A 57,332-nucleotide genomic window follows, 5' to 3' on the forward strand; every position below is an offset into this window, starting at 1 on the left:
TAAGTTTAGAGCAGCACGTGAAAAAAGTAAGTGTTCAACCGCAAATTGACTTTGTTATCATTTCGGTTGAGCTAGCTTTAGACATCTCTCTTGCTTCTTGCTATGTAACGTATACGCTATATAACGATGGTGAAATGAAGATTGAACAATCTTTAGCACCTTCTGAGGCAATGCCTGAAATTCCTGAAATTGGGATGCTGTTTACGATGGATGCGGCTTTTGATTCTTTAACATGGTACGGCAGAGGCCCTCATGAAAATTATTGGGATCGTAAAACTGGCGCTAAGCTTGGCCTTCATAAAGGCAGTGTAAAAGAGCAAGTTACACCGTATTTACGCCCTCAAGAATGCGGAAACAAAACGGACGTTAGATGGGCAACTATTACAAACGATCAAGGACGCGGCTTTTTACTAAAAGGTTTGCCAACAGTCGAGCTGAATGCTTTACCTTACTCACCTTTTGAACTGGAGGCTTACGATCATTTTCACAAATTGCCGTTAAGCGATTCCATAACCGTGCGGGTTAACTACAAGCAAATGGGCGTTGGCGGAGACGACAGCTGGGGAGCTAAAACACATCCTGATTACACACTATACGCCAACCGCTCGTATACAAACACGTTTACGCTAAAACCTCTATAAAAATAAAAAGGACTTTCAAATGAAAGTCCTTTTTACTTATGATGTCACCTCTGGCTTTCGCTGAGAAAGCAAAAATACCGTAGCGATAATAAGAATTGTACCTAGCCACTCCGTCCACCCAAAAGTCACATGAAGCCATAGAACAGAGAGCGCCGCTGCTGACAAAGGCTCTGCTGACGCAAGAACAATGGCTTCTGAAGCGCTAATGTGCTTTAAACTTTCCAAGTAGCAATAAAAGGCAATGAGCGTTCCAAAGATAATCACAAATAGCACCGCACACAGCGACAATAGCGACCACTCACCGGCTATATGCCACGGCGGATGAATAAATGAAAAACTTACGCCGCCTATTACCATTCCCCAGCCTACTACTTCAACTGAGCTCCATTTTGCAAGAAGACGTTTAGGCTGAAGCGTATAAAAAGCAGACGTCACAGCTGCCCCGATCCCCCAAAACAACCCCCATCCTGTAATAGACAGATCGTTAAAATTTCCGCTTGTTGCAAGAAAAAATGTCCCCGTTATGACGAGCGCAACAGAAATCATTTCTACTTTCACCGGCCACTTTCTTGCTTGCACGGCTAAATAGCCAATAATAAATATTGGCGACGTATATTGAAGCACTGTAGCTGTAGCAGCGTTTCCTGCTTCAATAGCTGCAAAATATGTATACTGCACGCCGAGCATACCGATTACACCAAACAAAAGCAGCGAAGTCCTCTCTTCTTTTGTTTTCCAAATTGCAAAAATATTGCGCTGCTTAGAGGCTATTGCCAAAAGCAGCAATCCAGATATTAACATACGAACGACGACCAGCCACTCTGCGTTAAAACTCTTATGCTGAAATAAATATTGAGCTACCGTGCCAGACACTCCCCACATCGTAGCACCAATGATTACAAGCAGCAGCCCCCACGCTCTTTTAGATGAAGTTTGAACTCCTTCCACTTACCATTCCTTCTCTCTTTTTTATATATATTTAACTTACCTCCCTCCGGATTAACGGTCAATAGCAAAAAAAGTCGAAGCAATATGCTTCGACTTTTTTTAAATGCTTTTATGAAGTAATTTCTTGAGTAAAGGAAATAGCACATCGGGAAGTTCTTCGATGTTTGGTACTAGAATACTATATTTGCCGTACATATTTTGAATGGTTTTCTTTTGTCCTTCATCAATTTCCCCGTTGGATAAAAAGACGTTGATGACTTCAATTCCGTGCTTGCGTGCTTCTAATACCGCTTCGTGCGTATCTACAATACCATTTTGTTCATATCCCATAGCGGCTGGTTCACCGTCTGAAAACACAAGTAAAAACTTTTGCTGTTCAGAACGCTGAAGCAAGCGACGTGTCATATGGCGAATGGCAAATCCATCACGGTTGTCTTCTTCAGGCTCAAGCTGCATAATTTCAGGACCGCTTTTACGCTTTAATGATGCTTGAAAGTCCATCACCGTCTGCAGGTAGTTAGGCTGGCTTGTTTCAGTAGCATCATTTGTATCTTCCCAAAATCCAACAATTTGATGAGGCACCATAACAGACTTTAACGCTTCATGAAATAGCGTAATCCCGAGCTTCGTTTCATCCATTTTGTCGTACATCGATGCCGAACAGTCAACTAGAAGAGAAAACACAGCATCAATTTGGGCAGAATCTTCATCTTTTTTATAAAACAAACGAGGATTATCATCCGTCCATAGTTTTAGAAGTTTTTTATTTAATCGGCCAAAGTGCAGCTCGCTTCTAGGTAGCGTTTTTTTATGTTCAAGCGTTTTTTCAATCATTTGCTTTAATTTTTTTTGATACGATGCAATGATTTTTTTATTCTCATCATACTGAACAACGTGATCGTCGCTTGGAAGTTTAGAATCTACAAAAACAGCATAGGCATGCTTATTTTCTTTCCCATACTCATAATCCGCTTCCCCGTCTTTTTCCGGATGCGTTTGCTCCATGGCTTCGATTTGAGAATAATCGTTCCGTGATGTTTTTTGAGAAGATCCTTGCACCATTCCCATTGCTTGATCTCCATCGTCGCCTTCACGAACACCATCGCCTAGCATGTCTGTTTTTGAACCTTGATCCATATCAAACTGTAGAAAACTTTGCGTCGCTTCGCTTGTCTCTCGATGCCACATTTCCATTTTCTCTTCGTGAATGTCTTCATCTCCGTCTTTTTCATGCTCTAAAATATCATCGTTCACTAATGAATCTTTGCGTTTTAAATCTTCAAATGTTAACCCTTCTTCTAACTGATCATACTGAAGTTCAGCCAAGAAGAAATAAGTATTAAGCATATCTTTTTCGATAATATCATCAAAAACATCTACGAGTTCAAGGCAGATGCGCGATACGTCTTTTGTTGTTTTCGCTTCATATACATTTGTTAGCTGTCTGCGAATAAAAGGCATCGCTAAGTTAATCGATTCACTCATTGAAGGAATTTCTTCAAACGGATTTTCAGCCGTTAATAGCAAGTAAATGCCGTTAAAAAGTGCATCCGTGTACACACTTTTTGTTAAATTTGCGCTCATTTGTGTGGCAAAATATTTTCTATAGAGCTGCCTTCTGACGGCGAAGGCTTTTTTCGTTCCAGGACGTTCGCGTTTGCATACTTCTTCTAAACGAATATCTTCAAACAGCATAAACAGCTGCTTAGCTAAGCTAGGTACCGACGTTTTATTTATTTTCTTTAAATATGCATTAATTTCTTTGAAGTTTGAATGCTTATAGCTTCCAATACTTCTTAAAAATACATCACTTTTTAAGCCGTACACTTTGTCTTCTTCTGGACGGTTATCCCAAAAGTGACTGAGATAAATAATGCCGTGTACAGGATCATAATAAGATGAAACGCGATACTCTACTTCAATTTCATCATTTTTTGTTAATGTTTTCGTTAAATCTGCCAGCTCCATATAGAGAAAGGAATCTACATTTTTGTCGTTAAATTTAATAAATCGCATAGCGCCACTCCTTACTCAAATAATGTTTCAGCAATATTTTGAATGGCGGCTTTTTCCCTTTCATCTTCTAGCTTTTCAATAATACCGCGTTTAATCGCGCGAAGAGGCGGCATATAAAGAGCTAAATCACACGTATCAATAAGCGCACGAATAGACGCAGCTTCTTCTGATACATGGCCGCTTTGAACTTGAGTAATTAAATCTGCAGAGAGCGTGACAAATTTATCAATTAATTTTTCGTCTTTTAACTGAGACTGAGACATTAGAACTTGCTTTAAGCTGCTCCCTTGAATATATGGCACTTCAATGACAACAAAACGATTTTTTAACGCTTCGTTTAATGGAACAGTCCCAACATACCCTTCGTTAATAGCCGCTACTACGCCGAATGTTTGCTGACCGCGCACTACATCTCCAGTGAATGGGTTTGTAATCATTTTCCGGTAGTCAAGTACCCCGTTTAAAATAGGAAGCGTTTCAGGCTTCGCCATGTTAATTTCATCAATATATAATAAATGGCCTTTTTTCATTGCCTGAATAACAGGTCCTTCTACAAACTCGATACCTGTTTTCCCTTCTTGTTCAGAAATTGTTTTAAAGCCAAGCAGCGCTTCTGCATCTAAATCAACCGAGCAGTTAACGCTATGCATCGGCTGAGAAAATAAATGCGACAGCGTTTCAGCAAGCTTTGTTTTACCTGAACCTGTCGGCCCTTTTAAAAGTACGTTTTTCCCTAGTGACAAGGCAATAATGGCATCTTCTAAAATATCTGCTTCTTCTGCTGTATAGCCGCCTTTTCCAATTAATAGCTGATCAGCATGAGACAGATTTTCATATTTACGATTCGCTAAAAGCGAAAGAACCTCTTTTGGTAATGATAATTGTGATAATTGAATTGACATAACAAAAAATCCTTTCTTTCTGCATACTTTCTATAGTTTACTAAAAAACATTCTTCTTCTCAAAGAATTGCTTTACCTATGCGTTTCTCTAAGGTTTCCGATAGAAAAATCGCCGTCTTTAAACATATATTCAGTAAAAAAAAGTAGGTTATTCACCTACTTTTTTACGATTTTATAGTTTTTATGATTAACGACTGTTTTCATGGATTCGCCTGTTTCAGCATCTTTTCCAAAATCTACGATAACCGAATTGTCTCGCACTACCATAACAATTCCTTTAAATCCTTTATAGTCGCCTTTTTTAGGCTGAATCGTATCGCCAACTTTAGCTGCCTTGACTTTAGGTGCTTGTTCTTCTGTACCTTGTGTATTTTCTACGTCCATCATGACCCCACCTTTTCCAATTTACCGTGTTTTTTATAAGTGAAAACACAATTTAATTTACTTTTTGTTGAAAATACTTAGTTTATTTTCCCACAAACATCCATGGTTAAACACCATGTGTTTGTCCATTTTCATTCTGCAAACAAACGCTGTATTTTTTATTATGTATGTAGCTGTTTTTTGTAAGAGCACATCCTTGTTCTATCATAACATTTTCTGTTTCCTTCGAACACCAATTACCCTTTAGTTTTTTAAAAAAATGACAAATTACACGGAATTATGTCGAATTTCATATGATTTTCTTTTTAGTATGATAAGCTATATATCGTATTTTAAGCATCTTTTATCTATTACATACGATTTTTGATAAAAAAACCGAAACTTTTATCCACAAATTGCGTTGATTAAATGAAAGGGGGAGAAAATGGCACAACAGCATAACTTTGAACACATTTATAAACAGCACATGCATGATTTGCTGCGCTATCTTCTCTCTCTTACTCGCAGAAAAGAATCAGCGGAAGATTTAATGCAGGAGACCTTTTACCGGGCACTTTTACACTTAGAAACGTATAAAGGCGAGGAAGTAAAGCCTTGGCTGTTCAAAATTGCTTATCACGCCTTTATTGACTGGTATCGAAAAGAAAAAAAACGCCCTACTGTCGAAATAGAAGAATGGCACTTTACTCCTCAGCCAAGTGCTGAAGAACAAGTGATGATTCAAAGTGAAATCGACGGCTGGCTTTCTGATGTATCTGCTTTGCCTCCGGCTAAGCAGAATATTGTACTGTTACGAGATTATCATGGCTTCACATATGAAGAGATTGCAGAAATGACTGGCTTTACTCTGTCAAAAGTGAAAATGGACTTGTATCGTGGTCGTCAACAATTGAAAAAAAGAAAGGAAGAGGACGGATGAGCTGTCAAGATATGAAGCATCAATGGGAAAAATATAAAAACGGCACTTTGACAGACAAAGAAGCAGAAACACTTGAACAACATACGGAAAATTGTGAAGCATGCTCAGCTCATTTAGAGCACTTGCTAACCGAAGATGAACCGTTATCGCCAACTCCATCAACTACTTCACTAAATGACGATACGATGTTGGATAATAAAAAAGTGAAAAAGTCCATTTATATGGCCAAATGGAAGCAGCGCCTTTCAAATGTGACAACTGTCATTAGCTCTGTCGTTCTGCTATGGATGATCGGCAGCTTTTTATCCATTGTATATTATCATCAATCAAAAACCGAATACATAAATAGCGTCAATCAAGCGGCTATCGAATCTGCTTTTCCGAACGTTCATATACGTGAAACCACTTCTGATACACAGTCCTTTTTCCGAATGCAGTCGCAAATGGAAGCTTATAAGCAAGTTGGACGTGAAGAGCAGGCCATTGGGACGTTTACATTTCATCAGCTGTTTAATAAAACGAGCGGTGTAGAAAAAGAATTTTCCGGCGGTAAATACGACCTTAACCTTTCCTTTGTCTATCCTGATCAAAAAAAACTAAAGCTACATGCAAAAGAGTATAAGGAATGGACGAATGAAACATGGAATGCATTAGAAAACCTACCAAAAGGAACGGTAAGCGAAGTGGCTATTTCTTTTGATGATACGTATTCGCTAAAAGAAGTTCAGCAAAAAATGAACGCCATCGACAGCCGTGATTTTTCTACCTCTTGGTACGCGCTTAATACAGGGAACGAACAAAAAACAAGCACAAAAGATGAGCCATTAATTGACTTAACATCAACATTTGGCTTTCCGGAGTTTTTAGACTTGCCTTACGAGCACAAAGGAAATCAAACGCACTCTACTAGCAAGTCGAACGTTTTAAATATGATGAAACTATTAGCCGATAATGAAGAAACAGTCCAAAAAGTTCGTCAGCTAGACCATTCCGATTTGTTGCTAAATCAGCGATATTCTTATGTAAAGAAACATGGAGTCGGTGTGTACGGCGTTGTGATTACAGGACCTACCAAAAAGCTGCTGAAATTAAAAAATGATCCGTCTATCACCTACGCTTCACTTGGAGATGTAGAGCTATGGAATTGGTTCAACCGCCCTTCATCCGGCACGTTAATGAATCAGTAACAAGCACTTGAAAACAAGTGCTTGTTTTTATTTCTTCGTTAATTCTTCAAACCTTTCTACAGCTTCACTTTTATCAAATGAACTAAACCATCGATAGTCTTGGTCATCTAAAATACGATAGTGCTGACTAATCATATTTTGCTGCAGACGAAAAGAACCTTCTTTTTGAATCTCTTTCCACCATACTCTTCCTCCGAGCGTTTTATCTTTTGGAGAAGATACGCCGTTATGAGCAATGATTTCTACTACTTCTAAGGGGACGTCTCCTAAAACCGATTGAAGGATTTCACTGTCACGAAACAAACCGCATACTGCAACAGTGGTCGTCCACCCTGCTTCCGTGCGCCCTTTTTCAATTTGAACCAATGTTTTTTTTGAAATACCAATAACTTCAGCCATTCTGTCTTGTGAATAGTTTCTTTCTAAACGAATTAATCGTATTTTATCCGATACGGATTTAATGACTTCTTGTTTATCCATTTTTACAGCCCTTTCTTTCTATACACGCACATGTCTTTAGTGTAATATTACACCTAATTAAAGAAGAGTTTCAAGCGTTTCCCTTCATCACAAAACGGGGAAATATACTGAAATGGTTTTTGTATACTAAAACAATTAAAAGGAGTTGAGAATATGTAATGTACATCATTGTATGGACTATGCTTGTACTATACGCCTTTCTGCTAGCTCCGGGAGCAAGCGCCGCTGATGATATGCTGTTTAAAAACCTTGTCACAGGAAATTTTCAACAGGTAGATCCGCTCGTAGTTATGGTATTCTCTTTTTTAGGGCTTTTCCCAGTATTATTCATGGTAATGATTTGTAAAAAAGATACGTACAAACTGCCTGGATGGCCATTTTCTCTCCTATCATTTGCGCTTGGAGCTTTTTCTCTTTTGTTCTATTATCATTGGAAAGGACAAAAAGTTCGAACACGTTCGCGTATTCCTTCACGCTTCATTGCCATCATTTCTTCTCGTCTATGGATTGGACTATGCTTAGCACTCACGATTGCTGGTTACGTATACGGACTATCCATAGGTTCAATAAGAGCTTATGAAGATGCTTTTATGCAGTCACAGCTTGTTAGCGTGATGACCGCTGATTTTTTTGTTTTAACGTGGCTTTCTTATTCCGTTATGACAAAAGAAAAGATAGCATCCCGGCCTTACCTTCTCTTATGTTTCATTCCAGTTGCGGGCCCTTTTTTTATTTTGTTACGGCATAACCGCCAAGATGTTAGAGAAGAAAAACTTTAAATAAAAGTCTTGCGTTCCATTCATTATTCCGTTATAATCATTTCTTGTACGATGAAAGTTGATTAATTAGAAAACATTTATATATCGGCATTTTATTTACATTTGTTATACATACCTGCGCTGTGCGTATACTCATGTTGTCTTAAACCTTTGAGTGTTAAAAGGGAGCTCAAAATTTAGCTGCAGATAGCACGCCCTTCTTGGGACGCTAAACCCGGCTATGAGGGCACCCACCTAGTAGATCTGGGTATTTAAGACACTTAGGGTTACGGCAGTGCGGGCTTATTTTTTAGTTAGCTGTAGCTAGCTTTTTTTATTTTTTTATTTATTAGTTTACATAATTATTTTATTGTTAACTTATATTTTTTTAGACATGTATGTTTTATTTATCTTCGATTGAGGAACATAAAAAGTAATAAAGGAGATGGATAAAATGAATGAACAAAAAATTGCTAAAAAAGTAAATGAAGTATTAGAAGGAAATCGTGTAGGAACATTAGCCACAGTTGTAAACAACAAACCCCACTCTCGCTATATGACATTTTTCAGCGATGAAGATGGTATCGCTCTTTACACACCAACAAATATCAATACACATAAGGCAGAAGAAATCGAAGCCAATCCGAACGTGCACGTACTATTGGGCTACAGCGGCGAAGGATATGGCGATCAATACTTAGAATTATCCGGGACAGCTGTTCTTCGTACCGGTGATCAATTAAAAGGACGTATATGGAACGATCACATGAAAGAATGGTTTGACGGTCCAAATGACCCTGAGTATGTTGTTCTGGAAATTACACCAAACGAAATTCGCTTTATGAATGAAGGCGAAGAAACTCCTCAAACCGTTCAGCTATAATAAAAAAGCGCACACTGTGCGCTTTTTTTATTTTCCTACCGCTTCTTTCAATTGAGCTGCTTTTTCTTTTGGAGACGCTGCTAAGCTAATCGCGGTAATAATAGAAACACCATCTGCACCTGCTTCTACTACTTGTTTGGCATTTTCAGGCGTGATGCCACCGATTCCTACAATTGGAAAGTCAATATTCTGGTTTCGCACTTCTTCAATTAATTTTGTACCTTGCACTGCTTTTGCGTCTTTTTTTGTAGAAGTAGGAAAAACAGGTCCCATTCCTACATAATCCGCCCCGTCTTTTATCGCTTGCTGCAGCTCTTGTACATTATGAACAGAGACGCCCACAATTCCTTTTCCTATTTTTTCTCGAACAATATGAGCTTTTTCATCTTCTTGTCCAATATGAATGCCATCTGCTTGTAAGCGGATCGCTAAGTCAAGATCATCATTCACAACAAAAGGAACGCTGTGCTGCTGACAAATTTGCTGAAGTTCTTTCGCCAGCTGATATTTCGCTTCTCCTGTTAAGGCACCCTCGCCTTTTTCACGAAATTGAAACACGGTAACGCCGCCTTCAATTGCTTCTTTTAATACTTCTTTCGGATCTTTTTTACAGTTATTGCTGCCCATTATAAAATAAACTTTCAGCAGCTTTTTAATTTCTTCGTTTGTCATTTTCCCGCTCCTTTTAACGTTGATGTACTCTTGCATATGATTCAATATCCTGTCCAGATAAAAGATGAAGCTGATTTAACAGCTCAATTTGAAAGCTCCCCGGCCCTTCTTCACCTTTTTTCGCTGCGGCGATTTCACCTGCCACTCCGTAAAAACTTAAAGCAGCAACGCTTGCCTCGACATATTCTTTTTCTACAGCCGCGAAAGCTCCTATAATTGATGTCAGCAGACATCCAGTACCCGTCACCTTCGTAAATAACGGGTGACCGTTGTCTACTGTATACGTTGTGTTTCCATCGGTGATCACATCTTGTTTCCCCGTAATAACAATCACTGTATCTAATTTGTTCGCTGCTTTCTCAGCAAGTTCAATGACGTCTCCTTGCCCTTCTAATGAATCAACGCCTTTAATGAGCCATGACTCGCCTACTACATTCGCAACTTCAGCAGCGTTACCGCGAATAACGGCAATATTTAATTCTTCTACAAGCTGACGTGCCACTTCTGTACGAAACGGTGTCGCTCCGGCTCCTACAGGATCGAAAATAACCGGCACGCCATTTTCATTTGCTGATTTTCCTGCTATTCTCATCGCTTCTACTTCTTGAGCCGTCAGTGTACCCATATTTAAGACAAGCGCTCCGGCGATTCGAGCCATATCAGCCACTTCTTCCTTCGCATAAGCCATAACAGGTGACGCTCCTATGGCAAGCAGTCCATTTGCTGTAAAATTGGTTACCACAACATTCGTAATATTATGAACAAGCGGACTTGTATCTCTTACTTTTTCTAATTGAGCTGAAATTTTACTAATATCCATGTTCTCTCACTCTTTTCATTTAGTTTTAACACTGCAAAAAAAAAGACAAAAAAGCACCTTGCATGCGCAAAGTGCTTTGGTATGTACTCACATTCCCTGCGCTGGCATTATCCAACAGGTTCAAATGGTCAACAGGCGCCCCTGTACTCTCAGCCTGCCCCGCGCAAGCTCCCATACTATTTATTACTACGTTTAAAGTTTACTATTAACTTTTTTTATTTGCAACCATTTCACTGTTTTGCCCATAAAATAAAGCTTCGTTATAGGCTGAGTGGTGTTGTAAATCTTACAGCTTTACTAAAAGCATCATTAAAAGACCTCCAGTAAACTACTGGAGGTCTTCTATCTCCTAAAAATTCTATCATTTCTCTTGAATCGCTTGATTTCTCACAGCTGTTTTTCGGTCCTTCCCTGCTCTTAAAGATAAAAGAAAACAAAGCAGCAGTACAAGTGCAGCTGATACGTACGGATAATTAACGTTTATATCAAAAAGAAAGCCTGCGACAACGGGTCCAATAATATTCCCAAGACTTGTATAAGCAGAATTTAGTCCGGCTACATACCCTTGGTCGTCTTGTGCCATCATCGACATTTGCGTGCTTATTGCCGGACGTAAAATATCTGTTGCTAAAAAGACGATAAATGTTACAACAATAATAAGCCAGTACGTGTGCACAAATAGCGTAAGTAAAATAAAAAGTCCCGTCATCATCAAGCAAAACGAAATGACTCTTTTTTCACCGAACTTATTTAAAATCCAGCCAAAAATCGTAACCTGCACAACAGCTCCTGCAATAGAGCCAAACGTAATAACAAACGCAATATCTTTTGGCGTAAAGCTAAATTTATGATCAACAAATAGTGAAAAGATCGTTTCATAATTGGATAATCCAAACGATGTCACAAAAACGATAATTAAACTTAAAAAATAAGGTTCTTTGTAGGAATTCATAAGCTGCAGTAGCAGCCGATCTTCTTTTGGATTCTCATTGTTTGAAACAGCATGATCTTGTACAGGACGAGACTCCGGCAAAACAAAAAGCGTAATCACTGCAGCCAAGCCTCCTGCTACTGCGGCCATGTAAAATGGCACGCGCATGCCGTATTCAGCTAAAAAGCCTCCAATACCGGGCCCGATAATAAATCCTGTTGTAATCGCTGCCGTCACATAGCCCATTCCTTTAGCGCGTTCTTTAGCAGACGTCACGTCCGCTGTATAGGCCATAACAGCAGGCATAATAAGCGCGGCCCCGACCCCACCTAGCATTCTGGATACAAATAATAAAAGAGGTGTACTCACTGAACCAAAGAACCATTCAGACAGGGCAAAAACAATCATTCCCGCTACAATAATTTTCTTTCTCCCTAACGAATCGGATAATCGCCCCGCTAAAGGCGAAAACAGAAATTGAGTTAGTGAAAACACCGCTACTAAAAGCCCCATCACGCTGCCGTTGATATGAAGCTCCGTCATATAGGTTGGCATAATTGGAATAACGAGACCGATTCCCGTAAAGATAATAAAAATATTTAGCATGAGCAGCAAAATCGCCGCTCGATTTCTTAACAATAATGACATATAAACCTCCTGATTACAAAAATACTGAACGTTCGGTCTATAAAAATACAAAATAATGAGGGATTACTCATTGCCACAATAAGCATCCCCGCTTATTTAAGAAGACCTTGCTATAATTCCGTTTAAAAATACATCGATTGCTGAATGGTAAAGCTGCAGGGCATTTTCCGTACTCGTTTTTCGAGACATGCGGCTCATTCCAACAAACAGCCCTTCTAAAATTACTGCAAGCTGCTCTGCATTTTTATGAGAAAACTCGCCTTCATCGATGCCCTGTTGCAAAAGTTCCCGGTTAAACTCCACGTGTCGTTTCACCATCTCATCAATTCGCTCTTCGATGTCGCTGCCCTTTTCCTCGTTGTTAAAAAACTCATCGGCAGCTTTCGTAAGAGGATGATTCAAATCATCTAAAATGATTTGCTCCGCTATTCCAAAAAGCTTATCTCTTGTTGTTTTGTAAAGAGACTCTCTTTCTTTCCAGTTTCGTTCCCACTCAAGATCCCATTCGTCTATTAAATAAAGAAAAAGCCCTTCTTTACTTTTAAAGTGATAATAAATATTCCCTTTACTGCTTCCCGTAGCTTCTACAATTTCTTCAATAGATGTAGCTTTATAGCCTTTTTGAGAAAACAATGCTTTAGCGGCATCTGCCACTTTTCTTTTGGTTTGTTCACTTTGAAGCTTTTTTTTATTCAAGCTATTTCCACCGCCCCGTACATTTATTATTTATACTGAACATTCGTTTTGTATTATCTGACACCTATACTACATAGGAAAAACCTTTTTGTCTAGTGAGAAAACCTAGTTTATACCTTTTTATATGAATCATTACCAAAACAAAGCCTCCTAAAAAGGCTTTGCCTAAAAAGCTTACTTGCTAACAGGATAAATGACCGCTGCTTGCCCGCACAGTTTGCATACAAATAAACAAATCATCTGCGCCTTCTTTCCTGTCTTTTACTCATTCAATTTCTTTGTCATAAACACACTGTATGGATCTTCTTTGTAGGTAGAAAACGGTTCGCACTCGTAAAATCCAAAACTGGCGTATAGCTTTCTAGCCGGTTCAAAAGCGGGTGCGGATCCTGTTTCTAAGCTTAAGCGTCGGTACCCTCGTTTTTGCGCTTCATTTATTATGTACTGCAGCAGCTCTCTAGCAATTCCTTTCCGTAAATGAGCGGTAGCTGTTCGCATCGATTTAATTTCTCCGTGGTGCTCATCTAACTCTTTTACAGCTCCGCACCCTGCTAGCTGACTTCCTTCCCACACGCTCCAAAACGTAATATGACGTTGTTTTAAACTTTCAATATCTAGAGCATGAATACTTTCAGGGGGGGAATGTAAGTTCATTCCTTGAAGGTGAGAACTTACTAGCTCAATAACTTCATTGTTCGTTAAGTGGTCTCTTTTTATTTTAATCATCTTCTCTTCCTTCCTGCTACTAAAGGGTGGTCAACTACAAACCGACTTATGAATACATTCACTGTCGACCTTTAAAAATCCTTTTATACACTCCCTTCTTTTTCTCCAGTTATTAAAACAGACTTTGCCAAGCAGATGTTTCATACATTGTTAAACGGAGGTGAAATTCGTTGAAGAAAGTTTTATTTTGTCTTGTCCCTCTTTTGTTTTTATTATCCGCCTGCTTTAGTGATCCTGTTCAAGATGATTTAATCGATTATAACAATCAAGATTTAAAGAAAGCGGCTCAGCTTGAAAAAGAGGCGATTGACGCATACGATTCCGTTACAGGCGCTAACTACACAAGTGACGCTGTTATGTACGATACGATGACGAGTGAAGTCATTCCTACCTATCGTAAATTTGTTGACGAACTGGAAAACATCGATGTAGAAACCGACGATCTTCGAAAGGTTCATGAAGGCTATATAAAGGCTGCCAATACCCAGTATAATGCTTTTATTAAAATTGTCAGTGCTTTGGAAAAGCAGGACCGCAACCTTATTGCTGAGGCAAACGCTATGCTTGATGAAGCACGAAAAGGTATACGCGATTACAATGCAGCTATTAAAAAGCTGGCTAAAGAACATGATGTAAAAATTGAAGAACCAAAAACACAGCGCGAAAACAGCCTATAGTTCCCATGCAAAAAGAAGGTCTCTAAAAACAGTAAGAGACCTTCTTTCGTATGATGTTTCAATTTCTCCACGTTCGTTCAATAAATGAAGAAGAATATCAGGAAATATTGCTTAACGATGCATAATAAGAGGCAATAATGTCTTCATCTGAATGCGGAATTTCGTTTCCTTTTACAAGCTGAGCGCCGTTAATACAGCCGCTTGTAAGTAAAATAATATCATTCGCCTTTCCCAAAGAAAGCGACTTTAATACTCCTTCTGTTCGAGTAGGGGCGCGGTGAATATTGCTTGCGCTCGGATTCGAAAAACCTGTCATCACTTGATCTACAATTACGTTGGGATCATGATAACCTGGATGATCAACCGTTACGATAATTTCATCAGCTTTTCCTTCAATGGTACGCGCCATTTTAGGCATTTTATTAAAATCTCGAATGCCGATCCCTGCAATCATGACAATCAGCTGGTTATACTCCATCTTTTTTACTTCTTCTACCAAACGCATAAGGGCAACGGGCGTATGGGCATAGTCTAAAATCACTTTTTGGTTATTAGGACCTTCTATCACCTGAAATCGCCCTTCTGGACTTTCCAATTGAGGAAGTACGCTAATAATATCTTCAATGTGGTATTCAAAGTGAACAGCTGTACCAATGGCCGCTAGCACGTTAGCAATGTTGTAATCACCATATACAGGCACTGCTACTTTGTATGACTGTCCTTTATAAAGTAAATCAAAGAAAGAGCCTCCTTCTTTGACGGTGATGTTTGTTGCTTGCAGAGTTGCCTCCTTGTTATTTAATAAACTATACGTGACTTTAGGTCCTTCAAATACCCTGCTTAAGTCTTTTCCCATGTCCTGATCATCTATATTAATAACGGCATGTTTGGCCTGTTGAAATAATTTCATCTTGCATTTTTTATAGTGCTCAAACGTTTTATGATACTCTAAATGTTCTTCCGATAAGTTTGTATGAATGGCTACATCAAAATAAATATTTTCTACTCGCTGCTGATCAATCGCAATCGAAGATACTTCCATCACTGCCGCTTCATCACCTCTTGTATACAAATCATAAAAAATTTTATGCAAGTCTACCGACTCAGGTGTTGTAGGCGTACTTTTTTTATAAACTAACTTCTGCTTTGATGACCAAATGCCGGTCGTTCCAATCGATCCTGTTGGCAATTTTAAAAGAGTTAAAAGCGACCTTACGTAAGCTGCTACGGTTGTTTTGCCATTTGTACCTGTAACGCCAATTGTCTCAATTTTTTCATCCGTATAATCAAAATACATTTTAGAAAAAGACGCCATTACTTTGCGAACGTCGTCAACAGCTAAAAACGTACAGTGAGAATACTGAGTGCTCAAAAGACGAAGCTCCTCGATGCTTGTCCCAAAGACTGCTACGGCTCCTCTAGCTATAGCTTCTTTAATATATTGATGTCCATCTTCATTTTCACCTTTTATACTAAAAAATACGGATCCGTCGTGAACTTGTTTTGAATGATATGTGAGATGGGTGATTGTTTGAGATGCAGGCCCAAAAATATGTTTAATTGATAAATTCGTTAATGTATCAAAGTGGATGTTCATAGCTATTCCTCACAGTGTATAAATTTTATTTTTAATATGTTCTAAAATCCCTTAAATACTCTTTGAAGGATATTTTTTCTTTATCTCCATTTATAAAGAGCTTTCTACAATTCAATCTTTTTATTTTGCTTTCATGTGTAGAACGAAAATAAAGAAAAGACGGATCACTATTTTTAAAAACTAAAAGCATGTAAAATATGGATGAACTGTGTATATCATACCAGCAACAAAAGCAAAGTATTGTAGTAAAATATTCCCCCTACACGTGCAAAACGAAACCCTTCTTTAAAATAATTTCATAGAGTAAGTTGAATCATGATAAATACTTGAACGTGGGTAAGAAAGACTACTGTATGAATCAGTCCCTCCCTTTGCAAAATAACAAAGAAAACATCATAATAAAAGATGCGCAATAACAGCGTGAATGACTTTGCTTTGAAAGGATGGACTACAGCAAATGACGCGTTCTCTTTTAGCGATTGAACCACTTCCTCTTTCGTTTTATCAACAGCCTACGCTTGAACTAGCCCAGTCGCTGTTAGGATGTCTTCTTGTTCACGAAACGGCAGAAGGAGCTGCATCTGGTTTTATTGTGGAAACAGAGGCTTATAAAGGGCCTTTCGACCGAGCAGCTCATAGCTTTAATAACCGGCGCACAAAAAGAACAGAGGTAATGTTCGGTCCTCCTGGTCATGCCTATACGCATACAATGCATACACATTGTTTACTCAATGTTGTAAGCAGCGACATCGATTGTCCAGAAGGCGTCCTCATTCGAGCTATTGAGCCATTTAGCGGAAAAGATTTGATGAAAACTAGACGTCGAGGGATGGAAAATGAAATAAATTGGACAAACGGTCCTGGGAAACTAACAAAAGCACTAGGGGTTTCAATGGATTTGTACGGTCATGATTTAACCACCCCTCCTCTTTATATTGCTCGTGGCTTCACTCCTTCAGCGATTTCCGCCGGACCTCGCGTTGGCATTGATAATTCTGGTGAAGCGAAGGATTACCCTTGGCGCTTTTGGGTTACCAATCACCCGTTTGTATCGAAATTCAGGTGAACAAAAGGCAAATAATTTATCAACGAAAATAAAAGAAGCACCTCTTTTTAGAGATGCTTCTTTTTGCTCACGCCCACCACATTTGTGAGGGAGTTTCTTCAATTAATACACTTTGTAAGTTTGTAACCGCGCGTTTAAATCCTTCTTCAATCGACATGATTGGATCTTCATGCTCAATGCTGACTACATAATCGTATCCGTATGTGCGAAGGGCACTCATCATATCAGACCACTCTTTTACATCATGTCCGCATCCTACGGATCTAAACGTCCATGCACGCGTTTGGACTTCTCCGTATGGCTGCATATCCGTTAGTCCATACATGTTAATATTATCCTGGTCCAAGTACGTATCCTTTGCATGGAAATGATGAATCGCATTTTCTTTTGCTAAAATTTTAATAGCTCCTACCGGATCAATTCCTTGCCACCATAAATGACTTGGATCAAGGTTAGCGCCAATCGCTGGACTTGTTTTTTCGCGAAGCTTTAGGAGCGTATACGGAGTATGAACTAAAAATCCACCGTGAAGTTCTAAACCAATTTTTACGTTATGCTCCTCCGCTAGTTCTCCAATTTCTTTCCAATAAGGAACAAGCTTATTTTCCCACTGCCAATTCAATACGTCTCCATACTCGTTAGGCCAAGGAGTAACAGGCCAGTTTGGGTACTTCGCTTCTTCGTGATCTCCTGCTGTTCCAGAAAAGCAGTTAACTACTGGAACATCTACTAATGATGCTAGTTGGATGGTCTTGCGAAGCGTTTCGTCAGATTCTTTTGCAAAACTTGCCTCAGGTGAAATAGGATTGCCGTGGCAGCTAAATGCGCTGATTGTAAGTCCGCGGTCTTTTATCTGCTTCATATATGCTTCTCTTTTTCCCTCATCTTCAAGCAGCTCATCTAGCGGACAATGGCTGTTTCCCGGATAGCCTCCCGTTCCGATTTCAACAGCATGAAGACCTGCTGATTTTACTTTATCTAACATCTCTTCAAAAGAAAGATCCGCAAATAAGACCGTGAATACTCCAAGTTTCATTTTAATTTCCCCCTGTGCGATATATTTCATCAATAATAGCTGAGACTTGAAGCGCTTCTTGTGGCTTTACTACTAATTCAGCATTTCCTTTACACGCTTCAACGAAATTTTTAGCCTGACTTAAGCTGTAATCATCTTCTCCATCTATCCAAGGTGACGTACTGTTCATGAGCATACCGTTTTTGGACGTGTATAGTTCAAACGGAAACACGCTTAAACCGCCCTCTACCCCTGATATGCTTACGTGCTCTTCATCATCTTCGATATTAGCAGCCCAAGAAGTTTCTAAAAGAAGCGACGCTCCATTTTCAAATTTAATATAGGCCGTTACATGATCATCCACACCGAATGTTTCATGATCAAATGCTCCCCATTGATTTAATTGGTTAGGCGTTTTACTCAGGTCATTATATGTACTTCCCAGTACTTCAGTATGCTTTGGGTTTCCCATTAGCCAAAGCGTTAAATCAAGCAAATGGCAACCGTAATCAATTAAGCTGCCTCCTCCTTGAAGATCTTTGTTCGTAAATACTCCCCAACCGGGAACCTTACGGCGACGCATTGCTCTGACACGTGCAGCTAATGGACGCCCTACCTCTGTCATCATTTTTTTTGCAGCCTGCGCTTCTTTCATGAATCGGTAGTGATACGCAATCGCTAACTGCTTACCTGATTCTCTAGCAGCAGCAAGCATTTCTTCACCTTGCTCTTTAGACATCGCCATCGGCTTTTCACATAGAACGTGAACGCCTGCTTTTAGCGCTTCTACTGCAAACTCGGCGTGAAATTTATTCGGTGTACAAATACATACAGCATCCACTTCTTTAAACATATCTTTGTAATCAACAAATACGTGAGGGATATTATGTTCATTGGCTACCTCTGTGGCTCTTTCACTATTAATATCGCTAAGCCCCCAAATCACACATTCATCACCCAGTTGTTTGAATGCTGGGATATGCCTGCTTACAGCAATCCCTCCTGCTCCGATTATGCCAATTCTCACGTTTTTCACCTCTTACACGCGCGTAATTTGTTTCGTTTGACTTGATTTTAAAGCTGCTAAAATAACAGCAAGTGATTTTAATCCTTCTTCACCAGGAACCGGAGATTCTTTATCTTCTGCAACTGCATCTACAAATTGTTCAATGACGTGAGAATTACTTTGTCCGCCTTCATCGTTCGACTGGATTTTTCCTAATTCATAGTTCACCACTTCACCCGTTGCATATTGTGCAACTAATGAATACGTCGGATCGTCCTCTAAACGAAGAATCCCTTTCTCGCCGTAAACAATCGTGGAGTTATCTTCTTTTCCATTGTAAGCCCAGCTTGCCGCAAGCGTCCCGATAATCCCGCTTTCCGTTTTTAATACGCACACAGCATTGTCGTCTACATTTGCAAAGTCTTTTGCATTGCTTTCCACGAATGCACCGACTTCTACAATTTCTTCATTTAATATGTAGCGGAGCATATCGGTTTTATGAACGCCTAAATCCCCCATAGCACCAATAAACGCTTCGTCTTTTTTGAAGAACCAGCTTTCTTTTCCGTCCACGCTCCAGCCTTCAGGACCACCGTGGCCAAAAGCCGTACGGAAACTATAAATTTTACCGATTTCCCCTTTTTCAATAAGTTCACGAGCTTTTTGATGAGAAGCTACAAAGCGCTGATTATGTCCGATCATTAGTTTTTTACCGTTTGTTTTTGCTGCTTCAATCATCGATTTCGCTTCTTCTTCTGATGTTGCCATCGGCTTTTCACACAGAACATGAACTCCGCTGTTTAACGCTGCAACCGAAATAGGCGCATGAAGATAATTGGGCGTACATACGCTCACTGCTTCCACTGTACCGCTTGCTAAAAGTTCTTCATAGTTTGTGTACGCTTTTACACCGTACTGCTGTGCTACGCTGTTTGCACGTTCTGTGTTTATATCGCAAACGGCTACTAATTCTACTTGTTCATTCATCTTATATTCTGGTAAGTGACGGTGTTGCGCAATGCTTCCGCACCCAATAACGCCAATTTTTACTTTTGCCATCTTTCCTATCCCCTTTGCTTAAGCATTATTCATTAGTTTTTAACAGCGATTGATTCAAGCGGTTGCGCATTGCCGTAAACAGGACGTTTTCTCTCTGCTGGCTTCGCCCATTTAATAGCATTCATAATGACACGCTGAATGTCTTTGTTATGGTATGTTGGATATGTTTCATGTCCAGGTCTGAAATAAAATACTTTTCCGTTTCCGCGTTTGTACGTGCAGCCGCTTCTGAAAATTTCTCCGCCTTCAAACCAGCTCGTGAAAATCAGTTCATCGGGTGCTGGAATATCAAAGTGCTCTCCGTACATTTCTTCACGCTCAAGCTCGATAAATTCACCAATACCTTCCACAATCGGATGGCTCGGTTCTACTACCCACAAGCGCTCTTTTTCATCTGCTTCACGCCATTTTAAGTCGCAGCTTGTGCCCATTAACGTTTTAAAGATCTTGGAAAAGTGACCCGAGTGTAAGACAATAAGCCCCATACCGTCTAGCACGCGCTGCTTTACTTTCTCAACGATGTCATCTTTTACTTCGTCATGCGCTAAGTGACCCCACCATACTAAAACATCCGTTTGATTTAATACTTCTTCAGTCAACCCGTGTTCTACTTCGTCTAATGTTGCTGTGTGCGTACGAAATCCTCCTTCTTCTAAAAAAGAAGCGATGGCACCGTGAATGCCTTCAGAGTAAATTTCTCTTACAACCGGATTTTTCTGTTCATGACGATTTTCGTTCCATACTGTAACATTAATCATTTTCATATCCCCTTTTTTTGTGAATGCTAACTTATATCCCCTTTTTTTATCAATGCTAAACTTTGGTTAACCGGTTAACTTACTGTGGTTCACTCGCGCTTAGCAGTCGAATCTCGAATAACAAGTTCAACCGATAATTTTACATGCTGCAGCGTGCTGAAACGGCGTTCGATTGCTTGAATAACAGACGTCGCGGCGACGACTCCTTTGTTAAATACATCTTGACGAATGGTTGTTAGACTTGGAGATGCATAGCTGCTAAACGTGATGTCGTCAAACCCTACGATTGAATAGTCCTGCGGAATTCTTTTCCCCTTTTCTTGCAGTGCTTTCATAATTCCAAGCGCCAGCGTATCAGAAGATGCAAAAACCGCCCGAATATCCTTATGATCTTGCAACAGCTTGTTTCCTAAATTGTAACCGTTATCAAATGAGCTTTCGTTCACTTCAAAAACAAACGTCTTTGATGGTGTAATGCCCGCTTCTTTTAATGCTTTCTCGTAGCCTATATACCTCTTTTTATCCACTGGACTATTGACGAGGTGATGAGCAACAAAGGCAATTTCTTTATGCCCCAAACTCACTAAATGTGTTGTAGCGAGATATCCTCCATACTCATCGTCTACCGAAATATGATGATAATCACGTTCGCACTTTTCATATGTATCTACTAACACAATCGGATTCGATAACGCTTTCATTTTTTCATATAATCGATGCGGGAAGGCTCCTAAAAACAGAAGACCATCAATATTTCTCGTTCGAATCCATTTTAAGCAATCAGCTGGGCTACTCACTCCAGATATGACTAGATCGTAACCATGCTTACGGATTACATATTCAATTCCACTAATCATTTCACTGTAATAATGGTTATCTTTAAATATAGTAGAAAGTGAATCATCTGTAAGCGGGAACATCACGCCAATCATATTTGACTTTTGTTTCGAAAGACTAACGGCGGTTAAATTTGGTTCGTAGTTTAATTCTTTTACCGCTGTTAAAATTCGCTCTTTTGTTTCATCGGATACTTTGTTAATTCCGTTTAAGACGTAAGATACTGAAGCTGCAGACACCCCTGCATGCTTTGCTACATCACGAATCGTTATCTTTTCTCCCATAAAATCTCTCCAGTTAAACGGTTAACTATTTACTCGTTCATTATAATTCACTCCTTTATTATCAGTCAACGTATTTTTCAAATTATCTGTTAACTATTATAATATCTTCCTAGATTGGTATGTTTTAAGCAGTGACAAGATGTATTGACACCTGTTAATCTTTGAAACGTACATATAAAGTTCGGTGCACAGCACGCACCGATCCGTGATAAAAGGGGCGTTCAAAAGGATTTCAGGAGGTACTTACTTTATGTTTAAGAAACTAGCAATTATTGGAGCACTAGCAGTTCCTATGTTCGGCATGAGTCACGGGGCAAATGCCGCTGAAACAACCCATCGCGTAAAAGCCGGAGAGACTCTTTACAAGATTGGCGCTGAATACGGCGTTACGGTTAAACAGTTAAAAGAAGCGAATCACAAATCTACCGACTCTATTAATGCAAATGAAACATTAACAATCCCTAACTCTATTAGCGAAAGCGATAAAGAATTGTTAGCTCGCCTTGTACAAGCTGAAGCAAAAGGTGAACCTTACGCTGGCAAAGTGGCTGTAGCAACAGTCGTTTTAAACCGCGTGGATAGCGATTCTTTCCCAAACTCTATTCATGATGTCATTTATCAAGGTACACAGTTTACACCTGTACAAAACGGTGAAATTAATAAAGCAGCGGATGCTGAAGCAAAAAAAGCTGTAAATGAAGCACTAGCGTTTAGAGGTCAAGGAAAAGGTTCGTTATTCTTCTTTAACCCAGATAAAACAAGCGATCAATGGCTTCGTCAAAAACAGGTTACGATTACAATCGGAAATCACGTTTTTGCAAAATAAACAAAAAAGCACTCAGATGAGTGCTTTTTTTAATATGCAACAAGTAAGCTTAACAGAACAGCTATAATAATAATAGGTAATACATATTTAACTAGAAAGAACCATGCGTTGAATAATTTAGCGCCTTTTGTACTTCCTGAAATAAACTCTTCATACACGGCTTCTTTTTTCATTTTAAATGTCACAAAAATTGCAATGGCTAAACTTCCAAGAGGCAGCATTAAATTGCTCACAAAAAAGTCAGCTACGTCAAATATACTTCTGCCAAAAAGTGAGACATGTTTTAGTACACCAAACGAAAGCGCTGATGGGATACCTACTACAAACACAAGAATCCCTGCTAAAGAAGCGTAGCGAGTTCGTTTTGTCTGATCGTCTTTGGTTAAAGCAGCTACGATAATTTCCAGCAGTGAAAAAGCAGACGTAAGCGTAGCAAATAGAAATAAAATTAAAAACAGTGCTAAAAAGACGGTGCCAAACGGCATTTTCTCAAATACTGTTGGCAAGACCACAAACAAAAGTCCAGGTCCTTCGGTTGGCTTTAATCCGAATGAAAAAACAGCTGGAAAAATAGCCAAGCCTGCAAGCAGCGAAACAAACAAGTTCAAAATAGCAATGGTGCCAGCTGAACGCGTCAAGCTTACTTTTTTCCCTAAATAAGAGCTATATGTCACCATGCAGGATAATCCTACGCAAAGCGAGAAAAACGACTGACCGAGCGCATAGAGAACAGATGACCCTGTAATGGCTGAAAAATCCGGTTTTAAAAAGAACTTTACTCCGTCCATAGCTCCGTCTAATGTTAAAGAGCGAACCACAATGATAATAAAACAGATAAATAACAGCGGCATCATGTATTTATTAGCACGCTCTATGCCTTTTTGTACGCCTTTTGAAATAACAAACACTGTAATTAATAAAAACAGCGCCTGTGCACCTAATACCACATAAGGTTGGCTAATGACGGCATTGAACAACGGACCGTACTCTTTTCCGCTTAGCATACCGGTTACGCTCATAATCGTATATAAAATCACCCAGCCGCCAACGACGCTGTAAAAGGAAAGCAAAACGACACAGCTGAGTACTCCCAGCCTGCCAATCCATACCCAAGCGGACTTTGGAGCAATTGCTTTATAAGCACTAATCGCTTCTTTTCCCGTATGTCTTCCAATGATAAATTCTGCCAACAGAAGCGGCAATCCAATAAAAATTGTAAATAAAATAAACAACGCAAAAAATGCTCCACCGCCACTGGTTCCGGTTACGTATGGAAATTTCCATATCGCTCCTAGACCAATTGCTGCCCCAGCAGATGCTAAAATAAAACCGAGGCGTGAAGACCACTGATTTCCTTTACTCATATAATGTTACTCTCTCCTCTTCTAAACTCAAAACTCACCTGATTAGTACTGTACCATAAATGCAGAAGAAAATCATTCCCGTTTTACTTTTTTCTATAAAACGATATCTATATAGAATAGAAAAAATGAAGAAGCAGCTGCCTCTTCATTTTGAGTTTGATGTTTCTATTCAAAAATTATTCTCTGTACGATGATTCGTCTCCACGGTAGGCTTCTTGATTTGATATTTCTTCAATATGCATATGCCCTTCTCTCTCTAAACGAAGAACCGTACGCTCTGCATCTTCATAACTCTCGCACGTCACTTGTTTATATTCCATATCGTCTTTATCTGTGTAAGCCACTAAATATGTTTCCATTTTAACTCCTCCTATATAAACTATATGTAACGTATGTTGCCTTTTTCGTTTATTTCTAAACATATAGGCTCCAAACATAAAGCCTAGCATACTATAATAGCGGAACTTCAATTTAAAAAGTTGAATTTTTCATTATGCACCGATGCAACATGGAGGTTACGCTTATGACATTTATTTTATCATTCGTACCAATTGTTGTTCCTTTTGGTATTTTAATTAGCTTAATTGCTTTTACAGCTGCTTTTTTACAATCAAAAGAGCATCATAAAAAGCTCTAGCTTACAAAAGCTAGAGCTTCTTTTTAAAAACGTCTATAGCGTTTAATCAGTCCCACAATAATAGCAATTGCTAATAAAACAATCGAGATGATAACAGTAATGACAATTGGCTGATTTCCACTTTGTTTCACCGCAATGGCAATATAAGCCCAAATAAAAACAAGCGGATAAACAGCGTCTCGGTTTTTTAATGTAAACATAATGCCCAGCGCAGCCCCTACCAGCAGCATAATAATCGTCCATGCTAATTCATTTAGGCCAAGCAAGTGCTGTATTCCATTTGCTTGAAATACGACAAATACATTAACAATAGTCGCAACAGAAATCCATCCAAGATAAAGCGAAATCGGCAGACGCATAAACCATGTCGTCATCCGAGAATGCTGAATAATGGAATATACAATCATTAATGTGCCTAAAATAAAGAGCATAACTAAAAGGGATAACTTATAGTAATCGTTTTGGAAAATAAAGATCCACGCACTATTTAACAAACAGTTTAGAAAAAACCAAATGCCTATACGTGCATATATTTCTTTTTGATCTTCTCTTGCAAAAAATTGGCGTATAACCCAAATGGTTAATAACAAATAAATAACGCCCCAGATAGCAAAGGCATAACCGGCTGGTGTAAACAACGTAGGAACTTGCGCAGAAGCCTCTGCCGTTGTTTTGCCTCCTATTGGAATCGCATTTGCTAAATAATTCACAAGAAGTGTAATAGCCAAGCCTACTGTATTTAATACAGCATACAAACGAAATTTTGCCATTTTGTTCTCTCCTTTCTTCTATTTATATGAGAATGTTTCGGAGACGAAAACGGCTCTTCCCTTCATTAATACCTCTTCTTCCCTAAAAATATGCATTTTTAAACAAAAATGATTAAAAATAGCTTCAAGAAGCTACCTCTTTAAGAGATAAAAACCGTTAGGGAACAATTTTCCATAACGCTTTCTATTTTTCAGAATATATGGTAAGTTAAACATAGACTAATAGGAAGTCCACTAGGGGTGCCGACCGGCTGAGACAAGTTTTCTTGATCCCTTTGAACCTGATCTGGCTCATACCAGCGTAGGAAAGTGGCAATGTTCAGTTTTGTACTGTCCTTTGCCACTCCGTTTATAAACGGAGTGTTTTTTATTTCCTTTATGTGCTTGTTTGTGACTTCCTCATATTAAAGGAGGATTTTGATGTCATTTTCATCTCAATTAAGACAAGAAGCAAACTATATTTACGAAGCCATTTTTAACCACCCTTTTATTAAAGGAATTGCTGAAGGAGACGTGCCAAAAGAGGCGCTTATTCACTACGTTTCTCAAGACTACGAATACTTAACAGCATTTGTCCGCATTTACGGCGCTGCTTTAACAAAATGCCGCACGCGTACCGAAATGGAAGCCTTTAATGCCGGCATTTCTACGGTATTACATAGTGAAGTACACCCTCATAATAATTTTTGTGACGTAGCAGGCGTACGCTATGAAGACCTCCACACTGAGGCTCTTTCACCAACGGCCAGCCACTACATTAACCATATGACAAGCGTTGCGCATACAGGCAGCTTAGCGGAAATCATTGCCGTGCTTCTTCCATGTCCGTGGACGTACGTTGAAATTGGCCAGCGCATTACGGAACAAGTAAATCCATCTCCTTCTCATCCTTTTTATGAATGGATTCAGTTTTATAATAATGAAGAAATGAATGGCACAACACAATGGTTTTGTAACAAGCTTGATGAACTCGCCGAACAAGCGACTGAAGAAGAACGTAATCGTATGAAAGATCACTTTATCAAAAGCTGTGAGCTGGAGTATTTATTTTGGGAAATGGCGTATACACAAGAAAAATGGCCGCTTTCTCAGCTTTCACTTTCAAAATAACGAAAAAGCCTCCTATCAGGAGGCTTTTTATTTCAATAATTTTTTAATCATTTTCAAGTTTTGTTTCTCTGAAGGATAGCGGAATGACAAATCAAACTTGGTTGTTTGAGACAGCATGCTTTTAAAATGAGAAAATGTCTGAAAGCTGTCTTTTCCATGATATTGGCCCGTACCGCTTTCTCCAACTCCGCCAAAGGGTAAATATGGCGTAGCGATATGCATAAGCGTATCATTTATACAGCCTCCTCCAAATGAAAGACGCTCCGTTATGACATTTTGTACATTTGCACTTTCCGTAAACAAGTAAAGAGCTAACGGCTTAGCTTTTTCTTGAACTTTATGAATAACTTCGTCTAGCGTTTCGTATTCAATCATAGGAAGAATAGGCCCAAAAATTTCTTCTTGCATAACGTCTGATGTCCAGCTTACTTCACTTAACACCGTAGGTTCTATTGTGAGCGTACTTTTATTATACCCGCCTCCAACTATAGCGTTTCCGTCTTTTAAAAACTCAACTAGCCGAATAAAATGGCGCTCACTGACAATACGGCCGTAGCGCTCACTTTCAAGCGGATTACTACCGTAAAATTGATAAATCGCTTCGCGAAGTTTCTCCACTAGCTGCGCTTTTACCTTTTTATGCACGAGCAAATAATCGGGAGCAACGCACGTTTGGCCTGCATTCATTCCTTTGCCAAACATAATTCGCTTCGCTGCAAGATCTAGGTTTGCATCTTCATGTACAATGCACGGACTTTTTCCTCCTAGCTCCAGCGTGACGGGAATAAGCTGCTTCCCTGCTTCTTGCATAATAATTTTCCCTACATTTACACTTCCCGTAAAGAAAATATAATCGAGGGGCTGCTTTAAAAGCATGCTCGTCGTGTCTACAGCGCCTTCAATCACCGTCACAAATGCGGGATCAAAAGCCTCAGCTAGTAATTCTTGTATAACCCGAGATACGCTAGGCGTTAATTCAGAAGGCTTTATAATCGCCGTGTTTCCAGCGGCAATCGCTCCTACTAAAGGAGACAGCGCTAATTGAAACGGATAGTTCCACGGAGCAATAATTAACGCGACTCCATACGGTTCAGGCACAATTTTCCCTTTAGAGCCCACGTGTGTTAAAGCGGTTTTTACTTTTTTAGGCTTCATCCATTTTGCTAAATGCTTAAGCGTAAACCGAATTTCCTCTAGTAAAATCCCAATTTCCGACGTGTACGCCTCTACTTCAGATTTATTCAAGTCTTGTTTTAAAGCATCCATAATTCTCTGCTCGTTTTGTTTGACTGCGTCTCTGAGCTTATTCAGCGCTTGAATGCGGCTGCTGATGCTCTTTGTCTTTTGTGCATAGAAATACTGCTTTTGTGTAGAGACAATATGTTCAATGACCGTTTCATCTGTGATATAGAATTGCTCGTGGTTCATCTCTTTCATCTCCCTATAAACATTCAGCTTCAACTGTAGCAAGCAAGCTTTTTAATAGCTCAACTGCCTCGTTTAAAGCCAATGAATAATATCTCTGCGTTCCTTTTTGCTCAATTTGCACAAGCTTTTGATCACGTAAAATTTTTAAATGATGAGAAATTGCCGGTCGTGATAAAGTAGACTCGTTTGCAATTTCATTAACGGTTAAAGGCTCTTTTTCCGCGAGCAGCAAAATAATATCTTGTCTTGCTGAATCACTTAGAGCCTGAAAAATAGGAATGCTGGCACGAAATAACTCCACTGCTTTTTCACTCATAAATATTCTCCTTTATTTAATTTCTTGTGTTCTGCGGACAACGGATGAAAGCCACTTTCTTGGTACAAAGCGCGGGATGAAGGTGGCGAGACGAAACTGTACTCCTGGTACGATAACCGTCTGCCCTTTCATAAATTTTTTATAGCCCGCTTTAGCAACTGCTTCTACATCCATTGCACCGCTTTGAAAAAGCTTAGAATTGCTCAGCTGAGCCCGGTCGCTAAAACCCGTTTTAGTTGGACCCGGGCATAGAGCACTTACCGTTACATTGGTACCTCTTAATTCATTTTCAAGGGCCTCTGTGAAAGATAATACGTACGCTTTTGTTGCGTAATACACTGTCATAAGCGGACCCGGCATAAATGCAGCAACGGACGCAATGTTTAAAATTTTCCCGTGATTTCTTTTGACCATATCGGGTAAAAATAATTTTGTTAAATGAGTTAATGCTCGGATATTTAAGTCAATCATGTTTAACTCTTCATCTAAAGCTGTTTCAATAAATTTACCGTATAGTCCAAAACCTGCATTGTTCACTAAATAATCAACGTGCATTTCTTTATTTTTAAGTTCTTCATACAGTGACTGTATCTCTTCTTCTCTTGATAAATCCTTTACAACCGTTATTACGTCAATATTATAAGTAGATTTTAAATTCTCTCTAATCGCTGTTAGTTTATCAGCACTTCTGGCAACTAAAATTAAAGAATGGCCATCCTTTGCGAATTGATAAGCTAACTCTTTACCTATTCCTCCGGACGCACCGGTGATGAGCGCATAATGCTGTGACATAGTGTTCACTCCTTATGTTTATATGTTCAAGAACTTAAACATTTAAACTTATCTTATAGGATTCATTTTTTCCCGTCAACTGTTTTCTATACTCTCCTTTTCTTTTATGTTTTCCATTTTTGCCATTTGCGCATTTCTGTACATTTTTTTACAAAATATGCGTTTTCTTTACATAGAAGGCTAATGTCGTCTAGTTTTGACAACCTTTGTCACCTAGCAGGAAAACAAGTGAAGATATGGTGAATACAACATACAACAAATAATCCATTACATAGTTGGATGAAAATAGATAAGGGAGGAAATGAAAAATGATGGAGACGTATACAATTAAAAAAGTAAGTGATCAATTAGAGGTAGAAAAGAAAACGTTAAAACAATGGGAAAAATTATTGGGCAGCTATTTAACAATTGAACGAGTAGATGGGGCCCGTGTCTATACAGAGGAACAAATTGAATTATTTAATGATATTAAACAGCTGTTTGATGAACAATGTACGTTAGATGAAGTCAAAGAATATGTTCAGCTGCTGATAAAGGAACAAGAAGAGCAGGAGCATTTAGTGATGGAATCAGAGGCAGCGGTTTCAAAAGAAGAAGAACCAGCAAAGTTGAAAACTGCTAAAAAAGAAAACGTCATTGATTTTCAAGAACACTCCAATAAACAAATGAAGCAAGAAAAGAAAAAAGCTGCTGAAAAGCAAGAAAGCATTTCAGAGAATAAGCAAGAGAAGACCCCTCCTATACCTGAAGCACGATTAGCTACTGAAGAAGAAAAGCAGGCTATTTCTGCTTCTATTGAAGAACCAAAACCAAACGACCTTGTCGTGAATGAAAAAGAGCTGCTTCAAGGGGAACTAGTAGAAGCTGTTCGCCGCTATGAAGATGTGTTTGAAGTACTTGATACGTTTAAAGCTGATTTGTTAAAAGAAATGCGAGAAGGAATGCGAAATGAAGTTCGGGAAGAAATTGTCGGAGAAGTAAAAAAAGAGCTTGAAAAAAGTGCTACTCAAACTGTAGAAATGGTGGAGTCGGTCGGGGCATATATCTCTGAGTCTTCAGAACGCAGCGCAAGAGATGTAGAAAATATGTCTAAAAAAATTATCCGTTCTAACGAAAAATCGTTTGATGAAGTCACTTCTTTGATTGAAGATTATTCAACAATTGCGGAAGAAAAAACAGAGGATATGCGCCTGTTCATGAAAGATGTCATGGAGAATGCGGATGAATCCTCTAAGGAAATGCAGTATTTATTAGACCGATTCTCAAGCAATTCTACCGTTGCAATGAATCAAGTAAAATTTATGGTTGAAAAATTAAATAATTCTTCAACTAATACGACAGAAGAGCTTCGTGATTTAATTGATTCGATGAATGAAGAACGAGTCTATTATTTGAAAGAAATGGAGAAAGAGCGTAAGCTTCATCGTCAAAGCGTAGCTGAACGCGAAGAAATGTTTAGTGATTTTGTCCAAACCTTCAGACAAACCGCCGCTGCTGATATGAAGCGAAAACGGAAGTGGTGGAAGCTGTTTCTCTCCTGAAAACACCGGCCCTATGATAATAGGGCCGGTGTTTTTTGATGGTATAAGCACTAGTAGTTTGTCTATACGAAACGTTAAGGTAACCTATGCTGATGAGACGTTATACTTTGAAAAGCATGATAGCCGCTTACCGATACGCCTATAGTCCCCGCTCCCGGAAACACTGTATCTCCGCACAGCCACAGCCCTTGTAAGCCGGATCGATGCGAAATGCTGTTGAACAAGGCATGATCTAACGTTTGCGGAAAGCCTCCCACTCCGCCGTTTGGGCGAGAAGTGAACCTTTCCCATGCTTTAGGAGCTCCTGAAATTTGATGCTCTGCTTCTTCAATGTTAGGAATGATAGTTTTAATTCCTGCTATCATTTTTTTCTCAAGAACTTGTTTTTGAACATCATAGGTTTCCTTGTTACTCCACTTGCTAAGCTCAATGTGAGTAGATGCTGTAATTGTACGCTTGCCTTCCGGCGCACGAAAACGATCGTCAGGATGAGACACGGAGATAAATAAATGATTTCCTTCCGTCATCTCGCCTTGTTCGGATTGAAGCACTTGCTGAAACAACTCTACCTTCTGCGGAAGATCTCTTTCATCAATCGCAACATACATCGAAAACGTTCCCCACTGCGGAAGCTCGCTTTTTTCTTTGGCCCTCTTATGGATATGTTGGTAATCTTCATCATGCAGTAAAGACTTTAAGCTTTGAATTGGCGCGTTGCATACAACGTCTGAAGCGCGGTAGCGGTTACCTCTATGATCATGCACGATCCACTCGTCGTTATCACGCTCTATCTTTACTACTTTCCTTCCTAGAGTCGTTTTTCCTCCGTTGGCTTTAATAGATTTTTGCAGGGCTTCTGCGACTTTGTATAAGCCACCGTTCACATAGAAAGCTCCTTCGTGATAAATATCCAACGCTAGACATCCGATAAGCATTGAACAGTTCTCACTCGTTGTCTGCATGCTGTCTATTAATTGACCATCAATAAAATGAATAAAGTCCGTTTCGTCTAGCAACCTGTGTTTTTTTAGTAAATGACTAAACGATTGATGAAAATAAGGTAATAACTTCACAGACCCAAGATTTAACGAACTTACCAGCCTACTCCACTCACCGATTGTGAGAGGAGGAAGAACCGGCAGCGGCCGCATGAGCTTGCGAATTTCTTTTGCAACTCTAAAAATACTTTCATAGAAGCTCCTAATATTCTTCGCTTTATGAGGAAATTGTTTTTGAAGATACGAAATATGCTGATACCGGTCTTGATAATAAATTAGTGTACGATGTGGAAGATGAACTTTCATGATTTTCTCAAGAGAAATCTTTTCAATTTCTAGGCCCAGGTACGTGCTGATTCGCTCATGGATCCCTCCGCGCTCAAACCCCATTCCAAGCGTCGCTCCGACAGGAAATGTATAGAGATGGCGCTGAAATTTCCCGGCACAGCCTCCCCACTCTCGAGAAGCTTCTAAAACCGTCACTTCATGGCCATGTTTAGCTAAAAGCGCTCCCGCTGTTAACCCACCTATTCCTCCACCTATTACAACAACTTGCTTATGCATGTTTTCACCTTCTTTAACTCTTTCTTCTATTGTGCAAAAAAAAGAAGCTCACCGCAATTTAGAAGCGGCTCGTTACGGCAATAAAAAAGCTGTGAATGATCTCACAGCTTTTTGGCTTATTTCGTAATCACTCCACAAACAATTCGATCTCCTGAGTTTCCTGAAGGATCTGTTGTGTAATCGTCTACTTTATCATGTATCACTAATGCCGACCCATCCATATCTATAAGAGAATTCGGCTTTCCTTCTTGCAACGTCACAAGAGAAGCAAAAATTTCGGTATCTACTTTTCCATTTGGCGCAACTTCTAAGTTGGGCAAGTCACCCGCATGCGGGCCTTTTGTATTTTTAAAGCCGTGTTCACGTTTAAAAGGATTAAAATGGGCCCCTGCTGTTTTGAAATCCGGCACCTCACATTTTCCTATTTCATGAATATGAAATCCATGTCTCCCGGGTGAAAGACCTTGAGCAGTTAATTTAATTTGCACACCGTTCTTTGCTTCTGTCAGCGTAGCCTCTCCTACTTTTTTGCCTGACGTATTCGTTAAATCTACTTTAACAGGTCCTACCGATACCTCGCTCGTTTCTTTCGCTTCCTCGGTTTTCAGGTGGTTTTCATGAGCGTTATTTTGCTCTTTTACCATGCTGCATGCTCCTAACAATAACAGAACAAAGACTACGCATCCGTTCATTATCAACTTTTGCATCCGTGATTCCTCCTTTTGCTTATTTATCACCATCCTTTCACTATTTTCCTTTTTTTAGACATCAAAAATAAGATTGAGACATACGTTCACCTTACCAAAGAAAAAATCCGAACGAGTTGGATTCTTAATGAAGAACCTCAATTCATCGTTCGGATTTTCCTTCAACTAAAATACTTTGTTTTAACGTCTTACTTTTGTTTAAAGTTGTATTCTTTTTCCGTTCCGTTTGAAAAACGAACTTCTAATTCAAACGACTGAAAATCTTTTTTTAGGCCAAACGCATCGATTACTTCCTTTTTTACATCTTCATCGGGGGTGCGCTGATCAAAATTTAACTTTTTAAATGTTGAAGATAATTTATTAAACGCTTTGTCTCCGTTCAAGTGCTCATCGTTAATATTATCATCCACTTTGGCTTCTATCTCATCGTTTTCATTTTCATAGTCGGCTTCATAATCATTATTAAGCCCCTTGTAGTCTACTTCTAAATCAAATTTTGAAAAGTTAAAAGATGTGTTTTCACTTTGATTATCATAGCTCATCGGCGTTCCGCCATTTGTCACGCCTTGTTTATTTTGAGCTTCTCTTGCGGGTGCCGCATCATCATTGTGGCATGCTGAAAGTACGCTCATACCTATAAGGGAAAAGAATATGAAAAAGGGTCTTTTCTTCATTGTATTTCCTCCTTTGACTTCACTCTTCCTTCCCTTTATGTCCACAAATTCAATTTATATACGCCTTCACTAGAAAACCCCGCTCTCTAAAAAGAAAGCGGGGTTTTTCGTCTTGTTTATTTTACATTAGAATAAGAAATACTGTACATGCTGTTAAAATACGTATTATAAAGAGCTTGAACAGCACGGTCTAAAGCGTCTGCTTTCACACCAAACATCATGCTTACCTCAGAAGAACCTTGGTTAATCATTTCAAGATTCACTTCAGCACGAGCAAAAGCTTCTGTAGCTTTCGCAGCAATTCCTACTGTACTATTCATTCCCTCTCCTACTACCATAACCATAGCAAGATTACGTTCAATAAAGATTTCATCTACTTCAAGTTCTTTTTCAATTCGAGCAAATACGCGTTTTTCCACATCTGGCGTAAGCTGATGCTCGCGCATGATGACAGAGATATTATCAATTCCTGAAGGAGTATGTTCGTATGAAATACCTTCATCTTCTAAAATTTCAAGCAATCTTCTGCCAAAACCAATTTCACGGTTTAATAAGTATTTGCTCACATGAATATTGCAAAAACCTTTGTCACCAGCGATTCCAACTACTGGCGTATCGCCGTGAGGGCGCTCAGCTACAATGAATGTACCTTTTGCTTCAGGATTATTTGTATTCTTAACACATACAGGAATGCCTAGTTTATAAACCGGCTCTAGCGCTTCATCATGGAAGACAGAAAAACCTGCATAGGATAGTTCACGCATTTCTCTGTATGTGACTTCTTTCATTTCATGAGGCTTTTCCACAAGTCTTGGATCTACGCTGTAAATAGCATCTACGTCAGTAAAGTTTTCATACAAGTCAGCTTTTACTCCTGCTGCTACAATTGAACCTGTAATATCTGACCCACCGCGCGAGAACGTAACCATGTTCCCTTCTTCAGAGTAGCCAAAAAATCCTGGAATCACCAAAATGCCCGAACGCTCTCTTAGCTGCGGCAGTTTTTCATAAGACAGCGGAAGCACTCTTGCTCTTCCTGGTTCATCAGAAACAAAAATACCTGCTTCTTTTGGATTTACATAATGAGCTTCAAACCCTAAATGGTTTAAATAAGCAGCCATTACCTTTGCGTTATTATCTTCTCCACTTGCTTTGAGACAATCTAATAAGCGAAACGGATCGTTTTTATGTAAATCAATAAGTGATTGTAAATTCGCAATAATATCAGTAATAATCGTTTCTGGCATAGACAAGTCAACCACGATTTCACGATAGCGATCGATTACTTGCCCAAACTCATCGACGTAATCTTCTCCAAGCTGTATTTTGGCAGAAAGTGCGATTAACAAATCTGTCATTTTTGTATCTTCTCCGTATCGCTTGCCCGGAGCTGATACAACTACCAGCTTTCTCTCTTTATCAGACGTTACAATATGCGCAACCTGTTTAAATTTCTCTGCGCTTGCAACTGAACTCCCGCCAAACTTCGCAACCTTCATGTTTGAGACACTTCCTTACTTTGTTTTTAATATTCGATTATTGTACCATATTTTATCAAGTAGAAAAGCTTATCTATCTAACTTTTCTAAAAATTAAAGGAATACTACCGTAATTGTACTCTCATAAAGAACAAATGTCTACCACAAAAACACAAAAGACTGATTTTACATGATGTAAAATCAGTCTTTATTTGTTATTCCGCTTTTGGTTTTTTTAATACACCTACAAGGACCGCTGTCACAATGGCACCAATTAAAATTGCTAGTGCATATAAAAGAGGATTTCCTTGTACAATTCCGATAACGAATACACCGCCGTGTGGTGCTGGTAAACCGATGTGGAACATCATTGTTAAAGCACCTGCTACTGCAGCACCGATAACCGATGCAGGAATAACACGGCCTGGGTCAGCTGCTGCGAATGGAATCGCACCTTCTGTGATAAATGAAAGACCCATTACATAACACGTTTTACCTGTTTCACGCTCTTGGCGAGTAAATTTGTTTTTGAACAAAGTTGTCGCAATAGCCATACCTAGTGGCGGAACCATACCGCCTGCCATAATCGCTGCGTGTGGAGCATAGTTTCCAGCATCAATCATTGCGATACCAAATGTAAAGGCTGCCTTATTAATAGGACCACCCATATCAATAGCCATCATACCGCCTAAGATAATACCTAATAATACTAAGTTACCCGTGCCAAATCCACTTAACCAGTGCGTTAACCCTTTGTTAATTGCACTAACTGGCTCATTTACAACATAAAGCATAATCAATCCTGAGATAAAAATCCCAAATAGCGGATAAAGAAGAACTGGCTTAATTCCATCAAGAGCTTGCGGCAGGACGCTGAACAATTTCTTTAATCCCACTACTACATAACCCGCTAAGAAACCAGCGATTAAACCACCTAAGAAACCGCCTCCGCCAGAAGCTGCTAAAAGACCTGCAACCATACCAGGAGCTAAACCAGGACGATCAGCAATACTCATTGCAATGAACCCTGCTAGTACCGGTACTAGTAAAAAGAATGCATTATCTCCGCCAATTGTTTTTAGCGCCGCTGCAAACGCATTGTACGTTGGATCTTTCGGTTCTGCTGAGTGAATACCAAACATAAATGAAATGGCGATTAAGATCCCGCCCCCTACAACAAACGGAAGCATTGCTGATACACCGCTCATTAGGTGTTTGTAAAACCCTGTACGCTCTGATCCTTTACTTTCTCCGCCTTCTTTGCTGCCACCGCCGCCGCTGTATACAGGAGCGTCTCCCTTTAACGCGCGGTTAATTAATTCTTCGGGCTTACGAATTCCTTCAGCTACTGGAACTTGAATAACTTTTTTACCTGCAAAACGTTCCATTTCTACTTGCTTGTCCGCTGCAACAATAATAGCGGTAGCGTTTTCAATTTCTTCCTTCGTCAACGCGTTTTTAACACCGCTGGAACCATTTGTTTCAACTTTGAGCGTCACGTTCATGTCTTTCGCTTTTGCTTTTAGGCTATCCGCTGCCATATACGTGTGGGCAATTCCCGTTGGACAAGCCGTTACAGCAAGCACTAATTGATCTGAAGCTGTATCCACTTCTTCTTCCGGCGCTTCATTTTCAGTTTCTTTATCATCAATTGCTTTAATGACTTCATCAATTGATGATGCTGTTAGCAACGTTTTTCGGAACGATTCGTCCATTAATAACGTAGACAAACGAGATAATGTTTCTAAGTGAGCATTATTCGCGCCTTCACTCGCTGCAATCATGAAGAATAAATGTGCAGGCTGTCCGTCTAATGATTCATAATCAATACCTTCTGTTGAGCGTCCAAATGCAATGGCCGGTGTTTTTACGGAGCTTGTTTTTGCATGCGGAATGGCAATGCCTTCCCCAATTCCCGTTGTACTTTGAGATTCACGATTTAAAATTGCCTCTTTATAGCCAGCTCGGTCGCTTAAGCGACCAGCTTCGTCTAATTTTCCAATTAACTCATCAATAACATCAGCTTTTGACGTGCTTTTTAAATCAAGAATGATTGTATCTTTTTTTAATAGTTCTGTAATTCTCATTCTCGGTTCCCCCTACTCTACCTTTGTGATTGACACTTGTTCACGAAGCGTCTTTACATCTTCTGCTGTACATAATTCAAGTGAGAATGCTGTGGCACTTCCTGAAGCAACTCCTGTTTGAAAGGCTTCTAATAAATCCCCTTGCTTTACATAAGAAGCAATAAATCCAGCTACAAGTGAATCGCCAGCTCCAACAGAATTCTTCACTGTTCCTTTAGGGACTGTGGCACTGTAGACACCGCTTTCGTTAATAAGAAGTGCTCCATCGCCTGCCATGGATACAACGACGTTTTGCGCTCCTTGTTCCACAAGTTTTTTACCGTATACTAGCGCATCTTCTGCACTGTTTACTTCTACATCAAACAATTCTGCAAGTTCATGATGATTTGGTTTGATAAAAAACGGCTTGTGAGACACGACGTCTAGCAAGGTTTTTCCACTTGCATCTACTACTACTTTTACTCCGTTCGCTGCTGCTAGTTCCGTTAACGTTTCATACACAGAACTTGGAAGCGTTTTCGGTATACTTCCTGCCAATACGAAGATATCGCCTTCAGTCATTTGCTTTACTTGAGTCAATAAAGACTGAAGCGCTTCGTCTGTAATAGCAGGTCCCTGACCGTTAATTTCTGTTTCTTTTTCCGTTTTTAACTTTACGTTAATGCGGGTATCTCCATCAACTCTTGTAAAAGCTGTTTCAATATTCTCCGCTTTTAAGTAGTCTTTGATATAGGTTCCTGTAAAGCCGGCTACAAAACCGAGAGCTTTATTATCAACATCTAATCGCTTTAAAACGCGAGAGACGTTAATGCCTTTCCCTCCTGGAAACTTGGCTTCATTCGTTGTGCGGTTAAGTCCGCCTTCTTCGAATGCTGAAACATGTACTACGTAATCAACGGATGGGTTCAACGTACATGTATAAATCATGATTTCACAACCTTTATGTCTGTTTTGTTTGCATACTGTATAAGTACATCACTAGGTACGTCATTTGTTATAATTTTTGCTTCATGTAAATCGGCTATTTTCGCAAAACTTGTTTCAAAAAACTTAGTAGAATCTGATAAAATATAAGATTCTCTAGAAAGCTTCATTGCCGTTTGCTTGATCAATGCTTCTTCTGGATCAGGAGTTGTATATCCATATTGATGATGAATCCCATTCGCTCCCATAAAGCACTTATCAAAACGATACTGCTCAAGACTTAAAAGAGCTCCATTGCCGATTAAAGCGCCCGTTTTATGTTTAACAGATCCTCCAATTAAATAGAGGGTGATACCTTGTTCTAGCATCGGGTTTAAATGCATTAAACCATTTGTCACGACAACTACATCTTTTTGCTTCAAAAAAGGAATCATTTCATACGTTGTAGTTCCTGCATCTAAAAAAATACAGTCACCTTCATTTATAATGGAAGCCGCATACTCTGCAATGTTTCGTTTATCTTGAATATTTTTAGCAGATTTTTCGATAACGCTCAGTTCGATTCGTTTACTGCGAATAAGCGAAGCGCCACCGTGAACACGTTTGAGCATTTGCTCTTCTTCTAGTTGACTTAAGTCTCTTCTAATTGTGGATTCCGAAGCGCCTGTAACTTCGATAAACTCTTGCACTTTTACAAGTTCTTTCTCTTTTAAAAGTTTTAAGATTAGTTGATGTCTCTCCGGCGTTAACATGTTCTAGCTCCTTTTTCAAAAAAGCGTTTTCATTTATTTCATGTACTTACTTTATCACGGTTTACATTCAAAATCAATCATAAAAAATCAAAAACATTCATTTTTTTAATTACAAAATAAAGTTTTTTGAACGAACAATTAGATTTGCATTTGTTTTGATAATAGTTTATACAAAAGGAAATAAGCTGGTAATTCAATAATTTGTCTACTTTTCTCATTATATGTAAAGGTTTTCTTGCAACTAATTAGCTTTGACTGTTTTTGACTATTTCTTGACCGATTTAATTTCTCTTGACTGAATTATGTTTAGCTTGTCCCGTTTTAATGAGAGCCTATACATCAAAAAAGTTGTCCACCTTTTTGGACAACTCAAAGTGACCCATCATTTAAATAAAAACAGAAGCATATATAATATAGAAGCAAGGGCAGAAGAAATAGCCAAACTTGAGATAAACCGAACGAGTCTTTTCTTAATGAACTGCGTTAATTCAATTTCTCTTACTTGAGTTTTTTCATTTTGCATACAATATCCCTTCTTTAATCAAAATTTCCTAGTAGCTAAAAGTGACTACTCGCAGAATATGCTTTTATGTATTGTATGCAAGCGTTAAAAAAAAGATACAAATTCAACAAAAAAGCTACTCTTAGCTAGAGTAGCTTTCATCTTTCCATACATCTGCTTCAATTACTGCATCCGCTCGAATCGAATATGTATAACAAGGCCCTGTCACCATCAGCGTATTCGACTGCAGAGAAACTTTATCGATTGTCACTCGTTCATATCTTTGAATATGTCCTGCTTCATAGACGTGAAGGGTTACTGGATGATGCTCCGAGTAACTGTTCATAATGACATTTTCAATATGCTCAATCTTTTCTTTTTTCAACCCTAAAGACTGCTTATGCGCCTCGGGACTGTACATTTTCTTCATTTTCTCTAAATGCTCAGGCATTACTAACTTCGCATACTGTTTTAATTCATCTTGATACACGTTCATTCTCCCCCTTGACTCTTGCTTCTATTTTACCGAACGAACATTCTCATTGCAAAACTTTTTAATCAAAATAAAAGCAAACAATTCATTTTTTCATACTCCATAAAAACTGTCAAAAGATTTTATGTTGATAGCAGAAATTGATTTTTTAAAAAATAATAATATCCCATCTTTAATTCAGCCTCTAGAGTTGGTATAATACATTGTCATGACTGTGTTTTCGGAGTTTTTGATGATTGGAGGTAACGTTCATGATCAATAAAATAAAAGAAATTATCCTCATTATTCTAGGAAGCCTCATTTTCGCACTGGCCATTAATTATTTTGCTATTCCAAATGAATTAGCAGAAGGCGGCGTAACCGGTGTAACAATGATTACCTATTATGTACTAGGCTGGTCTCCTGGTATCACAAACTTTATATTAAACGGTTTGCTGGTACTGATTGGATACAAATTGCTTCACAAACGTGTGATTGCTTACACAATTATATGTATTATTTTCACATCTCTATTCCTACATATAACTGAAGGACTGGGAAATCCTCTTGACGATACGCTACTGGGGGCTATTTTTGCTGGTATTTTAGCCGGTGTAGGACTCGGGCTTGTGTTTAGAGGTGGCGGAACTTCCGGAGGCTCGGCAGTTATCGCCCGCTTAGCTAATCAATATCTAGACTGGAATATTAGCAAAACGATGCTAGCAATTGATTTATTAGTTGTAGCAAGCGCCTATTTTGTCATCGGTGGAGAAAAGACGATGTACACGGTTATTTCTCTTTATATCGGAACAAAGGTGCTTGATTATATTATTGAAGGACTCAACCCCCGCAAAGCAATCACTATTATTTCACACCGTTCAGCTGAAGTAGCCGAACAAGTTAACAAAAAGATGCAGCGAGGCGTCACTGTCTTTTCTGCTCATGGAAGCTATACAAAAGAAGCAAAAGACGTATTGTACGTAGTTGTGAACAAACAAGAACTATTAGAGTTAAAGCGCATTATTCATAAAGTCGATGAACAGGCTTTTGTGGTTGTCCACGATGTGCGAGACGTCTTTGGAGTAGGTTTTACTATTCCAAAAGCCAGCTAAAAACCCGCTGTAAAAAAGCGGGTTTTTTCTATTATATATGTTTGCGCTGAAAATACAGTAAACCTGCTACTCCAAAAAGCAGAAAGCTGCTTATAACAACCACTAAGAAATTCTGTGTAGTCAGCATCAACCCCCATGATGCTTTTCCAGTTACACCTAACATTCCATACATTGGCTGAGTCCATGGGTACCAGGGGCCAAATCGTTCAGAATTAGCAACTAATAAATTCGGTAGTGTTAAGATGACGTTGACTGTCAAAGATGCTCCAAAGCTAGAACATGCCATTGACACAGCTAGCATAAACGCAAGAATGGGCAACACCGCAACCCATCCGCCTAGCATATTTCCAGCTATCATCTTTAATGGCACAGCGCTCGGATAGTCTTTTAACATGCTAACTCCTAATAAAACAACCAATACAAGCACTTGAAGAATCCCCATGAAAGCTGCTGCTGTAATCAATTTTGCTCCGTATACCGATGTCCTTGTCACAGGAAGAGATAATAATTGCTTCCATCCTCCCGCTTCGTGTTCATACCGACAGATGAAGGATGTTACTAACCCGCCAATTAACGGATAAAACAGCAATCCGTGAACATTGGCAATCAAGGCATCTGCCATTGCCCATTTCATTCTCCCGCTTGGCATTGCCTGATCACCTACAAAAAGGATAATAGCGATTAGAATAGGACTCACAAAAAGGTACGTCCAGGCTTTTGTTTTAAACAATTTAAACGATTCTATCCTACATAATTGCAAAAACATTTAGGCCACATCCTTTTTGATAAAGTGCAAGGCGCCTGCAGCATATAGGAAAATACCGATAATTACACCTGCTATTATGTACATATTCCGATAGTCAGAAAACGCTAGCATTGGCCATTGCCAGAAAAACCAGCTCGGCAATTCTCTCATACCACTCATCGTCACACTCATCACAATACCTAGTGCAAGAGAGCGGCCTTGATTTTTAAAAAGCATAGATAACCATATTTGAATAGCTACAAATGGAATGGCAGAAAAAAACGGATAAAAGGTATACACGAAAAGATTTTTCCAAGAAGACGGAAAACCAAATCCTAACCACCAGCCTAACCCAATTATACCGATTAATAGAACAGCAGAAGCGATAAGTAGCATAAACATAACTACTACAAATTTTGCTGTATAAACACTCAGTCTGCTCACAGGTAAGCTCAGCAGCTGCTTCCATGAGCTTCTATGATATTCAATATGTGCTACATTTGAAGCAAGAATCGTTCCTCCCAGTAAAAAAGCTATTGGAAGCGTGATGTTTAGTTCATGTAAAAGACCTTCCCACACATTCGGATTTTGCTGAATTAAATATTCATATCGAACGCTATAATCAACTAGAGTTAAGCCAATTACACCCGCTGGACCTAAAAATAGTAAAAACCAGAGCCATTTTCTTTTTAACTTTATACACTCAGCCTGCAGTATTTTTGTGAACATATCTATTCTCCTCGCTTGTCAGCTTTAAAAAGATATCTTCTAATGATTTCGATTTTTCTTCAACTCGGTAGATTGAGACATTTTCTTGCACAAGCTGATAAACAAGATGTGCCACTTGCTCATGATCAATATAATCTAAAAGAAGACTATGTTTATCGATAGTAGGTACAAACCCGTTTGCTAATAGTATTGTTTTAGCCTTTTCTATCTCTCCTGTTGTAAATGCCACTTGATGCTTAGCTTTTTTGCGAAGCGATTCAATCGAGCCATTAAATAGCATCTTTCCTTTTGTAATAATACCTACTTGAGTCGCTAAATGGTCGATTTCATAGAGTAAATGACTTGAAATCAATACGGTAACTCCGTTTTCCCCTGGCATTTCTTTAATTAATGAACGAATTTCTTGAATTCCTGCAGGATCCAGTCCGTTGGTTGGTTCGTCTAAGATTAATAAACGAGGATTTCCAAGGAGTGCAGAAGCAATACCAAGCCGCTGTTTCATTCCAAGAGAAAAGCCTTTGACTAGGCGATTTGCTTCTTTTGTTAATTTTACAATATTTAGTACTTCATCCACTCTGTTTTTAGATACACCTAGTATTTTACGAAGTACCTCTAAATTTTCTCTTGCAGTTAAATGCGCATAATAGGAAGGGCTCTCTACAAGTGAACCTATCTTTTTTAAGGCTTGAATATGCTGCCTGTGATTTTTTATTCTTTCTCCAAACAGCTCAATTTCCCCGCTCGTTGGCTTCATTAGCCCGAGCAACATTCGGATCGTTGTCGTCTTCCCTGCTCCATTAGGCCCTAAAAACCCGTAGATTTCTCCTTCTTTAATGGATAAATTCACTTCATCTACAGCTTCTGCTCCTTTAAATACTTTTATCAGCTGAGTCGTTTTAACAATTTCCACTTTTATCACCTCTCCTTTACTATAAACAGCCAAAGTTAAGAGGACGGAAAAGAAAGGTTAAAATTCGTTTAAAAAAGCGAGTGAATTAATCACTCGCTTTGTACACAATTTGAATATCCGTTCCATGTTTTGTAGAATGAATTGACCACGTTAACTCCATTTCTTTAATCATCGCATCCACAATCGCTAGACCTACACCGTTTTGCTTCGTATGGCTATTCTTTTTAAAGCCTGACCCTTTATCAGAAATGGTGAGAGAAGATAAATCATGCTCTTGAACAAGACGAAAGCTAATAAAGTTACCTTCTCTGGCATGACGAATGACATTTTGACATAAATTATCTATTATTCTTTCTAACCACTGAACATCTCCGCGCCAATATATGGACTGAGAAGGCAGTTGAATATCTACTTCCATATTCTCTTCTTCAAATAATGGATACCATTGCGCAATGCTTTTTCTAAGAAATCGAGCCATATCAACTTCCTCTTCCCGATATGGATATTTTCCATTTAACAGCAGCGTATAGGAAAATAAATTATCTATTAAATCACTAACAAATTCTACTTTTGTATCAATTACCTCAAGAGATTGTTGAATGTTCAAGGCCATTTCTTCGTTTTTCAGCTGATAAATATGCGTTCGAACAGTCGTGAGCGGTGTTCGTAAGTCATGCGATAGACTCATAATTAAGTCTTGCCGCAGCTGTTCTTCTTGCTTCTCTCGATACCGGCTTTCATGAAGCTGTTTAACCATTTGATTAAAGGATTGTTCTAGCTGACCAATTTCATCCGTGGACTCAGATACAACAGGTAAAGGAATTCCTCGCTCGCCTTTGTTGTTCATAGCAGCTTGTAACACTCGCAGCCTTTTTCGAATTCGAAGAAAAAAGAACAGAGAAAGTACAATAAAAGAAAGCACAATAATAAAAACAAATCCTAAATAAATATTATAGTAGGCTGGGTCTAGCCTTTGAATAGGAGGCTCAACGGCTTTTTCTGGCACTTCAATGACCATAAAACCTTGCTTTTTATCTGTTCCAATAAAGGTAATAACCGTATACGGATTGTTTCCGTATCGTTTTTTTATAAATTCAGCCGTATAAGACGATGACCATTGCTTCGGAAGGGCTGCATGATAAGGAAGCGGAAGCTGTGTTTGTCCATCTTCGTTTACCCAGAACATTGAAGCTTCAGGGTATTTTTCTTTTAATAATTTTAGCTTTTGATTAATTGTTTTCTCATTTGCTCCTTCTAGCTTTCGGGCTTCTTCATTCCACATTTGTTCGTAGTAGCTTTTTCCTTTATACTCTTCATTTAATAATCCTTGAATGTGCATAAAAGGGACGGTGATCAGCCATGAGCCTGCAAAAAATGATACCGGTATAATTAGTACAGCTGAAAGCATAATTAAGATATACTTCGTGATAAGAGACTGTGTAACGTTCATTGCTTTACCCTGTACCCAATCCCTCGTATTGTTTCAATAATTTCAGGCTTAGCTGCATTTTTCTCCAATTTTTCTCGTAAATAGCGAATATGTACCATTAATGTTTTATCTCCTTCTATATAACGCTCTTTCCATACTCCTTCATAAATTTGTTCTTTTGTTAAAATTTGATTTAAATGCTGAAGGAAATAAGTAAAAATATGAAATTGCTTACCTGTTAAACTAATTTCTTCACTTGTCTCTCTGTTCATCACGCGATAGTCTATCATCGAAATATGCAAATGTTTTACAATAAGCTCTTCTTTCTTTCTTGAAAATCTCCTTAACAATACTTCGAGCCTTGCAAGCAGCTCTTCTGGATGAAACGGCTTTGTGACATAGTCATCGGCAAACTCTAGCCCCATGATCTTATCTTCTAGGGCTGTACGAGCTGAAAGCATTAAAATCGGGACATCAGGTGCTAGTTTTTTAAGCTTTTTTCCCACTGTAAATCCATCTAACCCAGGCAGCATTACATCTAGAATGACAATATCCGTTTGTTCAATAAACTGACTGGCGATATCTCCTGATTGTAACCAAGTAACTTCATAGTTTTGCTTTTTAAGCTCATTTTGAATCATTAATCCAATTTCTTCATTGTCTTCAATGTATAAAACGTGATTCATGCGCACACCCCCTTTACTTCTTTTTCCATTTTATCGAATTCTTGTTAACGATAAAAGCCTAAAAAGCTAAAAGGCGACGCCTTTTAGCTTTTTTCTTTACACGTCCATTTAATTAACAAGCCGCAGTGCGTTAATCCTCCCCCAAACCCATAGAGAATAAGGAGGTCATTATCCTGTACTTTTCCTGTCATTATTCCTTCGTTCAAGGCAAGCGGAATAGAAGCTGAAGATGTATTTCCGCAGTATTGCACACTCGTTAACGTTTTATCCATTGAAACACCTGTTTTAGCACAAATAGCTTCAATCATCCGAAGGTTTGCACTGTGCGGAATAAACCAATTTACATCAGAAAGAGAAATGGAAGTACCCTTTAACAATGCTTCTACTCCTTTTGGAATCGTTCGGACAGCAAAGCGGTATACTTCACGCCCATTTTGAACTAAATTTCCGCTCGCGTTAATTTTTTTTCCTGAAAGAGTATCAGATAAATTAGAACGATATAAATTCACCCCTCCGCTTCCGTCCGTTCCGTAGTGACATCCTAAGAAACTTGGATTATGCTCATCGTATTCTACAAGCATAGCTCCCGCTCCGTCACCGAACAGCACGCAGGTAGCCCGGTCCGTATAATCTGTAATTTTCGACATGACTTCAGCACCAATAACTAAAATCTTTTTATGCAATCCGGACGTCACTAAGCCGTTCGCCACGTGAAGTCCATATGTAAAACCGGCGCATGCGGCACTTAAATCAAATGCAGCAGCTTGATTAATATGAAAGTAATCTTGAACATGACACGCTACGCTAGGAAAAAAGTGATCCGGCGTTGTTGTCGAAACAATAATTGCATCTACATCTTCTATTTCTACAGCATATCGGTTGAGCAAATTTTCAACTGCTCGAATGGCAAGCGTAGACGTGTATTCGCCTTCACCAGCAATTCGCCGTTCTTTCATTCCCGTGCGCTGTACAATCCATTCGTCACTTGTATCAACCATTTCTTTTAAATGGTCGTTCGTTAATTTTTGCTTTGGTGTATATATCCCCATTCCTGTGATTCTAGCTTTTGATTGCATCATTTCTCCACCTCAAATCAGTTGATACTTAATTATAACACCTACTTTTAATATCTGATACTAATTTATTAATAGATAAAAAGCGCAAAGGTATACCCTTCGCGCTTTTTATCAAATAGAATAATCTTCTGGAATAAATACTTTTAGCTGCTTAGGCTTTACATACACCTGCTCTCCTACTTGAAGGCTGAGTGTTTTATAATGCTCTTTGCTTAATTCAGCTTCTAAAAATTCTTCTGCATCTTCTCTTTTTAATTCAATTTGCACGATAGGTCCTATCACATGAATATGGCTAACGGTTGCAGAAACGGCATCTGCGCTTGTTTTTACTTTTTCAAGGTGAATATCATGAGGTCGCACATATCCAACAGCTGCTTCTTCATTTCTTCCGCTAAATTCTGGAACATCCATTTCAAAGCTTCCTTGTTTTAGCCTGCCTTTATGAATGCGACCCTTAAATAAATTGACGTTTCCTAAAAAATCGTACACAAATGGACTGTTAGGATGATCATATACTTCCTCAGGACTTCCAACCTGCTCAATTTTCCCGTTGTTCATTACAACAATACGATCAGCTACATCTAAAGCTTCTTCTTGATCATGCGTAACGAATATACTCGTAATATGAAAGTCATTATGCAATTTACGCAGCCATCTGCGTAAATCTTTACGAACTTTCGCATCCAAAGCGCCAAAAGGTTCATCTAATAGCAGTACTTTCGGTTCCACTGCTAACGCTCGAGCAAGCGCTACTCGCTGGCGCTGTCCTCCCGATAATTGAGAAGGATAGCGATTTGCAAGCGGCTCTAGTTTCACAAGCTGCAGCAGCTCGGTTACTTTCTTGTTAATGTCCATTTTAGAAGGTCTTGTTTTTTTAGGTCGTACTTTTAAACCATACGCAATGTTATCAAACACAGTCATATGCCTGAACAAAGCATAGTGTTGAAAAACAAACCCTACATTCCGCTCTTTTGGATTTACGTGCGTAATTTCCTTTCCATCAAATAAAATAGCTCCTTGGTCAAGATGTTCAAGACCGGCAATGATGCGAAGCAAAGATGTTTTTCCAGAACCGGACGGACCGAGTAAAGCTACTAATTCACCCGTTTGAATATCAATGTTAATAGAATCCAGCGCTTTAAAATCACCAAAGTTCTTTGATACGTGCTTAATATGGATACTCATCTCATAAGCTCCTTCCTTTTTAAATATGTTTGGCTTTCCACTCAATAATGTTTTTTACAATTAATGTAAATGTAGCTAAAACTGACATTAAAGATGCTACCGCAAACGCTGCTGCAAATTGATATTCATTGTAGAGAATTTCAATATGAAGAGGCATCGTATTTGTCATTCCTCGAATGTGCCCCGACACAACGGAAACAGCTCCAAACTCTCCAATCGCCCTCGCATTACATAAAATGATTCCATATAATAAGCCCCATTTAATATTAGGTAATGTCACTAGAAAAAAAGTTTTGAAACCGCTGGCTCCTAACGTTAACGATGCCTCTTCTTCGGCTGACCCTTGAGCTTGCATGAGTGGAATCAATTCTTTGGCAATAAACGGAAGCGTTACAAAAAGGGTAGCTAATATAATACCGGGAATAGCAAAGACAATTTTGATGTCGTGATTAAACAGCCATTCTCCGAACAACCCTTGTGCACCAAATAATAAAATAAAAATCAATCCAGCAATAACAGGCGAAACGGCAAATGGTAAATCAATAAGCGTAATTAAAATATTCTTTCCTTTAAAATCAAACTTCGTAATTAACCATGCAGCTACCACGCCAAAAACGGCATTTAACGGAACGGTAATCAGCACAACGATTAACGTTAGTTTAATAGCAGCCAGGGCATCTGGATTTGTAATCGCAGCGAGATATGTTTCCCACCCTTTTTGAAAGGCTGTTATAAAAATCGTGATAAGCGGAAGCACTAAGAATAGAGCTAAAAAAGCCAGTGCAATAAATGTAAGCAGCCACCGGACGACTTTGGGCTCTTTTAAACTAGAATGAGTGATTTCAACAGTCGTTTTTGCGTGCTGCATTGGAACATGTCCTGCCAATGTCATCCCTCCTTAACTATGTATAAATTTACGATTTGTCCACCATTGAATAATATTAATAAGTAATAACAGAAAAAATGATACAACGAGCATGACTGATGCAATAGCAGTAGCTCCCGCATAATCGTACTGCTCGAGTTTTGTCATAATAATAAGCGGCGTAATTTCAGTTTTCATCGGCATATTTCCAGCAATAAAAACAACGGACCCATATTCTCCAAGCGCTCTTGCGAATGAAAGAGAAAAACCTGTTAAAACAGCCGGCACCAGCTCCGGAAAAATAACTTTTCTGAACGTTTGCATTCGGCTGGCTCCTAAACTAGCAGATGCTTCTTCGATCTCTGCATTAAAGTTTTGCAATACCGGCTGCACCATTCGGACGACAAACGGCAGACCGATAAACGTAAGAGCGATAATAATTCCGATAGGCGTAAATGCGATTTTAAACGTAAATAATTGACCAATCCATCCTTTCGGAACGTAAAGAGTGGTCAAGGCAATGCCGGCAACAGCCGTTGGCAAGGCAAACGGCAAATCCACAAGTCCGTCAATAAACCTCTTTCCAGGAAAATGATACCTCACTAATACCCACGCAATAATGGTTCCAAAAATAACATTAATGATGCCGGCTGCAAATGCTGCTCCAAAACTTAATTTATACGACGCTACTACTCTAGGTTCTGTAACAGTTTTAATAAAGTCGCTCCATCCCATAGATGCCGTATTTAAAAAAATCATAGCTAACGGAAAAAGCACAAGGATACTTGCATAAAACATCGTAAAACCTAAAGAAAGCCCAAATCCAGGTAAGATGCTTTTCTTTTTTTTCTGTCGTTGTAACACGCTCACGTCTTACACCTCTCTCTGCTTTCAAGATACATGTACACGGAAGATACGAATCACCATTCGTATCTTCCTCGTTCTACTTTTTTAATGAATCATATTACTTTGGCTGATAAATCTGATCGAATGTTCCCCCATCATTAAAATGCGTTTCTTGAGCTTTTTTCCAGCCGCCAAAATCTTTAATAGTGACTAGGTTAAGCGAAGGGAATTGATCTTTGTGTTTCTCTAATACTTTTTTATTTCGAGGACGATAGTAGTTTTCCGCTGCGATTTCCTGACCTTTTTCTGTATATAGGTATTTTAAGTATGCTTTTGCTACCTTTGTCGTGCCTTTCTTTTCAGCTACTTTATCTACTACAGCAACAGGTGGCTCTGCTAAAATACTTAATGACGGTGTTACAATTTCAAATTTATCTTTTCCTAGCTCATTTAACGATAAGTAAGCTTCGTTTTCCCATGCAATTAACACGTCTCCAATGCCTCGCTCTACAAAGGTAGTGGTAGCTCCGCGTGCGCCTGAGTCTAACACTTCGACATTTCCATAAAGCTTACTCATGAAGTCTTCAATCTTTTTGTTATCGCCGTTATATTTATCCTTCGCATATGCCCATGCAGCTAAATAATTCCAGCGCGCGCCTCCAGAAGTTTTTGGATTTGGCGTAATAACAGATGTACCTTTTTTCGTTAAATCATCCCAATCTTTAATTCCTTTTGGATTTCCTTTACGAACTAAAAAAACAATCGTTGATGTGTATGGTGTAGAATTATGAGCCAATTCTTTTTCCCAGTCTTTGTTTAATAATTGACGAGTTTGAGCGATTTCATCAATATCGTAAGCAAGCGCCAGCGTTACTACATCCGCTTCTAAACCGTCAATAACTGCTCGGCCTTGCTTACCAGAGCCACCGTGTGATTGCTGAATAGTGACGTCTTGCCCTGTTTTATCTTTCCAATAAGACGCAAAGCTCTTATTGAACTCCTGATAAAGCTCACGTGTAGGATCATATGAAACGTTTAAAAGTTCTACTGGTTTTTTTGAATCGTTTTTACTCGCAGAACTATCTTTCCCTGCTGTTTCAGTAGATTTTCCATTGCCGCAACCTGCTAGCACCACGAGCAGTGCTGTCAGCACCATTAAAAACTGAACTGCTTTTTTCTTCATGTTTTACTCCCCTTTTTATAAAAAAATACAAAAAGGCCGCTATCTCTTAAAAAAGAGAAGCAGCCTTCAGTTAGTCTGATCAGCGTATGTGCTCTTAAATTATTCTTATTAAATTTATTCGTAAGAATAAAAAGAAGATACTTTCTGAAAAGACAATTTATTCTTGTTTTTATAATAAACACACTTTACCCATTAGTCAACTAGGTTTTGAATCTTTTTTACACTTATTTTAGTTCTTTTTACGTATTTTCCTTACTTACTGCGTGCCTGATACTCTTTTTCTAAGTCAGAGAGTGTGAGTTCAAAAAGATGATGATTTTCTTTTTTATAAATCCCTTTTTTCAGTAACTCTTCAATGAGGTATTGTTTTCTTTGGCGCACCGCTGCTCGTAATAAATTTTCCATCTTTTCTCCTCCTATTATATTAATTTAAGAATAAAAAAAGACTCCTAACACAGGTCAGAAGCCTTCGGTAATCCGATCAGCACAGGAATGAAACTGTCAGATCTTCATAATTTTAAAACGTATAAAGCTGCTGCTTTAGCAGCTTTACACTTTTCATCGTCATACTCATACAACCTATAACTCAATTTTAATTCGAAAAATTCTAAATCTTCTACCGAAAAGAAAGTCAATTCTTCTTCGAATGCGCACGTTTTCTATATTTAATACAGTACTTGCTTGCCCCGCCGTCAAACGTTCGCTATATAGACAGGCCCTTCAGTTTCTCTAAATACGTATTGAAATAGGCTTATTTGTGGCTTGCTACTTTGCTTTTAGCTAAAAAGCGGTTTTTTTCCGTGCTGTCCACTTGAGTAATTTGTCCGTCGTGAAGAGTAATTAGTACAGATCCATAGTTGATTTCAGTTAGTAATTTAACAATATAATCTAATTTTTCTTGTGTAATTGAAGCCATTTTATCATTCTCCTATTCATAGATAAATTTATATTTTAGTTGCAGTTGAATAAACAAAGCGAACAACATCTATAAGTACTTGTATAATGTGCAGAAGATAAATACATCGTAATCCTCCCCATATGTTCAGTTGAAGATTGAGATTTTAATGACCACAACCAATGTACAGAAAAGGCCCACACCAGTAGCGAACAAGTATGAGCCTTCGGTTGACCGATCAGCTTCTTTAGCATCCCAATTTTTTCAAAAGATTTATACTATCTATATTATTTACACTTTACCTATATGTCAAGTAGGGATTAAAAAAATAAATAGATATTATTAATTTTTTTTATATCTTTGACCTAATAAAAAAAAGACTCATCTGCATGAACTTACACAGACGAGTCTTTTTTATTCCTATTTTTTTGGATAGGCAAAGTTACCGTAAAGATGCTTCCTTGTTCTTTTTTGCTTTCAACACGTATTGCGCCCTCATGCAGTCGCACAATTTTTTTTGTAATAGCTAGACCGAGGCCGCTTCCTTTTAACGTTCTGGATTTATCTACTTTATAAAAGCTTTCAAAAATATATTTTTGATCTTCTTCGATAATACCAATTCCATTATCCTTTATTTTCACGTCTATTTCTTCGTTTTTTTGATGAATGGATATTTTTACAAATCCATTTTCAGGCGTATATTTAACAGCATTTGTTACTAAATTTAGCCAAACTTGCTCTAACAAATCTTTATCTGCTTCTATTTGAACATTGGATAAATCAAGGTCAATTTCTATGTTCTTTTTTATCCACTGAGGTTCTAAAGCCATGACCACATGCCTGATTTGTTCATCTAACCGGTATTGCTGCAGCATTAGCGTTTGATGTTCAGAGTCAAGAGAAGCAAGCTTTAGCAAATTGGAACTAAGCTGAGATAGTCTTGTACTTTCTTTTTCGATAATGGTTAAATATTGTATCTTTTTATCTTCACTGACGATATCATCTTTAAGTGCCGCTGAAAAACCGCGAATAGAGGTCAGCGGTGATTGAATTTCATGCGAAACGCTAGCAATAAACTCTTGCCTCATCGTTTCTATTTTGTTTAATTCTTTAGTCATTTGATTAAAGTTTTTAGTTAACAGACCAATTTCATCATTCGCTGCGTGCTCGACTTGCACATTGTATTCGCCTTGTCCGACAACTTTCATCGCTGTACTGAGACGCTTAATCGGTTTAATAATAATCGTTGAAACATATGCAAACAATACAATACCTACTAATAAAATCGTAATAAGCTGGATATTTTGAACATCTTGAATAACTGAAAATTGCCGCTGTGGATGAGACTGAATAAATAGAGCATACGACCGTCCATTTTCTTTAAAAGGAAGACCCACTACGTTTGGCTGTGGACGATCACCTTTTTCCTCGTTTAAATTAGAATAACGCTTCCCGTCTAATACTTGATCTACTTCTTTCGGTGTAATTGGAATAGGCGGTCCCGGCTGTCCTAATACTTTCTCTTTATGCTGATCATCAATAATAATAAACGAAAAATGAATGAATGATGAATTAGATAAAAACCTTGCAGCTTTATCGGAGTCTTCTGCTCCGTACAAATCGATAAAATCTTCTCCCATCTTCACCATATCCTGACCTAATCGCATTTCGAGCTTCTGCTTGCTAAGAAATGTCGTGACGACAACGGTAATCACAACGCTCAATAAAATTGTAATGATGAACGACAGAACCAGCTTTACATAAATTGATTTCACGTTAACACCCTTCTGCTCTATAGCCTAGTCCGCGAATTGTTTTGATTTCCATACCGACGTTTTTCATATGATTAAGCCTCTCTCGCAGACGTTTTATGTGAACGTCTACCGTGCGCTCATCACCTTCATAATCATATCCCCAAATTAATTGAATAAGCTGATCACGAGTAAAAATCTTTCCTGGAGAACTAACTAATGTGAACAGTAATTCAAACTCTTTTAACGGTAGCTGTTCGCTTGTTTCTCCTGCACTCATCTCTAATTTGGTACGGTCCAATTTTATATTCCCCATATAAATTACATTGTTAGCTTCTACTCGGTACCTGCGTAAAAGGGCCTTTACACGAGCAACCATTTCCTGAGGATCAAAAGGCTTCACGACATAGTCGTCTGTTCCGATATCAAATCCTTTTAGTTTATCATGCGATTCGCCTCTAGCTGTTACCATCAAAACCGGTATATCAAAATACTCCTTAATTTCCTTTGTTAGTTCCCATCCGTCTTTAAATGGCATCATGATATCAACGACCGCTAGATCAATTCGAAACTCTTCCATTTTCGCCCACGCTTCTTCACCATCTGCTGCTTTTATAATTTTAAATCCTTGATTTTCTAAATATAATGATATCAGCTCTCGAATGTGTTGATCATCATCTGCAACTAATATTTGAATCATACATGTCTCTCCCTATTCCTAAGTTTGTCCAGCTTTTACGCACAGTAAGCTCTCTGTTTATACCAAACAGAGAGCCACATAAGATCATACAATGATTTTATACTTCAAATATGAACTGAATATGAACAAACTGATTAACTCTTATTAGCTGAAGTTGTTTGCTCGTTCTTTTTCTACAATTCCTTCCAAATACGATAAAAACGTTTGACGTAAATCTTTACGCTTTAACCCCACTTCTACCATTGCTTTCATATAGCCTACCTTATCTCCAATGTCAAAGCGCTGCCCTTCAAGTTCAACAGCAAACAATCGCTCTTTTTCACATACCACGCGCAGTGCATCTGTTAATTGTAATTCATTTCCTACCCCTCTTTCAATCGTTTTTAGATAAGAAAAAATAGAAGGGTTTAAAATGTAGCGGCCCATAACGGCAATCCTTGACGGAGCTTGTTCTATTGATGGTTTTTCAATCAAGTCATTCACTTCATGAAGGCTGCCAGATTTATTTCTCGGCTGAATAATGCCGTATTTTGATACTTCTTCCACATCCACTTTTTGAACTCCAATAACTGATTGATTAGTCGTTTCATACGCTTGAATCATCTGTTTGAGCGCAGGTTCTTCAGAAGTCATAATATCGTCTCCAAGAAGAACGGCAAACGGCTCATCTCCAATAAATTGCTCAGCACAAAGAATAGCATGACCAAGTCCTAACGACTCTTTTTGACGAATATAGTGAATACTGGCCATTGATGAAATCGTTTGTACTTCTTTTAACATTTCGAACCTGTGCTTTTCTTCAAGCATTTGCTCTAGTTCAATTGATTTGTCAAAATGGTCTTCAATTGATTTTTTATTTCGACCTGTAATAAAAATAATACTTTCAATACCTGATTTCACAGCTTCTTCTACAATGTATTGTACAGCAGGCTTATCGACAATTGGCAGCATTTCTTTGGGCTGCGCTTTTGTCGCTGGCAAAAATCGAGTTCCTAAACCGCCTACTGGAATAACTGCTTTTTTTATCGTCATATATGAATCCCTCTTTCTTTTTTAGTAGTAAATACAAATAATTTGGTGCCAATAAAATTGATACCGACACTTACGGTTGTAATTAAAAGTTTACTGATTAGCAGTGGTATACCCCATTTATTATATAGAACAGTCAACAGAAAAGATGTTAGGGATAAAGTGATTAAATTCACGATCACGAATGAAATCACTTCACGCTTACTGCTTTTTTCTTTTTTCTCAAACGTCCATTTACGATTCATGACATAACTGTTTAAAATGCCCGCACTGTATGAAATCCACTGCGCTAGTATGTAGTTCACACCGATTGTTGTTAAAAGTGCGTATACTGCAAAATCAATCAGTGTATTTACAACTCCTACTAACGCAAATTTAATCAAGGGTATCCATTTGTTAGTCACGAAGTGATACTTCCTTGCGTGTTTCAAGCTGATACTTTTCACGGACGATATAGAGTGGACGATTTTTTGTTTCATCGTAGATACGGCCAATATATTCTCCGATCATACCAAGAATGATTAAAATGATGCCGCTAAAGAATAGCTGAATGACAATTAATGACGACCACCCTGTGATGGTGCTGTCTGTAAATAACTTCAAATACAGCACCACTAAAAGATAAATAAAACCAACACCTGATAACGTTACACCAGCATAGCTAGCTAGCTTCAGCGGTTTATAGGAGAAAGACGTAATGCCATCCATTGAAAGCTTCAGCATCTTTTTCAAAGGATATTTTGACTCCCCGGCCAAACGCTCGTCTCGCTCATATTCTACTGCTATTTGCTTAAAGCCAACCCAGCTTACTAATCCGCGAACAAAGCGATTTTTTTCTTGAATGCTATTCATTTGATTGCACACTTTACGATCTAGCAAACGAAAATCCCCTGTATCGAGCGGAATATCAATATCGGTCATCGCACGTAAGAAACGATAAAACATAGCCGCTGTTTGCTTTTTAAAATATGTTTCTCCTTTTCGCTTTGTACGCTTAGCGTATACAACGTCAAATCCTTGCTTCCATTTTTCAATCATCTCTAAAATTAATTCAGGCGGGTCTTGCAAATCAGCATCAATCACAACGACCGCCTCTCCTCGTGCATAATCCATACCAGCTGTAATAGCAATTTGATGACCGAAGTTACGGGCAAAATCTAATAAAACAACCGCTGGGTCTTGCTCACTGTACTCTTTAATAATTTCTGCCGTTCGGTCTCTACTGCCGTCGTTCACGAAAAGAAGCTCGTAAGCTTCTTTCGTTGAACGCATCACTTCTGTTAGACGGCGATAGGTTTCATGAATCACTTCTTCTTCGTTGTAGACAGGAACAACAATAGAATATTTAATAATTAAACTCATGTTCATGTCCTCCTTATTTAAGCGTTATTTCGTATAATGTTCCGTTTCCAGATGGTCCTTGCTGAGAACTTGATGAAGTAGACTGCCATTTGGAAGAAGGGATCTCCTTACTATTTTCTTTAATCCACGTGATAACGTCAGATTGGCCTCCCTTACCCATTCCAGACAGGTAGAAATATTTCACTTCACCTTTTTTAATCATAGATTTTAATTTACTCACCGTTAGAATTGGATCTGAACCGCTAAATCCTCCCATTGCCATGACTGGCTTGCCCGTTTTGATAATGTAAGGCGCAGCTGAAGTTGAATCCGTTGTGGCAAATAAATATTTTTCGCCTGTATTATTTTTTGTTAAATAGTTTAGTAGCTTTGTGTTTACTTCTGCGTTCATCCCTCCACTTTTTCGTTTTGAAGATGATAATTTGCTTGAAGAGCTACTTGGCATTTGCATTTGACCATTATTTTCGGACGAGCCTCCTGGCATTTGACCGCTGTTTGACGATCCGCTTGGCGGCTGCATTTGACCATTATTGTACGAACCGCCCGGCATTTGCATTTGACCGCCGTTCGATGAACCGCTTGGCGGCTGCATTTGATTGTTTGAAGATGAATTGCTGCCAGAGCTTCCTGGAGGCTGCATGCCATTAAAGCCAGACTGTTTGCTATTTGTAGCTGTGCTTGGAGGTCCTCCCATACCGCTTGAAGAATCAGGACCTGCTGCTGGAAGCATGCTATTTCCACCATAAATAATTGGTGTCATCGCCCAGTACGCCGGCATCGCAAGCAAGACAACCATTGCTGCTACTCCTAAATAATTCGTTACAGAATTTTTACGCTCTTTACGAATAGCTAAAACAAGAGCTAAAATGACGCCCAGTGCCCCTACACCTGCAATTGGCGCTACGCCGATTGAGCTGACATAAGGAGACATGATATATACTTGAAGCGCTGCTGTTGTTAAAATACCACTCGGCAGC

60 protein-coding genes, 1 other RNA gene and 2 riboswitches (2 of these 63 only partly in view) are annotated in these 57,332 nt (G+C 38.8%); of the genes, 12 read left to right on the forward strand and 49 right to left on the reverse strand.

Features of this window, described 5'->3' with window-relative positions; genetic code table 11:
* A protein-coding gene (locus ACNHOZ_RS17900) for a glycoside hydrolase family 2 TIM barrel-domain containing protein (protein WP_255900716.1) crosses the window boundary here: on the forward strand, nt 1–641 show its 3' end. 2,464 nt of this gene lie to the left of the window's left edge; the window shows 641 of its 3,105 coding nt (coding positions 2,465–3,105); the start codon falls outside the window, past its left edge; the stop codon is at nt 639–641.
* A gap of 36 nt (nt 642–677) precedes the next feature.
* On the opposite strand, the gene ACNHOZ_RS17905 is transcribed toward ACNHOZ_RS17900, so the two are convergent.
* The 4 genes from ACNHOZ_RS17905 to ACNHOZ_RS17920 form a co-directional block, all read right to left on the reverse strand.
* Entirely contained in the window at nt 678–1,589 is a 912-nt protein-coding gene (locus tag ACNHOZ_RS17905) for an EamA family transporter (RefSeq protein WP_255900714.1), read from the reverse strand.
* Nucleotides 1,590–1,688: 99 nt separating this feature from the next.
* On the reverse strand, nt 1,689–3,605 hold the full coding sequence (locus ACNHOZ_RS17910; protein WP_028413502.1) for a vWA domain-containing protein: 1,917 nt from the start codon (nt 3,603–3,605) through the stop codon (nt 1,689–1,691).
* An 11-nt stretch (nt 3,606–3,616) separates the two neighbouring features.
* Nucleotides 3,617–4,507, reverse strand: a complete 891-nt coding sequence (locus ACNHOZ_RS17915) for an ATP-binding protein (RefSeq protein WP_014460283.1) — start codon at nt 4,505–4,507, stop codon at nt 3,617–3,619.
* Between the two features lie 156 nt (nt 4,508–4,663).
* On the reverse strand, nt 4,664–4,894 hold the full coding sequence (locus ACNHOZ_RS17920; RefSeq protein WP_013056869.1) for a YkvS family protein: 231 nt from the start codon (nt 4,892–4,894) through the stop codon (nt 4,664–4,666).
* A gap of 421 nt (nt 4,895–5,315) precedes the next feature.
* On the opposite strand from ACNHOZ_RS17920, the gene ACNHOZ_RS17925 reads away from it, so the two are divergent.
* Complete coding sequence (locus ACNHOZ_RS17925) at nt 5,316–5,810, forward strand: RNA polymerase sigma factor (RefSeq protein WP_013056868.1); 495 nt, start codon at nt 5,316–5,318, stop codon at nt 5,808–5,810.
* Entirely contained in the window at nt 5,807–6,997 is a 1,191-nt protein-coding gene (locus tag ACNHOZ_RS17930) for an anti-sigma factor (RefSeq protein ID WP_255900709.1), read from the forward strand. The genes ACNHOZ_RS17925 and ACNHOZ_RS17930 overlap by 4 nt, the downstream gene beginning before the upstream one ends.
* Before the next feature lie 27 nt (nt 6,998–7,024).
* On the opposite strand, the gene ACNHOZ_RS17935 is transcribed toward ACNHOZ_RS17930, so the two are convergent.
* Nucleotides 7,025–7,477 (reverse strand): helix-turn-helix transcriptional regulator, encoded by a 453-nt coding sequence (locus ACNHOZ_RS17935; protein ID WP_033578859.1) that lies wholly within the window; start codon nt 7,475–7,477, stop codon nt 7,025–7,027.
* Between the two features lie 158 nt (nt 7,478–7,635).
* On the opposite strand from ACNHOZ_RS17935, the gene ACNHOZ_RS17940 reads away from it, so the two are divergent.
* From ACNHOZ_RS17940 to ACNHOZ_RS17950, 3 genes are all read left to right on the forward strand, one after another.
* Entirely contained in the window at nt 7,636–8,256 is a 621-nt protein-coding gene (locus ACNHOZ_RS17940) for a hypothetical protein (protein ID WP_034265740.1), read from the forward strand.
* A 109-nt stretch (nt 8,257–8,365) separates the two neighbouring features.
* Nucleotides 8,366–8,543, forward strand: a non-coding RNA gene (gene ssrS / locus ACNHOZ_RS17945) — 6S RNA.
* 146 nt (nt 8,544–8,689) lie between these two features.
* Nucleotides 8,690–9,118 (forward strand): pyridoxamine 5'-phosphate oxidase family protein, encoded by a 429-nt coding sequence (locus ACNHOZ_RS17950; protein ID WP_013082985.1) that lies wholly within the window; start codon nt 8,690–8,692, stop codon nt 9,116–9,118.
* Between the two features lie 27 nt (nt 9,119–9,145).
* Here the strand turns inward: ACNHOZ_RS17950 and thiE are convergent, their stop codons facing one another.
* The 5 genes from thiE to ACNHOZ_RS17975 form a co-directional block, all read right to left on the reverse strand.
* Complete coding sequence (gene thiE / locus ACNHOZ_RS17955) at nt 9,146–9,790, reverse strand: thiamine phosphate synthase (RefSeq protein WP_255900705.1); 645 nt, start codon at nt 9,788–9,790, stop codon at nt 9,146–9,148.
* 13 nt (nt 9,791–9,803) lie between these two features.
* Nucleotides 9,804–10,610, reverse strand: coding sequence for a hydroxyethylthiazole kinase (gene thiM / locus ACNHOZ_RS17960; RefSeq protein WP_048021146.1), 807 nt, complete (start codon nt 10,608–10,610; stop codon nt 9,804–9,806).
* A gap of 76 nt (nt 10,611–10,686) precedes the next feature.
* A riboswitch (TPP riboswitch) is annotated at nt 10,687–10,795 on the reverse strand.
* Between the two features lie 176 nt (nt 10,796–10,971).
* Nucleotides 10,972–12,189 (reverse strand): MFS transporter, encoded by a 1,218-nt coding sequence (locus ACNHOZ_RS17965; protein ID WP_048021147.1) that lies wholly within the window; start codon nt 12,187–12,189, stop codon nt 10,972–10,974.
* 96 nt (nt 12,190–12,285) lie between these two features.
* Entirely contained in the window at nt 12,286–12,885 is a 600-nt protein-coding gene (locus tag ACNHOZ_RS17970) for a TetR/AcrR family transcriptional regulator (RefSeq protein WP_028413510.1), read from the reverse strand.
* Nucleotides 12,886–13,146: 261 nt separating this feature from the next.
* Nucleotides 13,147–13,608 carry a GNAT family N-acetyltransferase gene (locus ACNHOZ_RS17975; RefSeq protein ID WP_223546665.1) on the reverse strand — a complete coding sequence of 154 codons (462 nt, stop codon included), beginning with the start codon at nt 13,606–13,608 and terminating at the stop codon, nt 13,147–13,149.
* A 173-nt stretch (nt 13,609–13,781) separates the two neighbouring features.
* On the opposite strand from ACNHOZ_RS17975, the gene ACNHOZ_RS17980 reads away from it, so the two are divergent.
* Nucleotides 13,782–14,288 carry a hypothetical protein gene (locus tag ACNHOZ_RS17980; protein ID WP_013082979.1) on the forward strand — a complete coding sequence of 169 codons (507 nt, stop codon included), beginning with the start codon at nt 13,782–13,784 and terminating at the stop codon, nt 14,286–14,288.
* Between the two features lie 97 nt (nt 14,289–14,385).
* Here ACNHOZ_RS17980 and ACNHOZ_RS17985 read toward each other — a convergent pair whose 3' ends face one another.
* Nucleotides 14,386–15,885: a UDP-N-acetylmuramoyl-L-alanyl-D-glutamate--2,6-diaminopimelate ligase gene (locus ACNHOZ_RS17985; RefSeq protein ID WP_255900698.1), complete on the reverse strand. Its 1,500-nt coding sequence runs from the start codon at nt 15,883–15,885 to the stop codon at nt 14,386–14,388.
* A gap of 457 nt (nt 15,886–16,342) precedes the next feature.
* Between ACNHOZ_RS17985 and ACNHOZ_RS17990 the strand changes: the two genes are divergently transcribed.
* The gene (locus ACNHOZ_RS17990) at nt 16,343–16,951 is read left to right on the forward strand and encodes a DNA-3-methyladenine glycosylase (protein WP_028413513.1); all 609 of its coding nucleotides are present in this window, start codon (nt 16,343–16,345) and stop codon (nt 16,949–16,951) included.
* 67 nt (nt 16,952–17,018) lie between these two features.
* Here ACNHOZ_RS17990 and ACNHOZ_RS17995 read toward each other — a convergent pair whose 3' ends face one another.
* The 5 genes from ACNHOZ_RS17995 to ACNHOZ_RS18015 form a co-directional block, all read right to left on the reverse strand.
* Nucleotides 17,019–17,987, reverse strand: a complete 969-nt coding sequence (locus ACNHOZ_RS17995; protein WP_028413514.1) for a sugar phosphate isomerase/epimerase family protein — start codon at nt 17,985–17,987, stop codon at nt 17,019–17,021.
* 1 nt (nt 17,988) lies between these two features.
* A complete protein-coding gene (locus ACNHOZ_RS18000) occupies nt 17,989–18,993 on the reverse strand; it encodes a Gfo/Idh/MocA family protein (protein ID WP_255900695.1) in 1,005 nt (334 codons plus the stop codon).
* 12 nt (nt 18,994–19,005) lie between these two features.
* Nucleotides 19,006–20,031: a Gfo/Idh/MocA family protein gene (locus tag ACNHOZ_RS18005; RefSeq protein ID WP_255900693.1), complete on the reverse strand. Its 1,026-nt coding sequence runs from the start codon at nt 20,029–20,031 to the stop codon at nt 19,006–19,008.
* Nucleotides 20,032–20,063: 32 nt separating this feature from the next.
* Complete coding sequence (locus ACNHOZ_RS18010) at nt 20,064–20,789, reverse strand: ThuA domain-containing protein (protein WP_028413517.1); 726 nt, start codon at nt 20,787–20,789, stop codon at nt 20,064–20,066.
* Between the two features lie 89 nt (nt 20,790–20,878).
* The gene (locus ACNHOZ_RS18015; RefSeq protein ID WP_048021153.1) at nt 20,879–21,910 is read right to left on the reverse strand and encodes a LacI family DNA-binding transcriptional regulator; all 1,032 of its coding nucleotides are present in this window, start codon (nt 21,908–21,910) and stop codon (nt 20,879–20,881) included.
* Between the two features lie 250 nt (nt 21,911–22,160).
* Between ACNHOZ_RS18015 and ACNHOZ_RS18020 the strand changes: the two genes are divergently transcribed.
* Complete coding sequence (locus tag ACNHOZ_RS18020; protein ID WP_028408694.1) at nt 22,161–22,736, forward strand: cell wall hydrolase; 576 nt, start codon at nt 22,161–22,163, stop codon at nt 22,734–22,736.
* A gap of 29 nt (nt 22,737–22,765) precedes the next feature.
* Here the strand turns inward: ACNHOZ_RS18020 and ACNHOZ_RS18025 are convergent, their stop codons facing one another.
* The 3 genes from ACNHOZ_RS18025 to ACNHOZ_RS18035 all read right to left on the reverse strand — a co-directional run bounded on the left by ACNHOZ_RS18025 (nt 22,766) and on the right by ACNHOZ_RS18035 (nt 25,507).
* Complete coding sequence (locus tag ACNHOZ_RS18025; protein WP_028413519.1) at nt 22,766–24,100, reverse strand: sodium-dependent transporter; 1,335 nt, start codon at nt 24,098–24,100, stop codon at nt 22,766–22,768.
* Nucleotides 24,101–24,276: 176 nt separating this feature from the next.
* The gene (locus ACNHOZ_RS18030) at nt 24,277–24,459 is read right to left on the reverse strand and encodes a hypothetical protein (protein ID WP_013056847.1); all 183 of its coding nucleotides are present in this window, start codon (nt 24,457–24,459) and stop codon (nt 24,277–24,279) included.
* 301 nt (nt 24,460–24,760) lie between these two features.
* Nucleotides 24,761–25,507, reverse strand: coding sequence for a TspO/MBR family protein (locus ACNHOZ_RS18035; RefSeq protein WP_028413520.1), 747 nt, complete (start codon nt 25,505–25,507; stop codon nt 24,761–24,763).
* Between the two features lie 226 nt (nt 25,508–25,733).
* A riboswitch (TPP riboswitch) is annotated at nt 25,734–25,832 on the forward strand.
* A 95-nt stretch (nt 25,833–25,927) separates the two neighbouring features.
* Here ACNHOZ_RS18035 and tenA point away from each other — a divergent pair.
* Complete coding sequence (tenA, locus tag ACNHOZ_RS18040) at nt 25,928–26,617, forward strand: thiaminase II (protein ID WP_048021155.1); 690 nt, start codon at nt 25,928–25,930, stop codon at nt 26,615–26,617.
* 27 nt (nt 26,618–26,644) lie between these two features.
* Here the strand turns inward: tenA and ACNHOZ_RS18045 are convergent, their stop codons facing one another.
* The 3 genes from ACNHOZ_RS18045 to ACNHOZ_RS18055 are packed head-to-tail and all read right to left on the reverse strand — an operon-like array spanning nt 26,645 to nt 29,153.
* Complete coding sequence (locus ACNHOZ_RS18045; RefSeq protein WP_048021156.1) at nt 26,645–28,045, reverse strand: aldehyde dehydrogenase; 1,401 nt, start codon at nt 28,043–28,045, stop codon at nt 26,645–26,647.
* A 13-nt stretch (nt 28,046–28,058) separates the two neighbouring features.
* On the reverse strand, nt 28,059–28,361 hold the full coding sequence (locus tag ACNHOZ_RS18050) for an ArsR/SmtB family transcription factor (protein ID WP_033578848.1): 303 nt from the start codon (nt 28,359–28,361) through the stop codon (nt 28,059–28,061).
* Nucleotides 28,362–28,373: 12 nt separating this feature from the next.
* Nucleotides 28,374–29,153, reverse strand: a complete 780-nt coding sequence (locus ACNHOZ_RS18055; protein WP_028413524.1) for an SDR family NAD(P)-dependent oxidoreductase — start codon at nt 29,151–29,153, stop codon at nt 28,374–28,376.
* Nucleotides 29,154–29,461: 308 nt separating this feature from the next.
* On the opposite strand from ACNHOZ_RS18055, the gene ACNHOZ_RS18060 reads away from it, so the two are divergent.
* On the forward strand, nt 29,462–30,694 hold the full coding sequence (locus ACNHOZ_RS18060; protein ID WP_028413525.1) for a helix-turn-helix domain-containing protein: 1,233 nt from the start codon (nt 29,462–29,464) through the stop codon (nt 30,692–30,694).
* A gap of 74 nt (nt 30,695–30,768) precedes the next feature.
* On the opposite strand, the gene ACNHOZ_RS18065 is transcribed toward ACNHOZ_RS18060, so the two are convergent.
* The 9 genes from ACNHOZ_RS18065 to ACNHOZ_RS18105 form a co-directional block, all read right to left on the reverse strand.
* Entirely contained in the window at nt 30,769–32,256 is a 1,488-nt protein-coding gene (locus ACNHOZ_RS18065; RefSeq protein ID WP_048021162.1) for a phytoene desaturase family protein, read from the reverse strand.
* 116 nt (nt 32,257–32,372) lie between these two features.
* The gene (locus ACNHOZ_RS18070) at nt 32,373–32,963 is read right to left on the reverse strand and encodes a superoxide dismutase family protein (protein WP_028413527.1); all 591 of its coding nucleotides are present in this window, start codon (nt 32,961–32,963) and stop codon (nt 32,373–32,375) included.
* A gap of 188 nt (nt 32,964–33,151) precedes the next feature.
* Complete coding sequence (locus tag ACNHOZ_RS18075; RefSeq protein ID WP_028413528.1) at nt 33,152–33,637, reverse strand: YusW family protein; 486 nt, start codon at nt 33,635–33,637, stop codon at nt 33,152–33,154.
* Between the two features lie 116 nt (nt 33,638–33,753).
* Nucleotides 33,754–35,136: an aspartate kinase gene (locus tag ACNHOZ_RS18080; protein ID WP_255900688.1), complete on the reverse strand. Its 1,383-nt coding sequence runs from the start codon at nt 35,134–35,136 to the stop codon at nt 33,754–33,756.
* Between the two features lie 194 nt (nt 35,137–35,330).
* Nucleotides 35,331–37,202: a PTS fructose transporter subunit IIABC gene (locus ACNHOZ_RS18085; protein ID WP_255900686.1), complete on the reverse strand. Its 1,872-nt coding sequence runs from the start codon at nt 37,200–37,202 to the stop codon at nt 35,331–35,333.
* A gap of 12 nt (nt 37,203–37,214) precedes the next feature.
* On the reverse strand, nt 37,215–38,129 hold the full coding sequence (pfkB, locus tag ACNHOZ_RS18090) for a 1-phosphofructokinase (protein ID WP_048021165.1): 915 nt from the start codon (nt 38,127–38,129) through the stop codon (nt 37,215–37,217).
* Nucleotides 38,126–38,878 (reverse strand): DeoR/GlpR family DNA-binding transcription regulator, encoded by a 753-nt coding sequence (locus ACNHOZ_RS18095; RefSeq protein ID WP_028413532.1) that lies wholly within the window; start codon nt 38,876–38,878, stop codon nt 38,126–38,128. Before ACNHOZ_RS18095 ends, pfkB begins: the two co-directional genes overlap by 4 nt.
* A gap of 382 nt (nt 38,879–39,260) precedes the next feature.
* Entirely contained in the window at nt 39,261–39,401 is a 141-nt protein-coding gene (locus ACNHOZ_RS18100; RefSeq protein WP_013056833.1) for a hypothetical protein, read from the reverse strand.
* Nucleotides 39,402–39,522: 121 nt separating this feature from the next.
* On the reverse strand, nt 39,523–39,876 hold the full coding sequence (locus ACNHOZ_RS18105) for a YolD-like family protein (RefSeq protein WP_033578844.1): 354 nt from the start codon (nt 39,874–39,876) through the stop codon (nt 39,523–39,525).
* Nucleotides 39,877–40,124: 248 nt separating this feature from the next.
* On the opposite strand from ACNHOZ_RS18105, the gene ACNHOZ_RS18110 reads away from it, so the two are divergent.
* A complete protein-coding gene (locus tag ACNHOZ_RS18110; protein WP_028413534.1) occupies nt 40,125–40,964 on the forward strand; it encodes a YitT family protein in 840 nt (279 codons plus the stop codon).
* Nucleotides 40,965–40,995: 31 nt separating this feature from the next.
* Here ACNHOZ_RS18110 and ACNHOZ_RS18115 read toward each other — a convergent pair whose 3' ends face one another.
* From ACNHOZ_RS18115 to ACNHOZ_RS18200, 18 genes are all read right to left on the reverse strand, one after another.
* A complete protein-coding gene (locus ACNHOZ_RS18115) occupies nt 40,996–41,730 on the reverse strand; it encodes an ABC transporter permease (protein ID WP_048021167.1) in 735 nt (244 codons plus the stop codon).
* Complete coding sequence (locus ACNHOZ_RS18120; protein ID WP_047751072.1) at nt 41,731–42,438, reverse strand: ABC transporter permease; 708 nt, start codon at nt 42,436–42,438, stop codon at nt 41,731–41,733.
* On the reverse strand, nt 42,413–43,348 hold the full coding sequence (locus ACNHOZ_RS18125; protein WP_048021169.1) for an ABC transporter ATP-binding protein: 936 nt from the start codon (nt 43,346–43,348) through the stop codon (nt 42,413–42,415). The genes ACNHOZ_RS18120 and ACNHOZ_RS18125 overlap by 26 nt, the downstream gene beginning before the upstream one ends.
* An 85-nt stretch (nt 43,349–43,433) precedes the next feature.
* Complete coding sequence (locus tag ACNHOZ_RS18130; RefSeq protein WP_048021171.1) at nt 43,434–44,798, reverse strand: HAMP domain-containing sensor histidine kinase; 1,365 nt, start codon at nt 44,796–44,798, stop codon at nt 43,434–43,436.
* Nucleotides 44,795–45,463: a response regulator transcription factor gene (locus ACNHOZ_RS18135; RefSeq protein WP_048021173.1), complete on the reverse strand. Its 669-nt coding sequence runs from the start codon at nt 45,461–45,463 to the stop codon at nt 44,795–44,797. Before ACNHOZ_RS18135 ends, ACNHOZ_RS18130 begins: the two co-directional genes overlap by 4 nt.
* Nucleotides 45,464–45,546: 83 nt before the next feature.
* Nucleotides 45,547–46,542, reverse strand: a complete 996-nt coding sequence (locus ACNHOZ_RS18140; protein ID WP_048021175.1) for a ketoacyl-ACP synthase III — start codon at nt 46,540–46,542, stop codon at nt 45,547–45,549.
* 108 nt (nt 46,543–46,650) lie between these two features.
* Entirely contained in the window at nt 46,651–47,724 is a 1,074-nt protein-coding gene (locus tag ACNHOZ_RS18145) for a sulfate/molybdate ABC transporter ATP-binding protein (protein WP_048021177.1), read from the reverse strand.
* A gap of 19 nt (nt 47,725–47,743) precedes the next feature.
* Nucleotides 47,744–48,610: a sulfate ABC transporter permease subunit CysW gene (gene cysW / locus ACNHOZ_RS18150; protein WP_048021179.1), complete on the reverse strand. Its 867-nt coding sequence runs from the start codon at nt 48,608–48,610 to the stop codon at nt 47,744–47,746.
* Between the two features lie 12 nt (nt 48,611–48,622).
* Nucleotides 48,623–49,459, reverse strand: a complete 837-nt coding sequence (gene cysT / locus ACNHOZ_RS18155) for a sulfate ABC transporter permease subunit CysT (RefSeq protein WP_033578840.1) — start codon at nt 49,457–49,459, stop codon at nt 48,623–48,625.
* Between the two features lie 94 nt (nt 49,460–49,553).
* Entirely contained in the window at nt 49,554–50,618 is a 1,065-nt protein-coding gene (locus ACNHOZ_RS18160) for a sulfate ABC transporter substrate-binding protein (RefSeq protein WP_028413544.1), read from the reverse strand.
* 252 nt (nt 50,619–50,870) lie between these two features.
* Complete coding sequence (locus ACNHOZ_RS18165; RefSeq protein ID WP_013056825.1) at nt 50,871–51,023, reverse strand: Fur-regulated basic protein FbpA; 153 nt, start codon at nt 51,021–51,023, stop codon at nt 50,871–50,873.
* 346 nt (nt 51,024–51,369) lie between these two features.
* Nucleotides 51,370–51,534, reverse strand: coding sequence for a YezD family protein (locus tag ACNHOZ_RS18170; protein WP_013056824.1), 165 nt, complete (start codon nt 51,532–51,534; stop codon nt 51,370–51,372).
* 374 nt (nt 51,535–51,908) lie between these two features.
* Nucleotides 51,909–53,288: a sensor histidine kinase gene (locus ACNHOZ_RS18175; protein ID WP_047751078.1), complete on the reverse strand. Its 1,380-nt coding sequence runs from the start codon at nt 53,286–53,288 to the stop codon at nt 51,909–51,911.
* 1 nt (nt 53,289) lies between these two features.
* Complete coding sequence (locus ACNHOZ_RS18180; RefSeq protein ID WP_013056822.1) at nt 53,290–53,964, reverse strand: response regulator transcription factor; 675 nt, start codon at nt 53,962–53,964, stop codon at nt 53,290–53,292.
* A 144-nt stretch (nt 53,965–54,108) separates the two neighbouring features.
* Nucleotides 54,109–54,996, reverse strand: a complete 888-nt coding sequence (gene galU, locus ACNHOZ_RS18185; protein WP_048021181.1) for a UTP--glucose-1-phosphate uridylyltransferase GalU — start codon at nt 54,994–54,996, stop codon at nt 54,109–54,111.
* Complete coding sequence (locus ACNHOZ_RS18190) at nt 54,993–55,397, reverse strand: GtrA family protein (RefSeq protein ID WP_033578837.1); 405 nt, start codon at nt 55,395–55,397, stop codon at nt 54,993–54,995. Before ACNHOZ_RS18190 ends, galU begins: the two co-directional genes overlap by 4 nt.
* The gene (locus ACNHOZ_RS18195) at nt 55,390–56,355 is read right to left on the reverse strand and encodes a glycosyltransferase family 2 protein (protein ID WP_048021183.1); all 966 of its coding nucleotides are present in this window, start codon (nt 56,353–56,355) and stop codon (nt 55,390–55,392) included. Before ACNHOZ_RS18195 ends, ACNHOZ_RS18190 begins: the two co-directional genes overlap by 8 nt.
* 13 nt (nt 56,356–56,368) lie before the next feature.
* Nucleotides 56,369–57,332, reverse strand: partial view of an ArnT family glycosyltransferase gene (locus tag ACNHOZ_RS18200; protein ID WP_048021185.1) — the final stretch only. The gene runs 1,319 nt beyond the window's last position; 964 of the gene's 2,283 nt are visible here — the last part of the coding sequence; the start codon falls outside the window, past its right edge; the stop codon is at nt 56,369–56,371.

It is taken from the genome of Priestia sp. D51, assembly GCF_053345675.1.

Excerpts from the sequence above, each read along its gene's own strand:
- ACNHOZ_RS17910 (WP_028413502.1), bottom strand. The coding sequence starts at position 3,605 with ATGCGATTTATTAAATTTAACGACAAAAATGTAGATTCCTTTCTCTAT.
- ACNHOZ_RS17915 (WP_014460283.1), bottom strand. The coding sequence starts at position 4,507 with ATGTCAATTCAATTATCACAATTATCATTACCAAAAGAGGTTCTTTCG.
- ACNHOZ_RS17920 (WP_013056869.1), bottom strand. The coding sequence starts at position 4,894 with ATGATGGACGTAGAAAATACACAAGGTACAGAAGAACAAGCACCTAAA.
- ACNHOZ_RS17925 (WP_013056868.1), top strand. The coding sequence starts at position 5,316 with ATGGCACAACAGCATAACTTTGAACACATTTATAAACAGCACATGCAT.
- ACNHOZ_RS17930 (WP_255900709.1), top strand. The coding sequence starts at position 5,807 with ATGAGCTGTCAAGATATGAAGCATCAATGGGAAAAATATAAAAACGGC.
- ACNHOZ_RS17935 (WP_033578859.1), bottom strand. The coding sequence starts at position 7,477 with ATGGATAAACAAGAAGTCATTAAATCCGTATCGGATAAAATACGATTA.
- ACNHOZ_RS17940 (WP_034265740.1), top strand. The coding sequence starts at position 7,636 with ATGTACATCATTGTATGGACTATGCTTGTACTATACGCCTTTCTGCTA.
- ACNHOZ_RS17950 (WP_013082985.1), top strand. The coding sequence starts at position 8,690 with ATGAATGAACAAAAAATTGCTAAAAAAGTAAATGAAGTATTAGAAGGA.
- thiE (WP_255900705.1), bottom strand. The coding sequence starts at position 9,790 with ATGACAAACGAAGAAATTAAAAAGCTGCTGAAAGTTTATTTTATAATG.
- thiM (WP_048021146.1), bottom strand. The coding sequence starts at position 10,610 with ATGGATATTAGTAAAATTTCAGCTCAATTAGAAAAAGTAAGAGATACA.
- ACNHOZ_RS17965 (WP_048021147.1), bottom strand. The coding sequence starts at position 12,189 with ATGTCATTATTGTTAAGAAATCGAGCGGCGATTTTGCTGCTCATGCTA.
- ACNHOZ_RS17985 (WP_255900698.1), bottom strand. The coding sequence starts at position 15,885 with ATGAACATCCACTTTGATACATTAACGAATTTATCAATTAAACATATT.
- ACNHOZ_RS17990 (WP_028413513.1), top strand. The coding sequence starts at position 16,343 with ATGACGCGTTCTCTTTTAGCGATTGAACCACTTCCTCTTTCGTTTTAT.
- ACNHOZ_RS17995 (WP_028413514.1), bottom strand. The coding sequence starts at position 17,987 with ATGAAACTTGGAGTATTCACGGTCTTATTTGCGGATCTTTCTTTTGAA.
- ACNHOZ_RS18005 (WP_255900693.1), bottom strand. The coding sequence starts at position 20,031 with ATGGCAAAAGTAAAAATTGGCGTTATTGGGTGCGGAAGCATTGCGCAA.
- ACNHOZ_RS18010 (WP_028413517.1), bottom strand. The coding sequence starts at position 20,789 with ATGATTAATGTTACAGTATGGAACGAAAATCGTCATGAACAGAAAAAT.
- ACNHOZ_RS18015 (WP_048021153.1), bottom strand. The coding sequence starts at position 21,910 with ATGGGAGAAAAGATAACGATTCGTGATGTAGCAAAGCATGCAGGGGTG.
- ACNHOZ_RS18020 (WP_028408694.1), top strand. The coding sequence starts at position 22,161 with ATGTTTAAGAAACTAGCAATTATTGGAGCACTAGCAGTTCCTATGTTC.
- ACNHOZ_RS18025 (WP_028413519.1), bottom strand. The coding sequence starts at position 24,100 with ATGAGTAAAGGAAATCAGTGGTCTTCACGCCTCGGTTTTATTTTAGCA.
- ACNHOZ_RS18030 (WP_013056847.1), bottom strand. The coding sequence starts at position 24,459 with ATGGAAACATATTTAGTGGCTTACACAGATAAAGACGATATGGAATAT.
- ACNHOZ_RS18035 (WP_028413520.1), bottom strand. The coding sequence starts at position 25,507 with ATGGCAAAATTTCGTTTGTATGCTGTATTAAATACAGTAGGCTTGGCT.
- tenA (WP_048021155.1), top strand. The coding sequence starts at position 25,928 with ATGTCATTTTCATCTCAATTAAGACAAGAAGCAAACTATATTTACGAA.
- ACNHOZ_RS18045 (WP_048021156.1), bottom strand. The coding sequence starts at position 28,045 with ATGAACCACGAGCAATTCTATATCACAGATGAAACGGTCATTGAACAT.
- ACNHOZ_RS18050 (WP_033578848.1), bottom strand. The coding sequence starts at position 28,361 with ATGAGTGAAAAAGCAGTGGAGTTATTTCGTGCCAGCATTCCTATTTTT.
- ACNHOZ_RS18055 (WP_028413524.1), bottom strand. The coding sequence starts at position 29,153 with ATGTCACAGCATTATGCGCTCATCACCGGTGCGTCCGGAGGAATAGGT.
- ACNHOZ_RS18060 (WP_028413525.1), top strand. The coding sequence starts at position 29,462 with ATGATGGAGACGTATACAATTAAAAAAGTAAGTGATCAATTAGAGGTA.
- ACNHOZ_RS18065 (WP_048021162.1), bottom strand. The coding sequence starts at position 32,256 with ATGCATAAGCAAGTTGTTGTAATAGGTGGAGGAATAGGTGGGTTAACA.
- ACNHOZ_RS18070 (WP_028413527.1), bottom strand. The coding sequence starts at position 32,963 with ATGCAAAAGTTGATAATGAACGGATGCGTAGTCTTTGTTCTGTTATTG.
- ACNHOZ_RS18075 (WP_028413528.1), bottom strand. The coding sequence starts at position 33,637 with ATGAAGAAAAGACCCTTTTTCATATTCTTTTCCCTTATAGGTATGAGC.
- ACNHOZ_RS18080 (WP_255900688.1), bottom strand. The coding sequence starts at position 35,136 with ATGAAGGTTGCGAAGTTTGGCGGGAGTTCAGTTGCAAGCGCAGAGAAA.
- ACNHOZ_RS18085 (WP_255900686.1), bottom strand. The coding sequence starts at position 37,202 with ATGAGAATTACAGAACTATTAAAAAAAGATACAATCATTCTTGATTTA.
- pfkB (WP_048021165.1), bottom strand. The coding sequence starts at position 38,129 with ATGATTTATACATGTACGTTGAACCCATCCGTTGATTACGTAGTACAT.
- ACNHOZ_RS18095 (WP_028413532.1), bottom strand. The coding sequence starts at position 38,878 with ATGTTAACGCCGGAGAGACATCAACTAATCTTAAAACTTTTAAAAGAG.
- ACNHOZ_RS18100 (WP_013056833.1), bottom strand. The coding sequence starts at position 39,401 with ATGCAAAATGAAAAAACTCAAGTAAGAGAAATTGAATTAACGCAGTTC.
- ACNHOZ_RS18105 (WP_033578844.1), bottom strand. The coding sequence starts at position 39,876 with ATGAACGTGTATCAAGATGAATTAAAACAGTATGCGAAGTTAGTAATG.
- ACNHOZ_RS18110 (WP_028413534.1), top strand. The coding sequence starts at position 40,125 with ATGATCAATAAAATAAAAGAAATTATCCTCATTATTCTAGGAAGCCTC.
- ACNHOZ_RS18115 (WP_048021167.1), bottom strand. The coding sequence starts at position 41,730 with ATGTTTTTGCAATTATGTAGGATAGAATCGTTTAAATTGTTTAAAACA.
- ACNHOZ_RS18120 (WP_047751072.1), bottom strand. The coding sequence starts at position 42,438 with ATGTTCACAAAAATACTGCAGGCTGAGTGTATAAAGTTAAAAAGAAAA.
- ACNHOZ_RS18130 (WP_048021171.1), bottom strand. The coding sequence starts at position 44,798 with ATGAACGTTACACAGTCTCTTATCACGAAGTATATCTTAATTATGCTT.
- ACNHOZ_RS18135 (WP_048021173.1), bottom strand. The coding sequence starts at position 45,463 with ATGAATCACGTTTTATACATTGAAGACAATGAAGAAATTGGATTAATG.
- ACNHOZ_RS18140 (WP_048021175.1), bottom strand. The coding sequence starts at position 46,542 with ATGATGCAATCAAAAGCTAGAATCACAGGAATGGGGATATATACACCA.
- ACNHOZ_RS18145 (WP_048021177.1), bottom strand. The coding sequence starts at position 47,724 with ATGAGTATCCATATTAAGCACGTATCAAAGAACTTTGGTGATTTTAAA.
- ACNHOZ_RS18160 (WP_028413544.1), bottom strand. The coding sequence starts at position 50,618 with ATGAAGAAAAAAGCAGTTCAGTTTTTAATGGTGCTGACAGCACTGCTC.
- ACNHOZ_RS18165 (WP_013056825.1), bottom strand. The coding sequence starts at position 51,023 with ATGGAAAATTTATTACGAGCAGCGGTGCGCCAAAGAAAACAATACCTC.
- ACNHOZ_RS18170 (WP_013056824.1), bottom strand. The coding sequence starts at position 51,534 with ATGGCTTCAATTACACAAGAAAAATTAGATTATATTGTTAAATTACTA.
- ACNHOZ_RS18180 (WP_013056822.1), bottom strand. The coding sequence starts at position 53,964 with ATGATTCAAATATTAGTTGCAGATGATGATCAACACATTCGAGAGCTG.
- galU (WP_048021181.1), bottom strand. The coding sequence starts at position 54,996 with ATGACGATAAAAAAAGCAGTTATTCCAGTAGGCGGTTTAGGAACTCGA.
- ACNHOZ_RS18195 (WP_048021183.1), bottom strand. The coding sequence starts at position 56,355 with ATGAGTTTAATTATTAAATATTCTATTGTTGTTCCTGTCTACAACGAA.